We start from the raw sequence: 57,430 nt of genomic DNA, 5'->3' as shown, positions 1-57,430 counted from the left end.
TGGTCGCGCTGCTCGTGGAGCGGTCAGGCGGGCCGAGCGGTGCGGCCATCGCTGCCGACAGTGACGACCACACGGTCACTTCGCTGCTCAGCGCGGCCGGCCGGCCGTTGGCGATCGCGGACGACGACGCGGTCGACGACTTCGCCGAGCGCTTCGCCGACGACGACTCGCTGGAGGAGATGCAGTCGCCGCCGGCCGTGCGCCGGGCGGTCGGGCTGGCCCGGGCGCTGCAGGCCGGCGCCCTCTCCGCGGTCACCCTGCCGGCACCCCGCGACCTCGCCGGCTTCAAGCAGGTCCTCGCCGCGCACGCCGCGCTGGCCAGCGGGCGGCACTCCGCCGCGGTGGCGCTGCGCGAGGTGCTCCGCGAGCTCTACCCGGCCGCCCTCCGGGCCTACCCGGACCCGGCCGAGCCGGTCTCCCTGGCCGTCCTCGACGCGCTGCCGGAGCCCGGCATGCTCAGCGGCACGGTGGCCCGGGGCCGTGACATGTCGGTTGCCGCGGACGCCGTCGCCGCGCACCTGGCGGCCGAGGGTGTCGCCGACGCCGGCACCATCAACGACGCGGTGACCGCGCTGCAGGTGGCGATCGCCGAGACGCCCAGGCGGGCCACCGTCAACCGGGCGCTCACCGCCGCCGTCGCCGAGACGGTGCGGCAGGCGGTCTCCTCAGTCCAGGCCTGCGACGCCGGCTGCGCGGCACTGGTGGGCGCACTCAGCGCCCGAATCGGCACGCCCAGCCCGGCACCCGGCCGCCGCGCCGCCGCCCGGAGCGGCGAGACGGTCGACAGGCGACCCGAGCCCACCGACGCCGGCGCCGCCCTGCGGACGGCCCGGCCGGCGGAGCCCGAGCCGGTGGGCCGGCGCGGCCAGCCCGAGCCGGCCTCCGGGCCGGCCGCGCCGGCGTCGCCGCGGCCACTCGGCCCGCCGCCGGTCGCCCCGCCACCGGTGGCGCCGCCGCCGGTCGCCCCGGCCGCCGCGACCGGCATGCCGACTTCGGCACCGCCGGCCCGTCCCGAGCCGGCCGGCGCACCGATGCCGCAGCGCGTGGACGGGCCCACCAACCGGCCGGTCTCCGCGCCGCCTCCGCCGCCCCCCGGGATCACCCCGATCGCCCCGGCGCAGCGGAGCAAGGTACCGCCGGCCGAGGCCGGCGAGCCGTTCCGCCCGACGCTGACCACGGCGGCGCTCAACAAGGCCCGCGCCGAGCGCCAGCGCACGGTCATCCCGCCACGCCCCAAGACCACCCAGGAGCCGCCGACCGGTGGCTTCAGCGCCACCGATCTGAGCGTCCCGGTGCCGACGCCGCGCCCCGGGCAGGAGGCCGCTCCCCCGGGCTCCCGGGCCAACTGGCCGCTGGTCAACAACGGCGACCAGGACGACCGCGCGGCCGAGCCGCCGGCCGGCTACCCGTACGGCGACCGGGGCGGGGACGCGCCGACCGATCCCGGCACCAGCCGGGTCACCCCGCCGTGGCTCGCCGACGACCTGCCCCAGGAGCCGCCGATGCTGCGGCTGGTGGAGCCGCCGCCGCTGGCCGACCGGGCGCTGCGCGACGAATTGGACCCGCCGACCGACCCGGGCCTGGACTCCCCGTCGCTGCGACTGGTCGACCGGCAGCAGGCCGACGGGTCCGGCCGGCCGGCACCTCACGCCGACCTACCCGCCTCGCCGGAGCGCCTCGACCACTCCAGCTCGGCGCGTCTGACGCCGCGCCGCGACCTGGAGCAGCCGCCCGCGCCGAAGGAGCACCGGCCGCCGCCGGTCTCCGACGAGGGCGACGGCGACTTGCTGATCTTCGCCCAGGCGAAGTCCGCATGGTTCGTCGGGCAGCACGACGATGCCGATCTGGACTGGTCGAGCACCGCCGACACCGGCTGGCAGGCCGCCGAGCAGGCGGCCCGCCCCGCAGTGGGCTCGGAGACCAAGGCCGGCCTGCCGAAGCGCGTCCCGCAGGCCAACCTGGTGCCGGGCTCGCCGCTGCGCGACGAGCGCCCACTGCGGATCGTGCGGAACGCGGCCAGTCTCGCCGAGAACACCACCGGCTACTTCCGTGGTTGGCGGCGCGGCCAGGAGATCGGCGGATTCGCCGTCGGCGGCCGCCCGGGGCGGGAAGCGGCCGGCGGCTGGGACTTCACCCGCGACACCGGCGACCGCGACGACGAGCGGGAGTACGAGTACCGTTCCGCCGGATACCGGTCCTGATCGGAGCCGTCCGCCTTCCCACCTGCGTGTTTCTGCCCACACCCGGATAATTTGACGCCGGGTCGGGCCGGCCGGGAGCATACCCGGCGGAACAGCCGGCGGCGCGCGTCGCCGGGGTGGGAAGGCGATTCCAATGGCGACATCGGCGTTCGACTCCTCCGTGCTGACCCGTCGGGGCGTCCTCGCCGCCGCGGCCGGCAGCCTGCTGCTCGCTGGCTGCGGGCAACAGGGCCGGCAGCCGGACGACGGCCGGACCGACAGCAGCCCGCCCGGCGACCACGAGTTGGTGATCGGCGCCAGCCTGGAGCTGACCGGCGAGGGATCCGCGCTCGGCGTGCTCCAGCAGCGGGCCATGGAGATCACCCTGGAGATGCTGAACCGCACCGGCATCCCGGTCGGCAATCTGCGGCGCACCGTCCGGCTGGAGATCCGGGACAACCGCAGCGACCCCGACGAGGCCGCACGTCAGGCCACCGAGCTGACCGAGCGGACCCAGGTGCACGCGCTGGTCGGCGGCACCTCCACCGAGACCTCCATGGCGATCGTCGAGGTCGCCGAGAGGCTCCAGGTGCCGTTCGTGTCGCTGGCCGCCGGGGACGACATCGTGCTGCCGCTGGCTCAGCGCACCTACATCTACAAGCTCACCCCGGACGCGGTCGACGTGGCCCGCCGGATGGCCCGCCTGATCGAGTCGTTGGGGATCCGGCGGGTGGCCCTGCTCGCCGCCGCCGGGTCGCACGGCGATTCGGGCGTACGGGCGGTGCGCAGCGCGCTACGGGACGTCGGCGTGGACCTGGTGCGGACCGTACGCTTGCCCGCCACGGGCCAGAGCTTCACCTCCGCCGCCCGGCGAGCCGCGGCCGGTGCGCCCGACGGAGTGATCGTCTGGGGCACCGCCCCGGACTCGGGTGCCGCGGCCCGGGAACTGCGGCGGGCCGGTCACCGCGGACCGGTCTTCTTCGACCCTGGGGCGGTCGCCGAGGACACCCTCTCCGGGCCGAACGCCGCCGCTGTCGAGGGGGCGTACGCCGTTCATCCGACCTGCCTCGACGCTGGCGCGCTGACCGCGGCCACCACCGCGGAACTGGCCCGGCGGGACTTCATCGACAGCTACATCCAGCGGCACGGCACCTTCAGCGGCTTCGCCCCGTACGGCTCGGACGCGCTCCAGTTGCTCGCCACCGCGGCCCAGTCGGCGAGCAGCGCCGACCGCGGCCGGCTGCGCGCGTACCTCCAGACCCAGGTGACCGAGGGCATCGCCGGCTGGTACGCCTTCGCCCCGATCCGCCACGGCGGCATGGAACAGGATTCGCTCGGCGTCTACCTGGTCAGCCACGCCGCCTGGAACCGATACTCCTGACCATCCGCTCCGGCCGAGCCCGACCCCCCAGGGCCGGGCCGGCCGGCGTTGCGCGGACAGCGTCGAGCGCCCGGTGACCGCTGGCCACCGGGCGCTTCGTCACGCCGCTCAGGCGGGCGCGACCGCGCGCGAACGCCGCATGGTGAGCACGTACTCGACGAGCGAGATCAGCACGTGCTTGGTCGACTCCCGGTTCCGGGCGTCGCACGCCACCACCGGCACGTGGCTGGAGATCGCCAGCGCGTCCCGGACGTCCTGCGGGTCGTGGTACTGCATGCCGTCGAAGCAGTTGATGGCCACCAGGTACGGCAGCCGCCGGTGCTCGAAGAAGTCGATGGCGGCGAAGCAGTCGGCCAGCCGACGGGTGTCGACCAGCACCACGGCGCCGATGGCACCGCGGACCAACTCGTCCCACATGAACCAGAACCGCGTCTGACCCGGCGTACCGAACAGGTACAGGATCAGGTCACGGTCTATCGAGATACGACCGAAGTCCATCGCCACCGTGGTCGTCGTCTTGCCCGGCACCTGCCGGGTGTCGTCGACGCCCACGCCGGCGGAGGTCATGATCGCCTCGGTGGTCAGCGGCGTGATCTCCGAGACCGAGCCGACCAGCGTCGTCTTGCCGACGCCGAATCCACCGGCGATAACGATCTTCGCCGACGTCACGCGCCCGCTCTGGGCCGGCGGCCGGTGCGACATGTCAGAGCCTGCGAAGTCCACTCAGCACCCTCTCCAGCAGTTCAGTGCCCACCGCGTCGTCGGAGTCGTCCAAAATGGTCGGCTCGTGCACCGCGACCAGGCCGTCCGTCGCCATGTCGGCGATGAGCACCCGGGCCACGCCGAGCGGAAGCTGTAGCCGCGCCGCGATCTCGGCGAGCGACTGCACGCGTCCGTCACACAGCGCGGCGATGTACTGGTGCTCACGGCTCTGGCCGCCGTTGCCAGTGGCAACGGCCCGGCCGCGCACCGTCGTCTCGACGAGCGCCTCCAGGGCGATCTCGAGCCGGGGACGGGTACGACCTCGGGTCACGGCGTATGGACGGACCAACGCGCCGGTCGGCTCGTCACGATCGACCATTTCGCCGCTCACCTCCCTCGTACCTGGTACCGGCTCGCTCCGGTGACACCCGTCGCTGTCGTATTTGTTGCCGCTTCTGACCCACTGGTCAGCGCGTCGATCAGCCCATCATCCCGACAGCCGTACGCGGCTGTGGGGTCAGGGCGTCGCCCACCCGGTCGACGAGCAGGGCCATTTCGTAGCCGACCTGGCCGACGTCGCTGCTCCGAGAGGCGAGTACCGCGAACGAGGAACCGTCCGAAATGGACATGAGGAACAGGAAGCCGTTGTCCATCTCGACGACGGTCTGCAGCACCGCCCCGCCCTCGAAGCAACGCGCCGCGCCCTGCGTCAGGCTGACCAGGCCGGACGCGATGGCGGCGAGCTGGTCCGCACGGTCCCGCGGAAGGTCACGGGACGAAGCGAGGAGCAGGCCGTCGGCCGAGACCGCGACCGCGTGCGCCACACCGGGCACCCGGTCGGCGAAGTTGGCGAGCAGCCATCCGAGATCCTGCGTACTAGTCATCGTTGTTGCTCCTTCTGCCCGCTCCCGGCCACCGGGCCTGAGCCAGACTGCGAAGACTGCTGCCTGCCCGGAGTCGCCTCCGGGCCGGCCGAATTGCTGTCGGACGGGTGGTTACGCCCCCGCTGTACGCCTCGATGGTAGGCCGAGAGCAGACCCCGGACGCTTTCCGGCGTCCGGCGCTCTACCGAGGTGCTCGGCTTCTCGACACCACCGGGGACGAGCTGTGCCATCGGTACCCGCTTGGGCAGGCCCTTCCGGGTGGTCTCGGCGACCGGCACCTCGGTGGCCGCCGTGGCGGCCCGCCAACCGTCGTCCGCCGCGGTCTGCCAGCCGGCGGACTGCTGCGGCCCCCGCCGGTTCGGCAGCGCCTCGGTGAAGCCGGGACGCCCGCCCCCGCTCGACGATCCGTTGTCGTGCGGGGCTCCGCCGGCCGCCGGAGTGTGTGCCATCGGTGTGTTACCTGTCGTCCCGGGTGTTGACTGTTGGACGGAACGGCCGGCGGCGTCGACCCTGGCGAACTGCTGGGTCGGCGCACCACTGGCCGCCGGGGCCGGCGCTGCGACGGACTCCTCCGGCCCGGGCCGCCGGGTACGGAACCAGGCCGACTCGAGCTCACGGAAGATCGGCAGCTCCATCGTCTCGTCCGCGTACCGCTGCCGGTTGGCCCCCTGCTGCGGTGCCGCCGGTGCCGGTGCCGGCGCCGGACGACTGGCGGCCGGCGGCTCCGGACGGGCGACCCGGGGCAGCTCGGTGGTCATGTCGAGGCTGGCGGCGAGGCGCTCCGGCACCGGCGGGGCGGCGGCCGGATCGGGCGTGGCGACCGGCGGCCACGCCGGCGGGGCGCCGACGCTCGGCGCGGGGGCTGGCGGGACCGGACGCGTCGGCATCTGACCCACCGGCGGCACGGAGACCGGCGCGGCGGAAACGGGCTGACCCGAGACCGGCGATGCGGAGACGGGCGCGCCGGAGATCGGCGGCAGCGGCGGCGCGGAGACCGGCGGCACTGGCGGCGCGGAGACCGGCGGTGCGCTGTACGGGCGCGCCTCGGGGCTGGTCGGCAGCTGCCGCGGGATGGCCGGCTGCTGCCCGGCGCCGGCCAGGTCACCCTCGGCCGAGCCGCGCCGCTGCGGCAGCGGGTCGATCTGCTGGCCGTTGGGCGTCCGCGGGGCGAAGGGCTCGGCACCGACGAACCCGGTCCCGCTGGTAGCCCCGGTGAGGTCGGACCAGACCGGCATCGACCGTCCGCCGCCAGCGGCAGGCGGGGCGCCGGAGCCGTTGAACGGCGCCGGGTCGACGGGGCGGCCGCCCAGCGTCACCTGGTTGCCGGACGGGGCGGGGCGCGGGGCCGGCGGGGTGGTCGGGCCGCTGCCGAAGGCGGCGAGGGCACCGAACGCCGGGGCCGGGCCGTTGTTGCCCTGCTGCTGGCCGGTTGCCGCAGCCGGGAGGGCAGGCGCCTGCCGGCCGGAGAGGGCCCGCGGCACCAGGACCGAGGTGGGCAGGGAGACGTCCGCCACCGTGCCCCGGTCGGTGCCCGGCCTCAGCTCGACCTTGACGCTGTGCCGGGACGCCAGTCGGGCGACCACGACCAGGCCCATCATCCGGGAGACCGTGACGTCCACCTGCGGCGGAGTGGCGAGCCGTTCGTTCAGCTCGTGCAGCTGCTCGAGGCTGATGCCGATGCCCCGGTCCTCGACATACAGCGAGGCGCGGTCACCCACCCGCCGGGCCTCCACCATGACGTGCGAGTCCGGCGGGGAGAAGGCGGTGGCGTTGTCGAACAGCTCGGCGACCAGGTGCACCATGTCGTTGACCGCGTGGGCGGCGACCTCGAGGTCCCGGTCGATCACGCCGAACTCGATCCGGGTGTAGTGCTCGACCTCGGACTGGGCGGCACGGAGCACGTCGATGAGGGCGGCCGGTTCGCGCTGCACGCGGGTGGAGTCCGCACCGGCGAGGACCAGCAGGTTCTCGTCGTTACGGCGCATCCGGGTGGCCAGGTGGTCGAGCTGGAACAGCTCGGCCAGCCGGTCCGGGTCCTCCTCGCCGCGCTCCAGCCGGTCGAGGTGGCCGATCAACCGGTCGACCAGGATCTGCGACCGGCGGGCCAGGTTGACGAACATGGTCGCGACCGACGCCCGGAGGGCGGCCTGCTCGGCGGCGGTCCGGACGGCTTCCAGGTGGACGGCGTTGAACGCCTCGGTCACCTGGCCGAACTCGTCCTTGCTGCGGACCGGCAGCGGCTCGGCGATCTGGTTGGCCAGCTGCGCCGGGGAGAGCTGGCCGGTGACCTGCGGATCACGCAGTCGGGCCACCGCCTGCGGCAGGCCGTACTGGGCGACCGCGAGGGCGCCCTGCCGCAGCTCGCGCAGCGATCGGGCCATCGACCGGGCAACCAGGTACGCGAAGAGGATGGCCAGCAGCAGCATGGTGAGCAGCAGGCCGGTCTCCATCGAGACCTGGACCTTCGTGTCCGAGCGGAGCTGCTCGGCCTGCCGCACCACGTTGTCGTCGAGCCTCATCTCGACCGTCCGGACCAAGGCGGAGTTGGCCACCATGGCGGCATCCCACTGGTCCGTCTTGAACGGCAGGTCGGACAGGTTGCCGTCCCGGCTGTCGTTGACCTCGGAGGTGTACTTGTCCGCCTGGCGCGTGTCCGAGCCGGCCACGGTCTGGGCGTAGAACTCGCGGTCGGCCGGGGTGGCGACCGCCGTGAAGGTCTGCAACGCCTGTTCCTGGCCGGTCTTGCTCGCGATGAACTGGTCGCGCAGGAGCGGGGTGAGGCGCTTGCCGGCCAGCGCCTGGTGGACGACCACACGGCGCTGGGACAGGTACTCCCGCTGCCGGGCGACCGCGCCGGCGGCGCGCATCTGGTCGCTCAGGTCGTTGTCACCGGCCAACTGGGTGGCCGAGTCGCGGACCGCGAGCAGGTTGGTGATCAGGCCGTCGTACGACTTCTTGGCCTCGTCGATCTTCAGGCTGCCGTTGAAGACCTGGCTGCGGGTGGCCGGCAGGTCGGAAAGCGACTGCTCGATGTCGTCGAGCAGGTTCTCGAAGCTTCTCGGCAGCGTGTCGATCGAGGCCCGCTGCTGGAAGTAGGGGCCCTTCCGCTGGTCGACCCGCGAGTTGGCCCGGCTGTAGGCCTCCCGGTACTGGGCCCGGGTCTGGGTCTGGTTCGCGTTGAGGAAGAGCACGGCGTTGACCCGCTCGTCCTGCAGGGTGTCGACCAGATCACCCGAGTAGCCGATCAGGTTGGCCAGGTCACCGGCCCGGTTGGCATTGTTGAGAGTGCCCAGGTGGTCGACCAGACCGCTGGTGCCCACCACGACCGTGGCGATGGTCGGCACGATCATGATCAGACCGAGCTTGGACCAGATCGGCAGGTCGCGGAGCCGGCTGGCCGGCCGGCGCAGACGCGACAGGAAGGAGCCCGCCGTCTTTGGCCGTTTGCTCACGTCACCGCCCTCGCATTTCGCGTCCGGACGTCACCCGTGGGCAACGCCGAGCGACCGACCCGGCGGGTCGGACCTCCGAGATTCCATCACGCCGCCCCGCAAAGAGAAAGCCCAGGTTGTCCCTCGCCGGAGGTGTGATGAGATGTTGATGCAATTTGATAGCAATCCGTCTGGCCGGAGTAACTCAAGGTAATGAAATTCCCTCACCGCGTCGTCCTCCTCGCCGGCCCCTCCGGTTCCGGAAAGTCGTACATCGCCCAACGAACCGGACTTCCGGTGCTGTGTTTGGACGACTTCTACAAGGACGGCGATGACCCTACGTTGCCGCGCCAAAGCGGACAGGTGGACTGGGAGTCACCACTGTCCTGGGATGCGGACGCAGCGGTGGAAACCATTGCCCGACTGGCCCGGGACGGCAAGGCCGAAGTGCCGGTTTATGCGATCGGCGCGGACCGCAGGGTGTCCACCCGGCCATTCGACGTCGCCGGATCTCCACTGTTCATCGCCGAAGGGATCTTCGCCGCCGAGATCGTCGAGGAGTGCCGCCGCCGCGGACTGGTCGCCGGGGCGTACGCGCTGCGCCGCCCGCGCGGGGCCACCTTCGTCCGCCGGCTCGCCCGCGACCTGTCCGAACAGCGCAAGGCGCCCCGGTTGCTGATCCAGCGCGGGATCACGCTGCTGCGTACCGAGCCGGCCGTGCTACGCCGGCAGACCGGGCTGGGCGCCGAGGCGGCCCGGGCCCGGCAGGTGCTGCGCCGGGTGGCCGGCCTGCTCGCCGGCCACCCGCACGCGCACCCGTGATCAGCCGAGCAACCTGGCGTACGCCGGCTTGATCACCTCGTCAATGATCTTCAGCCGCTCGTCGAACGGGATGAACGCGCTCTTCATCGCGTTGATCGTGAACCACTGGAGTTCCTTCCAGCCGTAGCCGAAGGCCTCCACCAGCAGCGCCATCTCCCGGGACATCGAGGTGCCGCTCATCAACCGGTTGTCGGTATTGACCGTCACCCGGAAGCGCAGGTCGCGCAGCAGCCCGATCGGGTGCTCGGCGATCGACGGCGCCGCCCCGGTCTGCACGTTCGACGAGGGGCACAGCTCCAGTGGGATCCGCTTGTCCCGGACGTACGAGGCCAGCCGGCCCAGCACCGGCGGCGGCCCCGGGGTGATGTCGTCGACGATCCGGACGCCGTGACCGAGCCGGTCCGCGCCGCACCACTGGATCGCCTGCCAGATCGACGGCAGCCCGAACGCCTCCCCGGCATGGATGGTGAAGTGGAAGTTCTCCCGCTGGAGGTACTCGAAGGCGTCAAGGTGCCGGGTGGGCGGGAAGCCTGCCTCGGCGCCGGCAATGTCGAATCCGACCACACCGGTGTCCCGGTGCCGGACGGCCAGCTCGGCGATCTCCTGTGAGCGGGCGGCGTGCCGCATCGCGGTGAGCAGGGTGCCGACCCGGATCGGGGTGCCGGCCTCGGCGGCCAGGGCGCTGCCCTCCACGAAGCCGGCCACCACGGCGTCGACCACCTCGTCCAGGGTCAGGTTCCGCTCCAGGTGCTGCTCGGGAGCGAACCGGACCTCCGCGTAGACCACGCCGTCGGCGGCCAGGTCGAGCGCGCACTCACGGGCGACCCGGCGCAGCGCGGGCGCGGTCTGCATGACAGCCACGGTGTGCGCGAACGTCTCCAGGTAGCGCTCCAGCGAGCCCGAGTTCGCCGCCTCGACGAACCAGCGGCCGAGCGCCTCCGGATCGGTGGTGGGCAGTTCGTGGCCGACCTCGGCGGCCAGCTCCACGATCGTCGCGGGCCGCAGACCGCCGTCGAGGTGATCGTGCAGCAGCGCCTTCGGGACCTTGACGATGTCCTCGTACCGGATTGCGACCATGCTCAGACACTATCCACCGGCGGTCCTGGTCCGACACGGGACCGGACCCGAGCAGGAGCCGGACCGACCGAACCGGCAAACTGGTCGGCATGCCATCGATTGTGGGATCGCCGGAGGTCTGAGGTGGACCCCCGGATCCTCGACCGGCTGCGCTGCCCGGTCTGCGCCGAGCCGGTGACCGAAACCACCGCCGGCACCGCCCGCGCCCTGCGCTGCCCGCGCCGGCACAGCTTCGACATCGCCCGCCAGGGATACGTCAACCTGCTCGCCGGCCGCGCCCCGCACACCGGGGACAGCGCCGAGATGGTCGCCGCCCGCGCCGAATTTCTCGCCGCCGGCCACTACGACACCGTCGCCGCCGCGCTCGCCGACAGCGCCGTCGAGGTGGTCGACGGAATACGGGCGGCCGGCGCGCCCACCACCGGCGCAGCGCCTCACCAGGATGACCGCACGTACCCCCTGGTGGTGGACGCCGGGGCCGGGACCGGCTGGTATCTCGCGGCGGTGCTGGCGGCGCTGCCGGACGCCGTCGGCCTGGCCCTGGACGTCGCCAAGCCGGCGCTGCGCCGGGCGGCCCGGGCCCACCCGCGTGCGGCGGCGGCGCTCGCCGACACCTGGCGCCGGCTGCCGCTGGCCGACCACTCCGCCGCCCTGCTGCTGAACGTCTTCGCGCCGCGCAACGGCCCGGAGTTCCACCGGGTCCTCGACCCGGCCGGCGCGCTGCTGGTGGTCACCCCGGCCACCGACCACCTCGCCGAGCTGGTCGACGCGCTCGACCTGCTCCGCGTGGACCCGGCCAAGGCGGACCGGGTGGCCGACAGCCTGGGCGCGCACTTCGCCGAGGAGTCGGCCACCGAGCACCGGGCCCGGCTGTCGCTGGGCCGCACCGAGGTGGCCACCCTGGTGGGGATGGGCCCGAGCGCCTGGCACACCGACCCGGCCCGGCTCGCCGAGCGCATCGCCGCGCTGCCCGAGCCGGTGCCGGTGACCCTCGCCGTAAGGCTCGGCGTGCACCGGCCACGCTGACCGCGGTCCGCCGCCCGCCCGGCGGGCGGCGGACCGCCTCAGGTGGAGAGGTCGACCTCTTCCCAGCCCGGCGGCTCCTCGTGGTACGGCCCGCGCAGCACCACCGCCCACTCCAGCGCCCACCGGCGCTGCCCGATCGCGTTCGCGTCCACCAGCCCGGGCAGCGCCCGCCCGGTGTCCTCCGACTCCAGGTACGCCCAGTCCAGGCAGTAGTGCAGATCGAGCAGGGCGGCGGCGTCGGCCGGATGCTGCGGCGCCGCCAGGATCCGGGCCCGCCACTGCGGGAAGGTCTCCCCGACGACCAGGTTCGGCATCCGCTCGACCAACCGCTCGTCCACCGGCACCGTCGGGTCCAGTTCCTTGGCCAACCCCAGCACCCAGGCCAGCGAGAAGAGCGCGTCATGGTGCAGCACGAACGAGCGGTGGTCGCCCTTGCCGCCCACGACGAACTGCCACTCGGGCGGAGTCACCGTGTCGACCAGGTGCGACTCCAGCAGCCAGCTCATCGCCGCCTGCGCGGGCATCCCGAAGCACCGGGCCAGGATCAGGTGCAGCACCGCGATCCGCGCCTCGATCTCGGCGGTGGGGCGCAGCTCGATCTCGTCCCCGGGCTCCCACACCAGCGGGAACTGCGGCGGCGGCAGCGGCAGACCCAGCCGGGACAGCTCGTCGAGGCTCGCCTCACGGACGGCCCGGGGATCCGGGGCGGGTACGCGCACGGCTCAGGTCCCTGTCTGCTCACGTCGGCTCATCGCCGATCGGTAACCCCCTGGCCAGGGAGAATAACCGTTCGGCGGGGCCAGCACCACGGCCCCGCCGCCGGTGGACGATCAGCCGATCCGCTCGATCACGAGCGGTGTCGGGGCCGGAGCGTCCGGGGCGATACGGATCGCCCGCCGCGCCTCGGCCAGCGCGGCCGGAATACGCTCCGCGTGCTCGGCGCGCAGCTCGTACAGGGGCTCGCCGGCGCGTACCGGGTCGCCGGGGCGCTTGTGCAGCACCACGCCGGCCGGGATGCTCACCGGGTCCTCCTTGCGGGCCCGGCCGGCCCCGAGGCGCCAGGCGGCCACTCCCATGGCGTACGCGTCGATCCCGGCGACGTAGCCGTCGGCGTCGGCGTGGACCACCTCGACCTCGTTGGCCGTGTGCATCGGGGCGTCCGGGTCGCCGCCCTGTGCCCGGATCATCGTCCGCCAGGAGTCCATCGCCCGGCCGTCACGCAGCGCCGCCGCCGGGTCGGCGTCCGGCAGCCCCGCGGCGTCGAGCATCTCCCGGGCCAGCGCCAGGGTCAGCTCCACCACGTCGGCCGGGCCACCGCCGGCGAGCACCTCGACCGACTCGGTCACCTCGACCGAGTTGCCGATGGCCAGGCCGAGCGGGGTGGACATGTCGGTGAGCAGGGCCGCCGTCCGCACCCCGTGCGCCTTACCCAGCTCCACCATGGTCCGGGCCAGTTCGCGGGCGTCGTCGACGGTCTTCATGAACGCGCCGGAGCCCACCTTCACGTCGAGCACCAGCGCGCCGGTACCCTCGGCGATCTTCTTGCTCATGATCGAGCTGGCGATCAGCGGGATCGCCTCCACCGTGCCGGTGACGTCGCGCAGCGCGTACAGCTTGCGGTCGGCCGGGGCCAGCCCGTCGCCGGCTGCGCAGATCACCGCGCCGGCGTCACGAAGCTGGGCGATGAACTCCGCGTTGCTCAGCGCGGCCCGCCAGCCGGGGATCGACTCCAGTTTGTCCAGCGTGCCACCGGTGTGGCCGAGACCCCGGCCGCTCAGCTGCGGCACCGCCGCGCCGCAGGCGGCGACGAGCGGGGTGAGCGGCAGGGTGATCTTGTCGCCGACGCCGCCGGTGGAGTGCTTGTCCACGGTCGGCCGGGTCACCGGCGAGAGGTCCAGCCGCTCCCCGCTGGCGATCATCGCAGCGGTCCACCGGGCGATCTCCGGCCCGGTCATGCCACGCAGCAGGATCGCCATGGCCAGCGCCGACATCTGCTCGTCGGCCACCAGCCCCCTGGTGTACGCGTCGACGACCCAGTCGATCTGCCCGTCGCTCAGCACGCCCCCGTCCCGCTTGGCCCGAATGACGTCAACCGCCGTAAAAGCACTCACTGCAAGTTCCAATCAGTAATCGCGGGCGGTCAGACCCACCCGCGAACAGTGACCACCGAAGACCTCAAGCACCGGACCAGCGGACCGGAATCTCCAGAGGCGGCTCGCCTTCTCCGGCCCAGAAGATCGTGCCCGACGCGTCCACCACGACGACCCGCGGCGTCCGGGCCAGCCCCCAGGTGATCGCCTCGGCCGGGTCGTCCCAGGTCGGCCCCTCCTCCAGCACGCCGGTCTCGGCGCCCTCGGTGTCCCCGGCCGACCGCTCCCAGTACGCCGTCCAGACCTGCTGCCCGGCGGAGAGGTCCGGGTGCACGAAGACCGTGCCCCGCCCCCGCCAGGCGGCCAGCCGGTCCGGCACCACGGGCACCGGGTGCTCGCCGGTCACCGCCTCGAGGTCGGCCACGTCGAACGCGTGCGGCAGCAGCTCGGCCATCCGCAGCGGACCGCCCGCGGCCTCGATCAGGCACTCCGGGCCGCCCTGCTCCCAGAGCAGCTGGCGGCACCGGCCGCAGGGCATGAGCGGCTCCCCGGTGGCGTCGACGCAGGAGAGGGCGACGATCCGGCCACCGCCGGTCGCGTGCAGCGAGGAGACCACCCCGCACTCGGCGCAGAGGACCACGCCGTACGCGGCGTTCTCCACGTTGCAGCCGACCACCACCCGGCCGTCGTCGACCAGGGCGGCCGCCCCGACCGGGAACTTCGAGTACGGCACGTACGCGTGCCGCATGACCTCGGTGGCGGCGGCCCGCAGCCGCTCCCAGTCGATCTCCATCACATCTCCCATTCTGCCCAATTCCCGCTGATCAGGCCCGCGCGGGGCGCGAAGGGTGGTCACGGCCACCGGACGCGCCCCGGAGACGGTCGTGCCCGGCGGGCCTCCCCCGCCGGGCACGCTGCGTCGTGGGCGGTCAGCCCTTGACGTACGGCTTGCCGTCGGCCGCCGGGGCCCGCACCTTGCCGACCAGCCCGGCCACGGCCAGGATCGTCGCCAGGTACGGCAGCATGGCCAGGAACTGGCTGGGAATGCTGCTGCCGACCGCGCCGAGGTACGTGGCGAGCTGGTCGGCGAAGCCGAAGAAGAGCGCCGCGAGCAGCGCCCCGGTCGGGCTCCACCGGCCGAAGATCAGCGCGGCGAGGGCGATGAAGCCCTTACCGCCGATCATGTTCTTGGTGAACGAGTACAGCGCCAGGGTGTACGAGGCGCCACCCACGCCGGCCACCAGCCCCGCCATGATCACGTTGCGGTAGCGCAGTCGCAGCACCTTCACGCCCAGCGTGTCGGCGGCCGTCGGGTGCTCGCCCACCGACCGGGTCCGCAGCCCCCACCGGGTACGGAACAGCGCGACGTGGATCACCAGCACCAGCAGCAGGCCGACGTAGAGGAAGATGTTGCTCCGGAACAGCGCCGGACCGAGCAGCGGGATGTCCTTGAGCAGCGGGATCTCCCAGTTGCTGAACCGGGGGGCGCTGTTGTATTTCGTCGCGTTCGCCTGCATCAGCCGCTCGTAGAGGAAGCCGGTGATGCCGACCGCGAGCAGGTTGAGCACGATGCCCATGACCACCTGGTCGACCAGGTAGCGAATGGCGAACACGGCGAGCAGGAGCGAGATGAACGCGCCGCCGATCGCGGCGGCGACCAGCCCGACCCAGACGTTGCCGGAGAGGCTGCCGAAGAGCGCGCCGGAGAAGGCGCCCATCAGCAGCTGGCCCTCGATCGCCACGTTGACCACGCCGGACCGCTCGCAGAGCACGCCGGCCAGCGAGCCGAAGATCAGCGGCAGGGCCAGCAGGAAGGTGCCGCGGACGATGTTGACCAACGGCATGAAGTTGCGGCCCTCGGGGGCGGCGGAGACCTGCCAGCAGAGGAAGCTCACCACGAAGGCGACCAGCCCGACGCCGAGCACCAGGGTGAACCACCGCTTCGGCACCCCGGCGAGCAGGGCGGCGCCGGCTGCGGCGGCGATGATCCCGAACAGGATCGCGCCGGTCGTGCCGTGGATCGTCAGGGCGGCACCGCCCTCGGTCTCGCTGAGCGTGAACCGGGCCTCCTGATCAGTGGCGAGCGCCCCGAAGAGCCCCGCCGCGAGCACGCCCAGCGCCAGCAGAACCATCCCGATCTTGCGGGTGCGGGTCCAGAAGCCCTCGTCGACCGCGGTGACGGCGACCTCGGGGACAGTCATGGTGGACATGCCTCACCAGCCCTTCGCGAGGCTCGTCTGCAGCCGGGCCGCGCGGGCCGCCCGGAGCTGGAAGATCGCCTTCACCAGGGCCGGCGCGGCGATGAAGATGACGATGAGCGCCTGGAGCACGGTGACCAGCTCCAGGGAGATCCCGGAGTACGACTGCATCCGGTTGCCGCCCGCCTGGAGCGCCCCGAAGAGCAGCGCGGCCATCAGCACGCCCCACGGCTTCACCCGGCCGAGCAGCGCGACCAGGATGCCGTCGAAGCCGATCTGCGCGACCACCTGCGGGGTGAGCGAGTTCGCCGTCGAGCCGAGCACCATGTTCGAGCCGCCGAGGCCGGCCAGCACGCCGGCGATCACCATGACCAGCACGTACGTCTTCGTGACGCTGATGCCCGCGGTCCGGGCGGCATCCGGGTTGGCGCCGACCGCGCGGAACTCGAAGCCGAGCGTCGAGCGGTTCAGCAGCCAGGCGACGAACCCGGTGGCCAGCACCGCGAGCAGGATGCCGGCGTGCACCCGCAGGTCGTTGCCGAGCAGCCGGGGCAGTTGGGCGGAGCCGTCGACCGGCTTGCTGATTGCGTCGGAGCGGGTGGGGCTGTGCACCCCGTCCTGAAGGATGATCCAGGCCAGGAAGTAGACCCCGACGTAGTTCAGCATGATCGTGTTGATCACCTCGTGGGCGCCGGTTCGCGCCTTGAGGATGCCGGGGATGAAGCCCCAGATGGCACCGCCGACCGCGCCGGCGAGCAGCGCGACGAGCAGGTGCAACCCCGGCGGCAGCGGCAGCGCGAAGCCGGCGGCGGCGGCGAGAACGACGCCGACCGTCGCTTGGCCCTGGGCGCCGATGTTGAACAGGCCGCCGCGGAAGGCGAGCGCCACCGACAGGCCGGTGAAGACCAGCGGCGCGGCGTAGGTGAGCGTCTCCGAGATCGGGCTCAGCGCGGCGGTGAAGCCGGACGCCTCCGGGTCGAAGATCGCGCCCTTGAACAGATTCGCGTACGCATCGCTGACCACGGACCAGCTCGAGTTGAGCGCGTCCGACGGCCGGGCGGTGATGTAGCTGTAGGTGGCCAGCACGTCCGGGGCGGAGATGATGATCAGCACCGCGCCGACCAGCATCGCCAGCAGCACAGCGAGCACGGTCACGGTGACCGTGTTCGCCGCCCAGAGGTTCTCCAGGAACAGCCGGCCCAGCGAGGGGCGGGGCTCCGCGGCGGACTCCTTGGTCGCGGTGGCGGTCACCGCACGCTCGCCGTCGCCGGCGCGCGCGGTCGGGATCGCCCGCGCCTCGCTCCGCGCCTCCTGCGTCTCGGTCGCCAGTTCCTTGTCCGGCGAGCCCGACACGGCATTGGGGTTGCTCATGCCTCTTCCTCGTTGCCAGGGCCATCGGGGGTCGCGGTGGCGGTGTCCGGGGTGATGCCGGCCATCAGCAGGCCGATCTCCTCGCGCGGGGTGTCCGGGCCGACCACGCCGATGATCCGCCCGCGGTACATCACCGCGATCCGGTCGGCCAGGCCGATCACCTCGTCCAGCTCGCTGGAGACCACCATGACGGCGGTACCGATGTCCCGCTCGCGGATCACCCGGCTGTGGATGAACTCGATCGAGCCGACGTCGACGCCCCGGGTCGGCTGCGCGGCGATGAAGAGCTTCAGCGGCCGGGACAGCTCCCGGGCCACGATCACCTTCTGCTGGTTACCACCGGACAGGGTGCCCACCGGCGTGTCCGCCGAGGAGGTGCGGACGTCGAACTGCTCGATCCGCTCCTTCGCCGACTTCGCGATGGCGTCCGGCTTGAGCGACAGGCCCTTGCCGAACGGCGGCTGGTCGTAGATGTCCAGCACCAGGTTCTCCGCGACGGAGAACTCCTTGACCAGGCCGTCGACGCTGCGGTCCTCCGGCACGTAGCCGACGCCGGCGCGGAGCACCTTCTTGGTCGGCCAGCCGTGCACGGCCTCGCCGTCCAGAGCGACGGTGCCGGCGAGCGCGGGTCGCAGGCCCATGATCGCCTCGATCAGCTCGGTCTGGCCGTTGCCCTGCACGCCCGCGATGCCGAGCACCTCACCGGCGTGCACGGTCAGGTCGACGCCGTCGACCGCGCGTACCTGCCGGTCGTCGTCGACGACCAGGCCGGCCACCTCGAGGATCGGCTTGCCCGGCTTGGCCGGCTGCTTGTCGACCGTCAGCCGGACGCTGCGGCCCACCATCAGCGCGGCCAGCTCGTCCCGGCTGGCGCTCGGGTCGGCGGTGCCGACCGTCTTGCCGCGCCGGATCACCGTGATCCGGTCCGCGATGGCCTTCACCTCGCCCAGCTTGTGGGTGATGAAGACGATCGACTTGCCGGCGGCCTTGAGCGACCGCATGACCGTGAGCAGTTCCTCGGTCTCCTGCGGGGTGAGCACCGCGGTGGGCTCGTCGAGGATCAGCAGGTCGACGTCGCGGGTGAGCGCCTTGACGATCTCCACCCGCTGCTGGATGCCGACCGGCAGGTCCTCGATCACCGCGTCCGGGTCGACCCGGAGGTTGTACCGCTCGGAGACCTCGGCCACCTCGCGGCGGGCACGCCGGCGGTCGAGGAAGCCGCTGAAGCCGCCCCTGACGTGCTCGGCGCCGAGCATGACGTTCTCCGCCACGGTGAACACCGGCACCAGCATGAAGTGCTGGTGCACCATGCCGATCCCGGCCGCGATGGCGTCCGACGGGCCCTTCAGCTTCAGCGGCTCGCCGTCGACCAGGATCTCGCCCTCGTCGGGCTGGTAGAGCCCGTAGAGCACGTTCATCAGGGTCGACTTGCCGGCGCCGTTCTCGCCGAGCAGGGCGTGGATCTCTCCAGGCTCCACCGTCAGGTCGATGTGGTCATTCGCGACCAGGTCACCGAACCGCTTGGTGATGCCGCGCAGTTCGAGTCTCAGCGCAACCTCCGGGAGTGCGAGCGATGGTGCAGCGTAGCTGCTGCCGCGCCGGCCATCGAGCCGGATCGGTTCCTTGCGGGTAAGGGGGACCGGCCGCCCCGGCGCCGCGGAGCTTGTCCCACGTACGTCGAAGCGGCCGGATTCGTGCCTGGTGCCCGCCGGCCGCCGCGGCCGGTGATCTCAGCGCGGCGGCCGGCGGATCGTCACTCCGTGACCGGCTGGGCCTTAGAGGTGATCTTGATGGTGCCGGCGGCGATGTCCGCCTTGATCTTCTCGAGCTCGGCCTTCACGTCCGCCGGGACCTTGCTGTCGAACTCGTGGAACGGGGCGAGCGACACGCCGTTGTCGGCCAGGGTGCCGATGTAGCCCGGCTTGGCCTGGAGCTTCTCGCCCTTGGCGGCCGTGAGCACGGCGTCCTTGACGGCGCCCTGGATGTTCTTGACGACCGTGGTCATCAGCGCCGAGCAGTTCGGGGTGCTCTCGCAGCCGTCGGTGTCGACCCAGATCACCGAGTACTTGCCACCGGAGGCCTGGGCGGCGGCGGTGGTGCCGAGACCGGCGCCACCGGCAACCGGCATGACGATGTCCGCGCCCTGGGCGACCAGGGTGTCGGAGACCTTCTTGCCCTCGTCCTGCTTGGTGAAGTCGTTGGTGAAGGAGCCCTTCTGGGTCGCCTTGTCCCAACCGAGGACCTGGACGTTCTTGCCCTTGGCCTGGTTGTAGTAGGCCACGCCGTCGGCGAAGCCGTCCATGAAGATGGTCACCGGCGGGATCGGCAGGCCGCCGTAGGTGCCGACCTTGCCGGTCTTGCTCATGCTGGCCGCCAGGTAACCGGCCTGGAAGGCGGCCTGGGTGGTGTCGAACTGCATCGGGTAGATGTTGTCCACGCCCGGGTTGGCGTCCACGATGCCGAACTGCTGGTCCGGGTGCGCCGCGGCGGCCTTCTTGGTGGCGTCCTGCATCAGGCCACCGACGGCCAGGATGAAGTCGCACTTCTGGTTGACGAAGCCGTTGAGGTTGACCTCGTAGTCCGCCTCTTGGTGCGAGGCGACGTACTTGGGGTCGATGTTGTCGTTGGCCGCCTTGGCCGCCTCGAGGCCCTTCCAGGCGGAGGTGTTGAACGACTTGTCGTCAATGCCGCCGGTGTCCGTCACCATGCAGGCGACGAACTTCTTGGCGCCGGTGCCACCGGCGTTGTCCTTGGGGGCCTCACCACACGCGGCGGCGCCCAGCACAAGGCCACCTGCCACGAAGGCGGAGGCGACGATCCGCATCCCACGCACAGAGCGCAAGACGACTCCTTCCCATTGCACACCGCGTTATGCGCGGTGGCAGCCCTTTCGCCGGCCTGCGGTGTGCCTGCCGGCGTCCCACGTTACGGACGGGAGCGTACGCTCGCGCCCACCCACCGGCCGACAATCGTGCACGACTGTTGAGCGTCCGTTACCCCTACGTAACCGTCGGGTGGGGGAAATCACTTTGCCCGCCGTCAGGCTTCCGCTTCAGTGTCCTGAACGTCCGTTTCCCGTGGCGTTTCCGCTGCTGGCGAGGCTACCTCCAGAAGACCGCCACGGCCGCGTTGGCCAAGGTCAGCCCAATGATCGCGAGGAAGTGACCGCGGTTGACCGACTCCCGTTTCCGGGAGAAGAAGACCATGACGAAGATCAGCAGCGCGAGCACCAACTTGGTAACAAGTTTTGCCGGTGCCGGCTCGTGCCCGTCGCGCAGCGGCGCGGCCAGACCGGCCCCGGTCACCAGCCCGATCACCGAGCCCCAGAGCATCGCCGCGTTGATCCGCAGCCGGCCGCTGACGTACTGGGCGATCGAGCCACCGAGCAGCAGCGCGAACCCGATCAGATGGACGTAGAGAAGTACCAGGCGAAGAGCTTCCACGGCGCCCATCCTCCCCCATCAACTCCCCCCGATCAACGACGGCCTGTAGTAGCCCGCGTGCCGAGCTGCCGTCATACCGTGATCTCGGCGGGTCGCCCCGGATCGGCCGCCGGGGCGGCGCCCCCGCCCGTCCGGAACCGACCGGACGCCACCAGGAGCAGGCCGAGCAGCGCGTAGCCGGCCAACACGGCGAGGGACCGGGACGCGCCGGCACCGTCGAAGTACGCCGCCGAGCGCAGCAGCGTGCCACCCGCCCCGACCGGCAGGAACTGCCCGATCAGCCCCCACGGCTGTGGTAGCAGCTCGGGGGCGGCGCTCACCGCGGAGAGCGGGTTGCCGACCAGGAACACCAGCAGCGCGCCGAGGCCGATGCCGGGGCCGCCGAGCAGTGCCCCGAGCCCGGCCACGAGGCCGGCAGCGGCCAGCGCGAACAGGGCGATCGCGCCCGCCTCGCGCATCGGGTCGCCGGTCAGGACGCCGAGCCAGCCGTGCAGCACCGCCGCTCCGGCCAGGCCGGCCAGGACGGCGTAGCCGAGCAGCCCCAGCAGCCGGGCGCCGCGACCGGCGACCAGGAAGGTGAGCAGCGCCCCGGCCAGCATGCTGGTCAGCGCCAACGGGAGGAAACCGGCGGCAAACCCGGCACCGCGCGGGTCGTCCGGCGCGGCCGGCACGACCTGCACCACGGAGACCGGACGGCCGGCGGAGAGCTGGGCGGCGGCCTCGGTGAGCAGCGCGGCGACGGTGGGGCTGGCCGCCGGAGCGGTGTGCAGGGCGATCCCGTCCGGGCCGGCGACGAAGGCGGCGTACACCTCCCGGTCGCGCAGCGCCCGGTCGGCGGCCGCCGCGTCGGGCAGCGTGGTCACCTCGAACGCGCCCGGCCGGGCAGCGGTGAGCCGGCCGGCCAGTTCGGCCGCCGCGGGCGGCGGCCCGGCCACGGCGATCGGCAGGTCGCGCGGTGCCAGGTTCGCCGCCGGCGCGGCGAAGAGCGGTACGAGCAGCGCCTGCACCGCCACCGCAAGGGCGGCGAGCAGGACAGCGAGCAGCCAGGGCGAGCGGACCCGGAACGGGTGAGTGGCCATCTCCGCCTCCTAAAAAACGAACGTTCATTCTCTTAGGGCAAGAGTGCGCCGCCGACCGGCTCCCGGTCAAGAACGAACGTTCGTTTTATGCTCTACGGCATGCCACGCGTATCGGACGAACACCTCGCGGCCCGCCGTCAGCAGATCCTGGACGCGGCCCGGCGGTGCTTCCTGCGCGACGGCTTCCACAACACCTCGATGCAGGACGTGATCGCCGAGGCGGGACTGTCGGTCGGCGCGGTCTACCGCTACTTCCCGAGCAAGAACGACCTGATCACCTCGATCGCCCAGACGGTGATCGGCGGGGCGGACGAGATCTTTGCCGAGCTGGCCCGGCACGAGCCGCCGCTGCCCCTCACCGAGGCGTTGGAGCGGGCGCTGATCTACGTGGACAGCCAGACCGGCGAGGACGGCGTACTCCGGCTGGCGATCCAGGTGTGGAGCGAGGCGCTGCGCGATCCCGCGCTCGCCGAGTTCGTCCGGGCGACGTACACCGGTTTCCGGGAGCACTTCGTGGCGATGGCCCGACGCGCCCGCGAGGCCGGCGAACTGCCCCCGGAGGCCGACCCGGCGGCGGTCGGGACGGCCCTGTTCGGCCTGGTCCCCGGTTATTTCATGCAGCGCATCCTGACCGGCTCCCCCGACCGTGCCAGCTACCTCGCGGGCGTCCGCACCCTGCTCGCCAGGTGACCGGTTGGTAGGTGGCCCCTGAAGGCCCTTCCTCGCCTCACATTCGCCAGACCTGGAAGGTGGGGCCGTCGGCGGGGAGGATCACCGCGCCGTCGGCGTCGGGGCGCAGGGCGGGCGCGCCGCCGTACACATTCTCCCCGGCGGGCAGGCCGGTGAGCCGGACCGGGACGCCGGCCGCGCGGCGGGCCAGCACCAGCACCGCGCCGGTCGGCGCCTCACGCAGGAAGACCAGCGTGTCCGCGTCCGCGTGCACCCAGCGCAGGCCGCCGTGCCGCAGCGCCGGCTCGGCGTGCCGCAGCGCCAACAGCGACCGGTACGCCTCAAACGTGCGCCGGTCCCAGCGCTCCGGCCGGTGCCACGGCATCGGGGTACGCGACCCCTCCCCGTTCGTGCCGGTCAGCCCCAGCTCGTCACCGGCGAACACCACGGGGGTGCCCGGCATGGTGGCGAGCAGGCCGGCGGCCACCTCCTGCCGGGCGGCATCGCCGGCCACCGTGCGGATCCGGGCCGAGTCGTGCGAGCCGAGCAGCTGCCACGAGTGCACGTACGACCGCCACGAGATCAGCGAGCGGTAGGTGTTCATGGTGGCGAGCACCGCGCCCGCGTCCCGCCGCCGCACCCCACCGGGGGTGCCGAGGAAGTTGGGCAGCGGGTCGTCGCCGTGGCGCAGCCAGGACCAGACCGGGTCGGTGAAACCGACGTAGTTCATCGTTCCGTGCCAGCCGTCCCGGTCCAGGTCACCGGTGTGGTCGTGGCCGTGCTCAGCGAGCAGCAGCCCGTCGGCGCGGGTGTCCACGACCACCTCGCGCAGCAGCCGGGCCACCTCGTGGGTGTACGCGTCCGCACCCCGCCGGCCGGTCATGTTCGCCACGTCCACCCGCCAGCCGTCCAACCCGTACGGGGGGCGCAGCCAGCGGCGCAGCAGCGAGTCCTCGGCGGTGGCGAAGCGGCGGCGCAGCTCGTCGCTGCCCCAGTTGAGCTTCGGCAGCGACTTCACCCCGTTCCAGGACTCGTACGACGGCTCCAGGTCGCAGCGGGTGGCCTCGTCGAAGTAGTACAGCTCCCGCTCCGGCGCGGTCACGTCGGAGACGGCGGCGGTGAACCACCGGTGGGCGTCGCCGGTGTGGTTGCTGGTGATGTCGCCGAGCAGCCGCCAGCCCCGGGCGTGCACCGCGTCGGCCAGCCGGGCGAGGGCGGCGTCCCCGCCCAGCAGCGGGTCGACGGTGTCGAAGCTGGCCGCGTCGTACCGGTGGTTGGAGCGGGCCGGAAAGACCGGGGTGAGATAGACGGTGTTCACCCCGAGCCGGTCCAGGTGGTCCAGGTGCTCGGTGACGCCGTCCAGGTCGCCGCCGTAGAACTGGTACGGCGTCTCCGGGCCGCGCCCGACAACCGGGGTGTCCCAGTCACAGGGGATGGCCCAGTCCGGCGCGGTCCGGCCGTCGGCGGCGACGGAGCGGGCGAACCGGTCCGGGAAGATCTGGTAGATCACCGCGTCCCGGGCCCAGGCCGGCGGTGGGGCATAGCTGACCAGCTTGAAGTCACCGTGGTCGGGGACGTCGTGGTCGACCAGGCCGGCGGCGTTGAGCCAACGGTGGCCCGCGCGCCCGTCGAGCATGAACCGGTAGTTGCTGACCGGGTTGCGGACCTCGACGTCGGCCCGCCACCACACGTCACCGCCCTCGGTACGGTCGACCACGGCCTCGGCGAAGCGCGGCTCGCCGTCGCCGGTGGTGCGCACGTGCACCTGGCGTACGTCGGCGCCGGCCGGCACCCGGACGAAGACCGGGACCCGCTGCCCGAGATCGGGCTCCTGCTCGGGCACGTAGGTGGCGGATCCGTCGTGGTGCGGCTGCAACTTGCTCATCCCTTGACCGCTCCCGAGGTGAGTCCGGAGACGATGTAGCGCTGGAGCAACTGGAACACCAGCACCGTGGGGATCGCGGTGAGCAGCGTGCCCGCCGCGAACATCCCGAAGTTGTTGTTGCGCTCACCGGCCACCAGGCCGAACATGCCGACCGCGAGGGTCTTCGACTCGGTGTTGGTGAGGAACACGTTGGCGATCATGAACTCGTTGATCGTGCCGATGAAGGACAGCAAGGCGGTCACCGCCAGGATCGGCGCCACCAGCGGCAGCATGATCCGGAAGAAGACCTGGGCGTGCGAGGCGCCGTCCATGGTGGCCGACTCGTCCAGCTCCTTCGGCAGCGTGTCGAAGAAACCCTTCATCAGCCAGGTGTTCACGCCCAGCGCACCACCCATGTAGAGCAGGAACAGGCCCCACGGGGTGTTGAAGCCGATCACCGGCCACAGGTCGGTGACCGTCGTGAAGATCAGGAAGATCGCCACGATGGCCAGGAACTGCGGGAACATCTGGATCAGCAGCAGGCTGAGCAGGCCGACCCGCCGCCCGGCGAACCGCATCCGGGAGAACGCGTACGCGGCCAGCGCGGACAGGAAGATCGACACGAAGCTGGCCGTACCGGCGATCAGCAGCGAGTTGAGGAACCAGTGCGCGAAGGCGGTCCGGTCGAACAGGTTGGCGAAGTTGTCGAACGACGCCCCGGTCGGCAGCAGCTCGGTCGAGGAGAGCGTGCCGAGCGGGTTGAGCGCCGCGGAGAGCACGAACAGGATCGGGAAGAGGCTGAACGCTACCGCCAGCAGCGCGACGACGTGCCGCCAGCCCACCTGGGCGAACCAGCGGCGGTTCGGCCTCCTCTCCACGTTGCGGTTGGCAACGGAGACGTCCGCGTGGGTGGTCATGAGTAGACCTCCTCCTGCTTACGGGTACGCCGGAAGCTGATCGCCGACACCGTGGCCACGATCGCGAAGATGAAGATCGACACTGCGGCCGCCATGCCGTACTCGGCGCCCTGCGGGCCGAAGGCGAGCCGGTAGGTGTAGGTGATGAGCAGGTCGGTGGCGCCGTTGGTCGGGTTGTCCGCCGGGAACGGCCCGCCCTCGGTGGTCAGCCAGATCGCGTTGATGTTGTTGAAGTTGTACGCGAACGAGGCGATCAGCAGCGGCGAGAGCGCGACCAGCAGCAGCGGCAGGGTGACCGCGCGGAACGACTGCCACGGCGAGGCCCCGTCGACCGAGGTGGCCTCGGTCAGCTCCCGCGGGATCGCCTGGAGCGCGCCGGTGGCCACCAGGAACATGTACGGGTAGCCCAGCCAGAGCTGCACCAGCAGCACCGCGGCCCGGGCGGTCCAGGCCCCGCCGAACCAGTCGACGCCCAGCCCGAAGAGGTTGTTGACCAGGCCGAAGTCGGTGTTGAACATGTCCCGCCAGACCAGCAGCATCGCGAACGACGGCATGGCGTACGGCAGGATCAACAGCACCCGGTAGAGGTTGGTGCCCCGCATCCGGGGCGAGTGCAGGGCGAGCGCGATGGCCATGCCGAGCAGGAAGGTGAACCCGGTCGAGCCGATCGCGAAGGCGAAGTTCCAGAGCAGCGTGCCGAAGAACGGGCCGGAGATGTTCGGCTCGGTCAGCACCCGGCTGAAGTTCTTCAGCCCGACGTTGACCTTCCACCCCTGGGCGAGCCGTTCGCCGTCGTCAGCGACGAAGGAGCCGCTCGCGGCGTCGGCGGTCCAGGTCTTGCCGGTCTCGCTGTCCGTGATGCAGTCGCAGCCCGCGTCGTACGCCCGCAGCGCCGTGCCCTCGTAGGCGCGGGACAGGCCGTTGGACCGGATGGCGCCGTCGGAGGTCGGCACGATCAGGTCGGTGATCTCCTTGCTCCGTACGCTGGCCTGACCGAAGTTGAGCACGGTGTAGCCGTCGGCGGCGGTGACCTTGCCGGTCAGGCTGACGGTGACCTGACCGGCGTCGAGCCGGTGCAGGCCGTCCGCGTCACCGGCGGAGACCTCCCGGGTCTTCGGGTCGCTGAGCAGGAAGACCAGCGGGCCGGTGGCCGGGTCGCCCTTGGTGGCGATGGAGAGGGAGTACTCGGTCGAGCCGGGGACCTGCTTGACCGACGAGGTCTGGATGGCGACGATCGCGTCGTCCTTGCTGCCGCGGTGGCCGTCGCCGAAGTTCGTGAAGGCGGTGGTCGCGGTGTAGAGCACCGGGAAGACCTGGAAGGCGATCAGGAAGAGCGTGCCGGGGACCAGGTACTTGGCCGGGATGTGCCGGCGGGTGAGATAGAGGTAGAACAGGCCGGCGGTGGTGGCGGCCAGGATGGCCAGCCCGATCCAGTGCCCGGCCTCGATGAGCGGGAACGCCGCCCAGATCGCGAGCCCGGCGGCCAGGCCGAGCAGGACCACCTTGACGACGAGACCGGTCGCGGTGATCGGCGCGTGGTGCCGCGCGGTACGGGACTTGCGCGGGAGCCCGTTCCGAACGGGCTCCCGGCCCGGGGCCTGCGTGGCAGACCCCGAGCCGGACAGCGGCGTACTCATTACTTGATCTGACCGGCGATGGTCTTGCCGGCGGCGGTGACCGTGGTGGCCGGGTCGGCGCCGCCGATGATGGCGGCCTCCGCCTTGCCGAACGGGTCCCAGATCGCGGCCATGGCCGGGATCGCCGGGAGCACCTGGCCGTTCTTGCCGGCCTCCTGGAACTTGGCCAGATCCGGGTCCTGGCCCTTGACCTGCTCGAAGGCGGCGGTCAGCGCCGGCGGGCGCGGCTCGGCCTGGTAGAGCGCGACGGCCAACTCGGGCTTGGTCACGTAGTTGGTGACGAACTCCTGGGCCAGCGCCTTGTTCTGCCCCTTGGCGGCGACGTAGAACGACTGGACGCCCACGAACGGCTGGGCCTCCTTGCCACCGGCGAAGCCGGGGACCGGGGAGATGTCGTAGGAGATGTTGGCCTTCTTGACGTCGGCGATGGCCCACGGGCCGGAGACCAGGAAGGCGCACTTCTTGCCGGTGAAGGTGGAGATGGCGTTCTCCGGGGTGATGGAGCGCTTCAGCGCGCCGTCGCCCTTCTCACCGAGCTTCGCGATCTTCTGGAAGGCCGCGATCGACTCCGGCTTGCCGACGCCCAGATCCTTCGGGTCGTAGTCGCCGTTGGCCGCGGTGCCGAACAGGTTGCCGCCGCCCGAGGTGTACAGCGGGTAGATGTGGTAGGCGTCGCCGTTCTGGCCGGACTGCAGGCAGAGGATCTCGCTGGCCTTCTTCTCGGCCTGGAGCTTCTTGCCGGTGGCGACCAGGTCCTCGATGGTCTTCGGCGCCTCGGGGGCCAGTTCGGTGTTGCGGATCAGCGCGACGTTCTCGGTGGCGTAGGGGACGCCGTAGAGCTGGCCGTTGAAGGTCACCGCCTTGATCGCGACCTCGTTGAACGCGCTCTTCTGGTCGGCGGTGAGCTGCACGGGGTCGATGGCGCCGTTCTGGACCAGGTTGCCGATCCAGTCGTGCGCGCCGACCACCACGTCCGGGCCGCTGCCCTGCTGGGAGGCGGTGACGAAGTTCGTCTGCAGGTCCTTGGAGACGGCCTGGACCTCGACGGTGACGCCGTTCTCCTTGCCGAACTCCTCGCCGAACGGCTTGAGGGCCGCGGCCCGCTTGTCGTCGGCCCAGATGACCAGCTTGCCGCCGGTCGCCTTGCTGGACTCCTTGGCGGCCGGCTTGTCGCTGCCGCTGCCACCGCAGCCGGAGGCGGCGAGCGCCAGGCCGAGGACAGCGACCACACCCGCGGTACGGATGCGCATCGGTACTCCTGTCGTCATGGCGGCCCGCCGGGGGAAGGACGGCCCGCCAGTGGAAACCTCTGTAATTTCTTGCTGACCGGCGCTGGGTGTTGCGCCGCTGCTCTCGCGTGTTGCCGGGACGCTAGCAAGACGTTGCAGAGAATGGAAGGTATTGCAGAAGTGTACGCAAGAACTTTCCGGTGAGCTAAAGTGCCGCCATGCGAGCTCGTCTGTCCGACATCGCCCAACAGGCCGAAGTCAGCGAGGCCACGGTGTCGCGGGTGCTCAACGACCGCCCCGGAGTGGCTCCCGAGACCCGGCAGGCCGTCCTGACCGCCCTCGACGTGCTCGGGTACGAGCGTCCCGCCCGGCTGCGCAAGCGCAGCGCCGGGCTGGTCGGCCTGGTGGTGCCGGAGCTGGACAACCCCATCTTCCCGGCCTTCGCCCAGGTCATCGAGTCGACGCTGGCGCAGAGCGGCTTCACCCCCGTGCTCTGCACCCAGACCCCCGGCGGGGTCACCGAGGACGAGTACGTCGAGATGCTGCTGGACCGGCAGGTCTCCGGGATCGTCTTCGTCTCCGGCCTGCACGCCGACACCGCCGCCAACCACGACCGGTACCGGGCGCTGATCGGTCGACCGCTGCCGATCGTCATGATCAACGGGTTCGCGCCCGGCATCGCCGCGCCCTTCGTCTCCTGCGACGACGGCGAGGCCACCGAACTGGCCGTCGCGCACCTGGTCGCCCTGGGCCACCGGCGGATCGGCCTGCTCACCGGCCCGGACCGCTTCGTGCCGGTGCGGCGCCGGGTGGCCGGCTTCCGGACCGCGATGTCCCGGCTGGTCGGCACGACCGAGGCGGAGGTCGGTGAGCTGGCCGAGCTGTCGCTGTTCGGCGTCGAGGGCGGCGAGGCGGCCGCCGGCCGGCTGATCGAGCGCGGGGTCACCGGCGTCGTCTGCGGCTCCGACCTGATGGCGCTCGGTGCGATCCGGGCCGCCCGCCAGCGCGGCCTCTCCGTCCCCGGCGACGTCTCGGTGGTCGGCTACGACGACTCCCCGCTGATGGCCTTCACCGACCCGCCGCTGACCACCATGCGCCAGCCGGTGGCGGCCATGGCGGTGGCCGCGGTCCGGGCCCTGGTCGACGAGATCAACGGCCACCCTGCCCCGCACTCCGAGTATCTGTTCCGGCCGGAGCTGGTGGTACGCGGCTCCACCGCGGTGGTCCGGCAGGCCGGCGACGGTGCCAAGCCCCAGCGCCCGGCCCCCTCGCCGCTCGTCGTCCCGGCCTGAGTTGACAGCAGTTCTTGCGCAAGAAATGCTTGACTCTTGCAGCGCTCCGACGGCATCCTGCTCAGACGCCCCAACCCGTCAGCTACGCCGGCGCGGGGCCACCGCCGTCGCGCCACAGAACGGGGATCGTCACCGATGACCGCCGCCACCCATCCCACGCCACCGACCTCTGACGACTGGTGGCGATCCGCCGCCGTCTACCAGGTCTACGTCCGCAGCTTCGCGGACGCGAACGGCGACGGGGTCGGTGACCTCCAAGGCATCCGCGAACGCCTGCCCTACCTGCACGACCTCGGGGTGGACGCCCTCTGGCTGACCCCCTTCTACACCTCGCCCCAGGTCGACGCCGGCTACGACGTGGCCGACTACCGGGACGTGGACCGCCTCTTCGGCGACCTCGCCGACTTCGACGCCATGATCACCGACGCGCACGCCCTGGGCCTGCGCATCATCGTGGATCTGGTCCCCAACCACACGTCCAGCCAGCACCCCTGGTTCCAGGCGGCGCTCGCCGCCGAACCCGGCTCGCCCGAGCGCGAGCGTTACCTCTTCGCCGACGGCAAGGGCGAGGCCGGTGAGCTGCCGCCGAACGACTGGGAGAGCATCTTCGGCGGCCCCGCCTGGACCCGGGTCGCCGACGGCCAGTGGTACCTGCACCTGTTCGACCCGGCCCAGCCCGACCTGAACTGGCGCCACCCCGAGGTACGCGCGGAGTTCGAGGACGTCCTGCGGTTCTGGCTGGACCGGGGTGTGGACGGCTTCCGGATCGACGTGGCGCACGGGATGATCAAGGCCGAAGGGCTGCCCGACGTCGGCTTCAACTCGATGACCACCGGGCAGCGCCAGTCCGAACTGCTGGGCAAGGGCCGGCTGCCGTACTTCGACCAGGACGAGGTGCACGACATCTACCGCGCCTGGCGGCCGATCCTGGACAGCTACCCGGGCGGCCGGATGGCGGTGGCTGAGGCGTGGGCGGAGACCCCGCAGCGGCTGGCCCGCTACATCGGCCCGGACGAGCTGCACCAGGCGTTCAGCTTCGACTTCCTCGACGCCACCTGGTCGGCCGACTCGTTCCGCAAGGTGATCGACACCGCGCTCGCCGAGTCGACCATCGTCGGCGCCCCGACCACCTGGGTGCTCTCCAACCACGACCGGCAGCGGCACGTCACCCGGTACGGCGACGGCACGGTCGGCCTGCGCCGCGCCCGGGCCGCCGCCCTGCTGATGCTCTCGCTGCCCGGCTGCGCCTACGTTTACCAGGGCGAGGAACTGGGCCTGCCGGAGGTGCTGGACCTGCCCGACGAGCTGCGCCAGGACCCGGCGTTCCTGCGCACCGGCGAGAGCCGGGACGGTTGCCGGGTGCCGATCCCGTGGGGCGGCGAACTGCCCCCGTACGGGTTCGGCCCGGCGGGCAGCGAGCTGAGCTGGCTGCCGGCCCCGGCGACCTGGCGTACCCTCTCGGTGGCCGCCCAGACCGGCGTGCCCGGCTCGACGCTGGAGCTCTACCGGGCCGCGCTGCGGATCCGGCACGAGCACCCGGCGCTGGCCTGCCTCGACGGCATCACCTGGCTGGAGACCGAGCCCGGGCTGCTGGCCTTCCGCCGCACCGCCGGAGGCGCCGAGCTGACCTGCCTGGTCAACCTCAGCGGCGCCGAGGTCACGGTCACCGGCCACGGCCGGCCGATCGTCGCCAGCGCCGACCTCACCGAACGGGGCGACGGGCACGTCCTGCCGGTGGACTCAGCTGCGTGGTTCGAACGGCGGTGAGCCGGGTAACCACCCATTGACCTGGTCGTCCGTTGTGCCCCGCGCCGACGGGCGGCTGGGCTACCGACCCCTTGTGGTGGGGGGTGAGGTGGCGCCGGCGCCTCGGGGAGTCCGCTTCCCGAGGCGCCGGCGTCCATCCGGAACGCGCACCCCGCGGCCTCCGGCGCCCCGGCGCGAGCCCCGCGGGCTCAGGCGCCCCGGCGGGTGAGCAGGTCGGCGATCCTGGCCAACCCGGCCCGCACCTCGTCCCGGCTCGGCACGGCCGTCGGCTCCGGCTCCGGTTCCCGCTCGGCGGCCAGTTCCAGCTCCTCGTCGATGGTGTCCTCGAAGTCGCCGTAGAGGTCCGCCTGGTCGACCTGGGCCGCCTCGTCCTCCGCGGCGAGCTGCGCCGCGGCAATCTCGCCGCGGATCTCCTCGGGCGTCAGCGCCGGCAGCAGCGGCTCGACCACCGCCATCAGCTGCTCCTCGGCGACCACCGCCTCGGCCAGGGCGAGCGCGTGCGGCCGCTCGTACGGGCCACAGACCACCGGCTCCCACTCGTCGTCGTCGCCCAGCGGGCCGAAGGTGATGATCCACGGCAGGCCGAGCATCGGCGAGTCGTCCGGCAAGTCCAGTGTCAGAAGTGCGCCCACCTGCTCATCATGGGCGCGATCGGGGCGCTCATGCCGCAAGATCCGCACAAACGCAGGGCGCATGTGGCCTCCCGGCGAGCCAAGGCGGCGGTTTCGGGGAAGTTGTGCCGATCCCGCGATCCATCGGTCCGGTCAGGAGGAGGAAGGTGCGGCCGTCAGGGCGGCACGGACCAGAGCGAGAGCGCGGTCCGGGGGGACACCCAGCCGCTGCGCCTCGGCGGCGTACTCGGTCGCGGCGCGGTGCAGCCGGTCGGTGGCGTCGTCACGGCCGGGAGCGACCACGGTGCCATGCCGGCCCCGGGTCTCGACCAGCCCGGCCCCCTCCAGCTCCCGGTAGGCCCGGGCCACCGTGTTCACGGCCAGGCCGAGGTCGGCGGCGAGTTGCCGGACCGCGGGCAGCCGAGTGCCGACCGACAGCCGGCCGTCGCCGATCATCCGGGCGAGTTGCCCGCGTACCTGCTCGAACGGGGGCACCGCCGAGTCCGGGTCGATGCGGATCCGCGTGGTCATCCCGCGCCTCCCGGCGTACCCGGTTCGATCACCTCGTCGGCCTCCACATCCACCTCCCGGGCCGCGCGGCCCTCGGCCAGGTCGACCACCCGGCCGTACCGGCTGGTCGCGGCCAGCGCCGCCCCGAACAGCACCAGTTGGTTGAGCAGGTACAGGTAGAGCAGCAGCCCCACCGCGGTGGCGACCACCGTGTACGCCGGATTCCGCTCGGTGCGGACCACGTAGTAGCGCCCCACCGTGTTGAGCAGGGTGATGCCGATCGCGACCACGAGCACCACCGGGCGCAGCCGGCGCCGGCTCATCCGCAACCGGGGCACCGCCACCAGCAGCGCCGCGGCCAGCACCACGTTGACCAGGACGCTGAGCACCGCGCTGACCGTCGTCAGGCCGATCGACCCGGTGCTGCGCAGCAGGAACCGCAGCACCGACCCCAGCGCGTCGACGGCGGCCACCGAGACACCGAGCAGCACGAAAACCGCGACCAGCACCCCCAGGTCGACCAGGCGGCGGACCACCAGGTTGCCGGGCTGCTGGTTGAAGCCGTACATCAGCCGCTGCGAGGAGCGGATCGCCTCCACCCAGCCGATCCCGGTGAAGACCAGGATGACCAGGCCGACCACCCCGACGGTGTTGCTGCTCTGCGCGATCTGGTCCGGATCGAGGAACGGCAGGTTCTTCTCGAGGAAGTCGCCCGCCGCCCGGCTGACCTCGCCGTTGTCCTCCAGGATCGCGCCGAAGACCGAGTACCCGACCAGGGCGAGCGCGAAGACGGCGAAGAAGCCGTAGTAGGCGATCGCCGCCGCGAGCCGGCCGCCGAGCACGCCGGCGTAGAGCGTCCCGGCCCGACACAGGTGGTCGAAGACCGGCAGCCGGTCCCGCGCCGCGTCGATCCGGCGGCCCAGCACGGCCTCGACCCGGCCGAGCACGCTCACCACGTCGTCCTCACCGCTCCCCCGCCCGGGCCTGGGCGAGCCGGCCGCCCGCTCAGCTCAACCGCCCAACCGGAAGTCGCGGCGCGGCTGCCACCGGGTCGCGCCGCTGTGCGAGAAAAGGGTGAACGCCTCGACCTCGAAAAGCGCCGAGAACTCGGCCAGGTCCTCGTACGCCTTGTCGAGCGCCTCGGGCGGGACGTCCTGGGCCACCGTGACGTGGGGGTGGTACGGGAAGCGGGCCTCCCGGTGCAGCTCGGGAGCCGAGTTGATCGCGGCGGCGAGCACCTCACACTCGCTGATCCCGGCCGCCACCGCCACGAAGACCACCTGGGTCACCGGGCGGAACGTGCCGGTGCCCCGCAGGTGCAGGGTGAACGGCAGGTGCGCGGCGGCCACCAGGGCCAGATGCTCCTCGACGGCGGGCAGCGCCCGCACCGGGATCTCGGTGGGCCCGAGCAGGGTGACGTGGGCCGGGACGACCTGCGGGTCGCCGGCCTCGACCCGGCGCCGGGTGAGCGTCTCGCCCCACGGCTCGGGGATGTCCACCGCGATCCCGATCTCGATGGTGTCGCCGGTGTCCGGCACCCCGTCCCTGCGATCCACGCTCCCCGCCACCCCTCCCGCCACCGGCTGTGAACACCCTCTCCCGACGTGCCCGGGGCCGTTACTCGGACCGCAGCGGGGGGAAGAAGCCGATCCGGTCGTACGTGGTCCGAAGCGTCGCCGCGGCGACCACCCGGGCCTTCTCCGCGCCCTGTGCGAGCAGCTTGTCGAGCTGGGCCGGGTCGTCCAGGTAGGCGCGGGTGCGCTCCTGGATCGGGGTGAGAGCCTCCCGGACCACCTCGGCGAGATCCTTCTTCAGATCGCCGTAGCCCTTGCCGTCGTACGCGGCGACCAGGTCGTCGATGCCGCGGCCGGAGAGCGCCGAATAGATGCTCAGCAGGTTGGCGATGCCCGGTTTGCCCACCGCATCGAAGACGATCTCGCGGCCGGTGTCGGTGACCGCGGAGCGGATCTTCTTGGCCGACCGGGCCGGGTCGTCCAGCAGGTCGATGATGCCGGCCGGCGAGGAGGACGACTTCGACATCTTGCTCGTCGGGTCCTGCAGGTCGGTGATCTTCGCGGTGTCCTTGACGATGTGCGGCGCGGGCACCGTGAAGGTCGGCCCGAACGTCGTGTTGAACCGCTGGGCCAGGTCGCGGGAGAGTTCCAGGTGCTGGCGCTGGTCCTCGCCGACCGGCACCGCGTTGGCCTGGTAGAGCAGGATGTCGGCGGCCATCAGGACCGGGTAGGTGAAGAGGCCGACGCTGGCCCGCTCGCTGCCCTGCTTCTGCGCCTTGTCCTTGAACTGGGTCATCCGGCTGGCCTCGCCGAAGCCGGTGATGCAGCCGAGCACCCAGGCCAGCTGCGAGTGCTCGGCCACCTGGGACTGGACGAACAGGGTGCTGCGCTCCGGGTCGATGCCGACCGCGAGGAGCTGCGCGGCGGCGACCCGGGAACGCTGCTTGAGCACCTTCGGGTCGTGGCCGGCGGTGATCGCGTGCAGATCGACCACGCAGTAGAAGGCGTCGTGGCTCTCCTGGAGGGCCACCCAGTGCCGCACCGCGCCCAGATAGTTGCCGAGGTGGAACGAGTCGGCGGTCGGCTGGATGCCGGAGAAGACACGGGGGCGCGCGGCTGCGTCGGACATGCCGGCAATTCTGTCAGCACGGACCCCGATACGTCATGACGGGCCGGCGGATCCGTTCTCGGCGGCCGGGACCCGGGCCGTGGCCTCGCGCCGCTGCTCCGGCAGGCGCGCGGCGGACACCGCCAGCCGGGACACCCGCCGCCCCTCCAGGGCGAGCACCCGCAACAGCCAGCCGCCCGGCGGATCGTCCGGGTCGGGTCCGCCCAGGCCGTCCGGCGTGAGCATCACCGGCACCTCGTCCCCGGCGACCGGAAGCCGGCCCAGGGCGGCCATCACGAAGCCGCCGACCGTCTCGTACGGCCCGGTGGGCAGCGGCACCCCGGTGCGGTCGGCAAAGTCGGCCAGGTTGAGCCGGCCGTCGACCACGGCGGGCAGGCCGGCGTACGCGGGGTCGGGCGGGGCGTGATGCTCGTCGTGGATCTCCCCGACCAGCTCCTCGACCAGGTCCTCGCAGGTGACGATGCCGGCGGTGCCGCCGTACTCGTCGACCACCACCGCCAGGTGGTGCCCCTCCCGGCGCATCTCGGTGAGCGCGGCCAGCACCCGCTTGCTGCCGGGCAGCCGCTTCACCTCGCGGGTCAGCTCCCAGACGCCGGCGTGGCTCTCGTGCTCGGGGCGGAGCAGCACGTCGCGCAGGTGGACGAAGCCGACCACGTCGTCGTGGGTGCCGTCGACGACCGGATAGCGGGTGTGCGCCTCGGCCCGGACCAGCCGTTCCGCCTCGGCGACGGTGAGCCCCGCGGAGAGGAACACCACCTCGGTACGCGGCACCATCACCTCGCGGATCAGGCGCGCCCCGGCGACCAGCACCTCGTCGATGATCCGCCGCTCGTCCGGGTCGAGCACCGTGTTGGCCGCGACCAGGTCTCGCAGTTCGGCTTCGCTGATCCGCTCCCGGCCGGCCGCCGGGCTCGCGCCGAGCAGATCGGTGACCAGCCGGGTGGCACCGTCCGCGGCGCGGACCACGAGTCGGGCCACGGTCCGGGCGAGCGGCCCCGGTTCGCGTCGCGGCCGCCCCGACGGTCGTCGCCGGAGCCGGGGACCGGCTGCCTCCATGACATGGATCGTAGACAGCGGACGCCGAGCAACCCGGGACATGTCCGGATCTGTTCAACCGTGCGGAATCGTGGTGGACCTGCCGAGGTCAGGGGCCAGCGGCGGCACCGCCGGCGGCCGTAGGGTGATCACGCACGGCCGCCGCGGTACGCGGCCAGACAGGAGGACTCCGACGTGAAACTGCTCGTCACCGGCGGCGCCGGCTACATCGGCAGCGTGGTGACCCGGATGCTGCTGGACCACGGCCATGAGGTGACCGTCCTGGACGACCTGCGCACCGGCCACCGGGAGGCGCTCGCGCCGGACGCGACCCACGTCGAACTGCCGGTGCACGAGGCAGCCCGGGTGCTCACCCCCGACGCCGGCTTCGACGGCGTACTGCACTTCGCCGCGCTGATCGCCGCCGGCGAGTCGATGGTCAAGCCGGAGCTCTACTGGCAGAACAACACCGTCGGCTCGCTCGCCCTGCTCGACGCGGTACGCGCCGCCCGGGTGCCCCGGCTGGTCTTCTCCTCCACCGCCGCCGTCTACGGCAACCCCACCGAGCTGCCCATCCCGGAGACCGCCGTCAAGGCCCCCACCAACACGTACGGGGCGACCAAGCTGGCCGTCGACATGGCGCTCACCTCCGAGGCGATCGCGCACGACCTCGCCGCCGTCTCGCTGCGCTACTTCAACGTCGCCGGGGCGTACCTGCACGACGGGCGGGCCATCGGCGAACGGCACGACCCGGAGACCCACCTCATCCCGCTCGCCCTCGACGTGGCCGCCGGCCGGCGCGACAAGCTCCAACTCTTCGGCGACGACTACCCCACCGTCGACGGCACCTGCGTCCGCGACTACATCCACGTCGCGGATCTGGCCCGCGCGCACCTGCTGGCGCTCGCCACCGCGACGCCCGGCCGACACCGGATCTACAACCTCGGCAACGGCAACGGCTTCACCAACCGGCAGGTGATCGAGGTGGTCCGCGAGGTCACCGGCCACCCCGTACCGGTCGAGGTGGCCCCCCGCCGCGAGGGCGACCCGGCCGAACTGGTCGCCTCCGCCGCGCTGGCCCGCGAGGAGCTGGGCTGGGAGCCGGAGAAGCCCACCCTGCACGACATGGTCGGCGACGCCTGGACCTTCTACCGCGAGCACGTGCTGGGGCAGCGGTGACCGGTCGGACCGCGGCCACCGCGACGCCGGCCGCGACGCCGGGCGACGTCGCGGCCCGCGCCACCGCCGGCTTCCGGCAGCGGTACGGCGGGCAGCCCGCGGGCCGCTGGGCGGCTCCCGGCCGGGTCAACCTGATCGGCGAGCACACCGACTACAACGACGGCTTCGTGCTGCCCTTCGCGCTGCCGCTGCGTACCGTGGTCGCCGCGGCGGCCCGCGACGACGAACGCTGGACGGTCTGGTCGGAGCTCTCCGCCGACCCGGTCGAGTTCGGCCCGGCCGAGGCCGACGAGCCCGGCCAGGTCACCGGCTGGGCCGGCTACGTGGCCGGGGTGGTCTGGACGCTGCGCGCCGCCGGGTACGCGGTCCCCGGTGCCCGACTGGCCGTCGCCTCCGACGTTCCGGTCGGCTCCGGACTCTCCTCCTCGGCGGCCGTCGAGGCGGCGGTGCTCGCCGCCCTGGTCGAACTGGGCGGGCTGGACCTGCCCGCCGACCGCTGGCCCCGGCTCGCCCAACGCGCCGAGAACGACTACGTCGGCGCGCCCACCGGGATCATGGACCAGTCCGCGGTGATCCGCGGGCGGGCCGGGCATGCCCTCTTCCTCGACTGCCGCACCGAGGTGGTCGAGCAGATCCCGTTCGACCTGGACACCGCCGGCCTGGCCGTGCTGGTGGTCGACAGCCGCGCCCCGCACCGGCACGCCGACGGCGAGTACGCCGCCCGCCGCGCGTCCTGCGAGGAGGCGGCTCGGGTCCTCGGGGTGCCCGCCCTGCGCGACGTGGCCGTCGCCGACCTCGACGCGGCGCTGCGGAAGCTGTCCGACGGCGAGACCCGCCGCCGGGTCCGGCACGTGGTCACCGAGAACCAGCGGGTCCTCGACGTCGTCGAGTTGCTGCGCACCGGCCGGGTACGCGACACCGGCCCCCTGCTGACCGCCTCGCACGCCTCGATGCGGGACGACTTCGAGATCACCGTGCCCGAGGTGGACACCGCGGTCGACGCGGCCCTGGCCGCCGGGGCGTACGGCGCACGGATGACCGGCGGCGGCTTCGGCGGCTGCGTGCTCGCCCTGGTCGACGCCGACCGCGCCCCGGCCGTCGCCGACGCCGTCACCGCCGCGTACGCCGAGCGCGGCTTCGCCGCCCCCGGCATCCTGACCGTCCGCCCCGCCGCCGGAGCCGCCCGCCTCGACTGACCCACGTCTCCGCGACCGTCCGAGCCCGACTCGTCGCCCGTCGCCCCGCCCCACCGTTCGCGCCGAAAGGCCCGCGCCGGGGAACCGGCACGGGCCTTTCGCGGAGCGTGGAGGGTCAGCCGGCTTCGACGATCATGCCGGCGCCGACGGTGCGGTTGGTGGTCTCGTCGATGATGACGAAGCCGCCGGTGGTGCGGTTGCGCCGGTACTCGTCGGCGAGCAGCGGGACCGTGGTCCGCAGCCGCACCCGGCCGATCTCGTTGAGCTTCAGCTCACCGGCCGCCTCGTCCCGGTGCAGCGAGTTGATGTCCAGCCGGTAGTGCAGCCCGCGCACTATCGCCCGCGCCGAACGGGTGGTGTGCTTGATGGCGTACCTGCCGCCGACCTGCAGCGGGCGGGTCTCGTCCATCCAGCAGACCATTGCCTCGATGTCCTGCGCGACCGCCGGGGCATTGTTCGGCCGGCAGATCAGGTCGCCGCGGGAGATGTCGATCTCGTCGGTCAGCCGGACCGTCACCGACATCGGCGGGAACGCCTCGGCCACCGGACCGTCGGCCGTCTCCACCGAGACGATCCGGCTGGTGAAGCCGGACGGCAGCACCATCACCTCGTCGCCGGGCTTGAGCACGCCCGAGGCCACCTGGCCCGCGTAGCCGCGGTAGTCGGTGACCGTGGTGGACTGCGGCCGGATCACGTACTGCACCGGGAACCGCACGTCGACCAGGTTGCGGTCGGAGGCGATGTGCACCCGCTCCAGGTGGTGCAGCAGCGACGGGCCCTCGTACCAGGGCATGTTCTCCGAACGGGCGACGATGTTGTCGCCCTTGAGCGCGGAGACCGGCACCACGGTCAGGTCCGGCACGTCGAGCTTCGCGGCGAACGCGGTGAACTCGTCGGCGATCCGCTCGAACACGTCCTGCGACCAGTCGACCAGGTCCATCTTGTTGACGCAGAGGACCAGGTGCGGCACCCGCAGCAACGAGCAGAGGAAGGCGTGCCGCCGGGACTGCTCCACCAGGCCCTTGCGCGCGTCCACCAGGATCAGCGCCAGGTCCGCGGTCGACGCTCCGGTGACCATGTTGCGGGTGTACTGGATGTGCCCGGGGGTGTCGGCGATGATGAACTTCCGCCGCGGCGTGGCGAAGTAGCGGTACGCCACGTCGATGGTGATGCCCTGCTCCCGCTCGGCGCGCAGGCCGTCGGTGAGCAGCGCCAAGTTGGTGTATTCGTCGCCCCGCGCCGCGCTGACCGCCTCGACGGCGGCGAGTTGGTCGCTGAAGAGCGACTTCGTGTCGTACAGCAGCCGGCCGATCAGGGTCGACTTGCCGTCGTCCACACTGCCGGCGGTCGCGAACCGCAGCAGGTCCATCGGCCGAGGCTCCGGACCGGCGGCCCGGGCGTCCGAGGCCAGCGTCTCCGCGCTCATCAGAAGTAGCCCTCCCGCTTGCGATCCTCCATGGCGGCCTCGCTGACCCGGTCGTCGCCGCGGGTCGCGCCGCGTTCGGTGATCCGGGTGGCGGCCACTTCCTCGATCACCTTCTCCACCGTGTCGGCGTCCGAACTGACCGCCGCGGTGCAGGAGGCGTCGCCCACCGTCCGGTACCGCACCTGGGCCTTGATCGGCTGCTCACCGGCACGCGCCCGGAAGAACTCGTTGACCGCGTACAGCATGCCGTCGCGCTCGATCACCTCGCGCTCGTGCGCATAGTAGATCGACGGCAGCGGGATCCGCTCGCGGGCGACGTAGTGCCAGACGTCCAGCTCGGTCCAGTTGGACAGCGGGAAGACCCGGATCGACTCGCCCGGATGGTGCCGGCCGTTGTAGAGCGCCCACAGCTCCGGGCGCTGGTTCTTCGGGTCCCACTGGCCGAACTCGTCCCGGAAGCTGAACATCCGCTCCTTGGCCCGGGCCTTCTCCTCGTCCCGGCGAGCACCGCCGAAGAGCGCGTCGAATCGATGCTTCTCCACCGCGTCGAGCAGCACCGGCGTCTGGATCCGGTTGCGCATCCCGTCCGCCGACTCGCGCACCAGGCCGTTGGCCAGAGCCTCCGGCACGCTGGCCACGATCAGCTGCAGGCCCAGCTCGGCGACCCGCTGATCCCGGTATTCCAGGACCTCGGGGAAGTTGTGGCCGGTGTCGACGTGCATCACCGGGAACGGGATGTTGGCCGGGGCGAACGCCTTCTGGGCCAGCCGGAGCATCACGATCGAATCCTTGCCGCCGGAGAAGAGGAGCACCGGACGCTCCATCTCGGCGACGACCTCACGCATCACGAAGATGCTCTCCGCCTCCAACGCGTCGAGGTGGGATACCTGGTACGCGGCGGGGGATGTCATGACACCAACTCGATTCGCTCGGATCCGCACATCGGGATTCCAGACCTTTCCGGTCGGAGTCGTCAAGATGAACGTTCAGGCTACCCGGAATGCCGCTGCAACGCTGCAAGCAACCGACCGGCGAGATCCTTCCGACAGACCAACAGGTCCGGCAGACGGGGATCGGCCTCGTTGTATTTCAGCGCAGAACCGTCGATCCGGGAAGCGTGCAGCCCGGTGGCCGTCGCCACAGCGACCGGCGCGGCCGAGTCCCACTCGTACTGGCCGCCGGCGTGGATGTAGGCGTCGACCTCACCGGTGACCACCGCGGCGATCTTCGCGCCCGCGGAACCCATCGGCACCAGATGAGCGCCGACGTCCGCCGCCAGATCGGTCAGGAACACCGGCGGACGGCTACGACTCGCCGCCAACCGGATGATCCGCCCGCCGCCCGAGGTCGCCGCCTCCAACGTCATCGGGGGATACGTCGGCGGGTGGTCCGTGCCCAGCACCCGGTGCTGCGCCGGCAGCCCCACCGCGCCCGCGACCAGGCCGTGCGGCGACGGCGCACTCCGCGTCCAGAGCGCCACGTGCACCGCCCAGTCCGACCGGCCCTCCTCGGCGAACTCCCGGGTACCGTCCAGCGGATCGATGATCCACACCCGATCCGCGGTCAGCCGGGACAGCGCGTCGGAGCTCACCTCGGCGGTCCACGCCAGCCGGGAGCCCTCGTCCTCCTCGGAGAGCACCGCGTCCCCCGGCCGCCACCTCGCCAGCTCGGTACGGATCAGGTCGTGCGACACCTTGTCCCCGGCCGACTTCAACGCCCCCGGGTCCGCGAAGCCCATCTCCGCACGCAGGTTCGTCAACGCCTGCCCGGCGCGCCCCGCCAGCCACCGGGCGAACCCGCCGTCGATGATCGGAGGACTGCCCATGGTTCCGCTCCCGTCGCCCGCCACCAGCCGGCATCCGCCGGCAGAAAGGCGCAGACTATCGGCCCGTACCCGCCGAATCCGGTACGGCCCGCCCGGAACTCACCCGCCGTGGTACAGATTCTGGGTCGGCTCCACCCCGCGGGTGACCACCGACTCCACCACGTCCGCCGCCCGGTCGACCAGGAACTCCAACTCCTTGCGCTCCACCGAGGAGAAGTCCGACAGCACGTAATCCGCCGGATCCTGCCGCCCCGGCGGCCGGCCGATGCCGAACCGCACCCGCACGTAGTCCTTCGTGCCCAGCGACTTCGACATCGAGCGCAGACCGTTGTGGCCACCCTCGCCGCCACCGCACTTCACCCGCACCTGCCCGTACGGGATGTCCAGCTCGTCGTGCACCGCGATCACCCGCGCCGGCGGGATCTTGTGAAACTGCGCCAGCCCGACCACCGGGCCGCCGGAAAGATTCATGTACGTCAGCGGCTTCACCAGCACCAGCTTCGGCCCACCGAACCCGAGCCGCCCCTCGGCGGCCTCCGCCACCACGCGCTTGTGCCGCCCGAACCTGGCCCCCACCCGGCCGGCCAGCAGATCGGTCACCATGAAGCCGACGTTGTGCCGGTTACCCGCGTACTCCCGGCCGGGGTTGCCCAGGCCGACCACCAGCCACGGCCCCGCCTCGTCCGTCACGCCACGCCCCTTCCGTCCTCTGCGACGACCCAGCTCGGCGCGTCCGCCGCCACGCTCCGACCTGCTCCCGCCGGCGCGTCCGCCGCCGCACCACGACCCGCTCCGGCCGCCACGCCACGACCTGAGGTCGTCGCGCCGGGCCGCCACCGGGCGACCGCCCCCCGATACGACGACAGACGCCCCCGGAAACCGGGGACGCCTGTCGCACAGCCAGTGGACCGATCAGGCCTCGGTCTTCGCCTCGGCCGCGGCCTCCTCGACCTCGGCGGCCGGCACGCCCTCGGGAGCCTCGGCGGTCTCCTCGCCGACCTCCGCCTCGGCCTCCTCGGTGGCCTCCTCGACCTCGGGGAGGGTCGCCTCGAGCTGCTCGGCGGTCGGGGCGGCGGTCACCGTGGCGACCGGCAGCTCCGGGTCGGCGGCCAGCTCGACACCGGTCGGCAGCTGGACGTCGCCGGCGGTGACCTGGACGCCCGCCTCGGCGCCCTCGATCGAGGCCTCCAGGTGGTCCGGCACCTTGGTGGCGTCGGCGGTCACCGAGAGGGTGTCGTGGTCGTGCACGATCAGGGTGTCCTTCGCCGCCTCGCCGGTCAGCTCGACCGGAACCTCGACGGTGACCTTCTCGCCACGGCGGACCAGCAGCAGGTCGACGTGCTCGAAGGTGTCCTTGATCGGGTCACGCTGGATCGCCTTCGGCAGCGCCAGCACCTGGGTGCCGTCGCTGACCTCGATCGCCAAGAGCTGGTTCGCTCCGCCGTTACGGATCGCGGCGGCGAACTCACGCGCCGGGAGCGCGATGTGCTTGGGCTTCTCGCCGTGGCCGTACAGCACGGCGGGCACCTTGCCGGCCCGGCGGGTACGACGGGCACCACCCTTGCCGAACTCGGTACGGGGCTCGGCGCTGATCTTTACCTCGGACACGGGGAAACTCCTGATGCTTCGCTGCTGGCGGCTTTGTCGTCTGGCGGTGCTGGGCGAGGGGCTCGCTGGGGGCTCATGCGTCAAGATCGACTGCCCGGAGCACCGCGTCGATGACGGTGCCTCCGTGCGGTGCTTCTTCAGCGGCCCGCAGGGCACCCTCGCCGTGGCAACCGCACCAGTCTACCCGAGCCGTTTCCGCGGTCTCCGGCAGTCCCCATATCACCGTTCGGCCCGCCCCACGGGGCAACCGCCACGCCGCCGGCGGCCGTCCGAGACGGCCGCCGGCGGCGGCGGTGAGTCAGCTCAGGCCACCGAAGAGGGTGGTCACCGACCCGTCGTCGAAGACCTCCCGGATCGCCCGGGCAAGCAGCGGCGCGATCGACAGCACGGTGAGCTTGTCGAGCTGCTTCTCCGGCGGCAGCGGCAGCGTGTTGGTCACCACCACCTCGCTGACCGGGCAGTTCTTCAACCGCTCGGTCGCCGGATCCGACAGCAGCGCATGGGTCGAGGCGACCACGATCTCCGCGGCGCCGGAGTCCTTCAGGATGTCGGCGGCCTTGGCGATCGTGCCACCCGTGTCGATCATGTCGTCGACGATCAGGCAGACCCGACCCTCGACCTCACCGACCACCCGGTTCGCCACCACCTGGTTCGGCTTCAGCGGATCCCGGGTCTTGTGGATGAAGGCCAGCGGGCACCCACCCAGCCGGTCCGTCCAGCGCTCCGCCACCCGCACCCGGCCCGAGTCCGGCGCCACCACGGTCATCGGTCGGCCCGCGTACTTGTGCTCCACGTACTCGGCCAGCACGTCCATTGCGAAGAGGTGGTCCACCGGCCCGTCGAAGAAGCCCTGGATCTGCGCGGTGTGCAGGTCGACCGTGAGGATCCGGTTGGCACCCGCGGTCTTCAGCAGGTCGGCCACCAGCCGCGCCGAGATCGGCTCCCGGCCCCGGTGCTTCTTGTCCTGCCGGGAGTACGGGTAGTACGGCAGCACCACGGTGATCCGCTTCGCCGAACCGCGCTTCAGCGCGTCGACCATGATCAGGGTCTCCATGACCCAGGTGTTGACCCCCTGCGTCACGGACTGCACCACGAAGGCGTCCGAACCGCGCACCGAGTCCTTGTACCGTACGAAGAGCTCGCCGTTGGCGAACTCGTACGAGTCGGTCGGCGTCGGCGCGACGCCGAGCACCTCACCGATCTCCTTGGCCAGCTCCGGAAAGCCCCGTCCGGAGAAGAGCATCAGGCTCTTGCGGTTTTCGGCGACGATGCTGCCCATGGGCCCGTCTGCTCCCGTTTTGTCGGTTGTTCCCGGCGGCGGTGGAGCCGGGGATTCGGTTGCAGTATCCCCCGGGTTCACCGGCCCGCCCACGGACTCCGCACCCTCGTGGATTCAGTCACCTTCGCTTGCGGCCCCGGCCCCATCCGACGCATCCTCACCGGCCCGCTGCGCCGCCTCGGCGGCCGGCGTACCAGCGCGCTTGCGCAGCACCCAGCCCTCCACGTTGCGCTGCTGACCCCGGGCCACCGCCATCGCCCCCGGCGGCACGTCCGCCACGATCACCGAGCCCGCCGCCGTGTACGCGCCGTCGCCCACCTGCACCGGCGCGACGAACATGTTGTCCGCCCCGGTACGCGCGTGGCTGCCGATCGTCGTGTGGTGCTTCCGCACCCCGTCGTAGTTGACGAAGACCGACGCAGCGCCGATGTTGGTGTGCTCACCGATCGTCGCGTCTCCCACGTACGACAGGTGCGGCACCTTGGAACCCTCGCCGATCGTGACCTTCTTGGTCTCCACGAACGTGCCGACCTTCGCCTTGCGGGCCAGCCGCGACTCCGGCCGCAGGTAGGCGTACGGCCCGACGCTGGCCTGCGGGCCGACCTCGGCACCCACCGCGTGGCTGCGCACCACAGCGGCGCCCGCGCCGACCGTGGTGTCGATCAGCGTCGTGTCCGGGCCGACCACCGCGCCCGCGCCGACCACCGTCGCGCCCTGCAGCTGGGTGTTCTGGTCGATCACCGCGTCCCGCTCGACGGTCACCGTCACGTCGATCCAGGTGGTGTGCGGGTCGAGGATGCTCACCCCGGTCCGCATCCAGCCCTCGTTCACCCGGTCCCGCAGCAGCCGGCGCAGCCCGGCCAGCTCGACCCGGTCGTTGCAGCCCAGCGTCTCCGCGTGGTCGGCGGCGCAGTGCACCGCCACCGGCTCACCGCCGTCCCGGAGCAGGCCGAAGACGTCGGTCAGATATTCCTCGCCCTGCTCGTTGTCGGTGGAAAGCTTGCCCAGCGCCTCCCGCAGCCGCGCCACGTCGAACGCGTAGATGCCCGCGTTGATCTCCCGCAGCGCGCGCTGGGCCGGGGTGGCGTCGCGCTCCTCGACGATCTGCTCCAGCCGGCCGTCGGCGTCCCGCACGATCCGGCCCAGGCCGGTCGGGTCGGGCACCTCGGCGGCGAGCACGGTCGCCGCGGCACCGGCATCCTCGTGCGCCTCGACCAGGGCCCGTACGGTCTCCGGCCGCAGCAACGGCACATCCCCGTTGATCACCACCACCGTGCCGGCGACCTCCGGCACCGCGTCGAGCGCGATCCGGACCGCGTGCCCGGTGCCGAGCTGCCGCTCCTGCAGCACCGGCGTGGCCTCGGGGGCGACCTCGGCCAGGTGCGCCCGCACCTGGTCCGCCTCGTGTCCGACCACCACCACCGTGCGGTCCGCCTCCAGCGGATCGGCCGCGGCCAGCACGTGACCGAGCAGGGTACGGCCGAGCAGCGGGTGCAGCACCTTGGGCAGGGCCGACTTCATCCGCTTGCCCTCACCGGCGGCGAGCACGATTACGGTGCGGAGGCGGGGCTGGGGCACGACGTGGCTCCCGTCGGGACGGCGACAGTCTCGCGGCCATGCTAACCACGCGAGCACGGCCGAACGGCAGAAGCTCCCGGGAGAGGATTCGAACCCCTATAATCAGGACCAAAACCTGACGTCCTGCCATTAGACGACCCGGGACGGTCGAAAACGGGCAAAAACGGGACCCGCCTTGGCGTTGCCTACACCTTACCGGTCGCGAGGTGGATCCTCATCGCTCATTCCCCTCATGATCCCTTCAACCTTCCAGTAGATTCGGCTGGATCGGAGAACGCAGATCGTCAGGCAGCCACGATAGTCCGCGCCGATGTTCCGACGCCGGGTCGCCGGCTGGTGCTTCTTGAGGGACGTGCGCTGAAAGTCGCCCGGGGACACACCCACCAACTCGGCCCACCACCGCACCGCCGCTGCGGCGTCGGCGGTCTCGTGGATGCTCACCCTGAACCGCCGGTCGGCCGCAGGCACTCCGAGCGCGTCAAGGAACCGCAGAAAGAGCATCACCAGCAGCGGATCGCTGTTGATGAACTTAATCCGACAGTCGTGCGGGCGCCAGGGCTTGGCCTTCGCTCCTTCACACCAGTAGACGGCCGCGCCTACCAGCACCAGTTCCCGATAGCGCAGCGTGCGCACCCACCTGCCGGCGGCCGCCACCATGTCGGCCCGGGCCGCGTCGCGCGCCGCGCGATGGGCGCTCCACTGCGCGTCCGTCCTGGCTTGCGAGGCCGCCCTGCGCCGCTCGCGCACCAGATCCGGGGCTAGCGGGAGATGACGGGTCCAGAGGTAGGCGGTCGACTTCGACACCTGGAGCCGCTCCGCGATGTCGCCCACCGGGCAGCCCTCCCGCCGGAGGGCGAGCGCCTTCTCATAGAGCTCCGGCTTTCGGCCGCGGTAAGGACGCCGCTCGGTGGTTGAGCCGTCATCGTCAGTCACCTCGGCAGGTTAGAACGGGCGTACGACAGGTCCCGGCCATTCACGATTCAAACTGTCCGGTACGGCGCGGTCGGCCGCTGGTTACGGTGACGTAGGCGTAACCAGTCTTCCTGGGAGGTGTCATGGCGACCGCCCTGACCGACCCGAACACCGGACCCAAGCCGCTGACCGAGGGCCACCAGTCCCGGGGCATCCTGATCGCCCTCTGGGGCTTCGTGGTCGTCCCGTTCCTCGCCCTGCTCGCCGCCGTCCCGGTGGCCTGGGGCGGCTGGCTGGGCTGGAGCGACGTCCTCGTGGCCGCCTTCTGGTACATGCTCTCCGGCCTCGGCGTCACCGTCGGCTACCACCGGTACTTCACCCACGGCTCGTTCCGGGCGAAGCCCTGGCTGCGGGTGGCGCTCGCGGTGGCCGGTTCGTTCGCGGTGCAGGGTGAGGTCATCCAGTGGGTGGCGGACCACCGCCGGCACCACGCCTTCTCCGACCTGGAGGGCGACCCGCACTCGCCGTGGCGGTTCGGGGCGAGCGTCCGCGGGCTGACCCGCGGGATGTTCCACGCGCACGTCGGCTGGCTGTTCAACCGGGAGCTGTCCAACCGGGATCGGTTCGCCCCGGATCTGCTCGCCGACCCGGCCACCCGCCGGGTCGACCGGCTCTTCTCGCAGCTGGTGCTGGTCTCCCTGCTCGGGCCGGCGGCGATGGGCGGGCTGCTCACCGGATCGTGGCAGGGCGCGCTGACCGCGTTCTTCTGGGGCGCGCTGGTCCGGATCGCGCTGCTGCACCACGTCACCTGGGCGATCAACTCGGTCTGCCACGTCTATGGGGAGCGGCCCTTCGCGGTCCGTCAGGGCGACCGCGCCGCGAACTTCTGGCCGCTGGCGCTGCTGTCGTTCGGGGAGAGCTGGCACAACCTGCACCACGCCGAGCCGACCAGCGCGCGGCACGGGGTGCTGCGGGGTCAGCTCGACCCGTCGGCTCGGGTGATCTGGCTGTTGGAGCGGACCGGCGCGGTGTGGGCGGTCCGGTGGCCGAAGTCGGAGCGGATCAACGCGAAGCTGGTGGGGCCGGAGCGGACCCAGGTCCGGCCGGTCGAGCCCGAAGCGGTGAACGACCGCCCGGCGCAGCCGTGACCGGCCGGCCGGTGGCGCGGCGGTAACCGGCGGAGCCGTGACCTGTCGGCCACGGTGGCGCGGCGGTAAACGGTCAGCCAACAATGCGGCGGCCTGGCAGGATGGCCGGGTGACCGAGCTTCAGCGCCACCTGGCTGGCGATCCGGCAGGGCCACGGATCGGCGAGGCGTCCCGATGAGCGGGCAGATCCCACGGCAGGGCGTCACCGAGCGCCGGCGAGGTGACGAGATGACCGAGGTTCCGGGCGACGACGCCGGCAAGGCCCGGCGGCGGGCGGTCCCGGCGGCGAAGTCCTCTTCCCGGGTACGGATGTCCGCGGCGCAGCGCCGTGAGCAGTTGATCTCGATCGCCCGACAGATCTTCGCCGAGCGCGGGTTCGACGCCACCTCGATCGAGGAGGTTGCCGCCCGGGCCAAGGTCTCCAAGCCGGTGGTGTACGAGCACTTCGGCGGCAAGGAGGGCCTGTACGCGGTGGTGGTGGACCGCGAGGTCCGGTCGCTGCTGGAGCGGATCACCAGCGCGTTGACCGCGGGGCATCCGCGAGAGTTGCTGGAGCAGGCGGCGTTGACGCTGCTGACGTACATCGAGGAGGAGACCAGCGGGTTCCGGGTGCTGGTCCGGGAGTCGCCGCTGCTGTCGGCGACGGGCAACTTCAGCAGTGTGATGAACGATGTGGCGCACCAGGTGGAGCACATCCTCGGCGCCGAGTTCTCCAGCCGGGGGTACGACCCGAAGCTGGCCGAGCTGTACTCGCAGGCGCTGGTGGGCATGGTGGCGTTGACCGGGCGCTGGTGGCTGGAGGTGCGCAAGCCGCGGAAGGAGACGGTCGCGGCGCACCTGGTGAACCTGGCCTGGAACGGCCTGTCGCATCTGGAGGCGAAGCCGGGCCTGATCACGTTCCGCAAGCCGGGCTGAGAGCGCGGCCGGGGGTCGGGTCAGCGGTGGCGTTCGGCGACCGGGTGGCGGCGGCGTTCGTGTTCGGCCGCGGCGTGCTCCGGGGGGCCAACCTTGTCGTAGAGGCCGGTGGCGAGCAGGACCAGCCCGAACAGCAGCGACACGATGACGGTGGACATCGAGAAGTTGAGGAAGTTCGCCGTCGTCTGGAGCACGGACATCATGAGCAGGCCGGTGAAGAGGAAGACCACCCCGGCGGTCAGGTTCATGTAGTGGCCGAGGTTGCCGCGCCGGGACGCCCCGATCAGCAGGAACGCGCCGAAGATCACGGAGACCAGGGAGAAGGCCAGGTTGGTGCGGAGCCCGAGGGCCCAGTCGCTGCCCCGGCCGAAGAGGCCCCTGTTCCAGGTGAGGACGACCCCGTACACCCCGAACGCCAGGATGTAGAGCCCGATGAGTCCGGCGAGGACGCGGTAGAGCGGCCGTGCGGGGTGGTTCACCGGGAAGTGCGCCATGGGTCCTCCAACCGAATGACCGTTTCGGGAAGATTGTCCCCCCTGGCGGCTGGAGCCGTCCCCGGAAACGCCGAAGGCCCGGCACGAGCCGGGCCTTCGGAGCGGGCTGCGGATCAGAGCACGAGCCGGGCCTTCTGCCAGGCCTCCTGCTCCTCGTCGGTGCCGACCTTGCCGTACATGCCGGCCATCAGGAGCACCATGCCGAGGGTCAGCACCACGATGACGGTCATGATCGAGAAGTTGAAGATGTTGGCGTCGGTGTGCAGGAACGCCAGCTCGGCCAGGCCGAGGAGCATCAGCACGTAGGCGAGCCACTGGTTGATCACGACGTCGAGGTTGCGGCCGATCGCGATGCCGAGCAGGATCACGGCCCCGAACACGACGGAGAGCAGCGAGAAGCCGAGGTTGGCGCCCTGGCCGAGGACCTTGAGGGTGTCGTCCTGGGCGAGCGCCTCGCTGTCGGCGGTCGTGATCATGCCGAACACGCCGAAGAGGACGAAGTACAGACCAACGAGCCCGCCGATCGCCCGGTAGATCGGCCGCGCGGGGTGGTTGACGGGGGTGTGGGACATGTCTGCGTCTCCAAGACCGTTCGGATACGGGGTCGCTGGTGATTGTCCCGTACGACGAGATGTGACGCCGCACACCCCCCACCCGGGTGTCGAGATCAGCCGGCCGGCATTTCCTCGGCGAGGACGAGCCAGGCCTCCTCGGTGCGTTCCCGGTCGGCCCGCAGCTCCTTCAGTTGGGCGTCCAGCTCGGCGACCCTCGCGTAGTCGGTGGCGTGCGTGGCGAGCTGGTCGAGCAGGTCGGCCTCCTTCTGCTCCAGCTTGGCGATCTGCCGTTCCAGCTTGCCCAGCTCCTTCTTCGCGGTGCGTACCTCGGCCGCGGACATGCCCTCGCGGGGCGGGGCGGTCCCGGCCGGGGTGAGGTCGGCCGGTGCCGGGCCGCCGCCCGCGGCGGCCCGGGCCAGGTATTCGTCGACCCCGCCGGGCAGGTGCACCAGCCGCCCGTCGCCGAACATCCCGTACGCCACGTCGGCGACCCGCTCGATCAGGTAGCGGTCGTGGCTGGCCACGATGATGGTGCCGGGCCAGGAGTCGAGCAGGTCCTCCAGCGCGGCGAGGGTGTCGGTGTCCAGGTCGTTGGTGGGCTCGTCGAAGAGGAGCACGTTGGGCTCGCCGGCGAGCAGCCGGAGCATCTGCAGCCGGCGGCGTTCGCCGCCGGACAGGTCGCTGATCGGGGTCCAGAGCCGCCGGTCGTCGAAGCCGAAGATCTCGGCGAGCTGGGCGGCGCTGATCTCCCGGTCGCCGAACTGGACGCGCCGGGCCACCTCCTCGACGGCCTCGAGGACGCGCAGCTCGCCGGGGAGTTCGGCGAGTTCCTGGGAGAGGAACGCGGGCCGCACGGTCTGCCCGGTGGTGAAGTGCCCGCCGTCGGGGCGGGTGATGCCGGCCAGCATGCGCAGCAGGGTGGTCTTGCCGGCGCCGTTGCGGCCCAGGATGGCGACCCGGTCGCCGGGGCCGACCTGCCAGGTGACGTCGTGCAGGATCTCCTTCGGGCCCGCGTGCAGGGTGATCTGATCCAGGTCGTACACCTGCTTGCCGAGCCGGGCGGTGGCGAGCCGCTGCAGCGACATGGTGTCGCGCGGCGGCGGGACGTCGGCGATGAGCGCGTTGGCCGCCTCGATGCGGAACTTCGGCTTCGAGGTACGGGCGGGCGCGCCGCGGCGCAGCCAGGCGATCTCCTTGCGGAGCAGGTTCTGCCGGCGGGCCTCGGTGGCGGCGGCGACCCGCTGCCGCTCGGCGCGGGCAAGGATCCAGGCGGCGAAGCCACCCTCGTACGCCCGGACGGCCTGGTCGGCGACCTCCCAGGTGGTGGTGCAGACGGCGTCGAGGAACCACCGGTCGTGGGTGACCACGACGAGGGCGCCCTTGCGGGTGACCAGGTGCCTGGCCAGCCAGTCGACGCCACCGACGTCGAGGTGGTTGGTGGGCTCGTCGAGGATGAGCAGGTCGGCGTCGCGGACCAGCAGCGCGGCGAGCGCGACGCGGCGGCGCTCACCACCGGACATCGGCCCGACCGGCGCGTCGAGGCCGAGGTGCGGCATGCCGAGGCCGTCGAGGATGGCCCGGACTCCGGCGTCGCCGGCCCACTCGTGCTCGGCGCCCATGCTCTCGCCGAGCCAGGCGGTGCCGAGGACGACGTCGCGGACGGTGGCGTCGGGGGCGAGGTGCAGGGTCTGCGGCAGCCAGGAGACCCGGAGGTCGCGGCGGTGGGTGACCCGGCCGTCGTCGGGTTCCTCGGTGCGGGTGAGCAGCCGCAGCAGGGTGGACTTCCCGGCGCCGTTGAGGCCGACGACGCCGACCCGGTCGGTGTCGTCCAGGCCGAGCGAGACGTCGGTGAGCAGCGGCCCCGCGGTGCCGTACCCCTTGGACACCCGGTCCAGGTTGACGATGTTGGCCACTCTCCCACCTTTCATGATCAAGGCGTCCCGGTGCCGCGGTCGGCACCTGGGGACGCCCGCCTCTCAGCGTACGCGGCCGACCGTCCGGCCCACGCCGCCCAGATCGACTCCGATTGCGGCAAAGCGTGGTCTCGTCGCCGGATTTGACCACACTTTGCCGCAAGGCGTGTCGATCATGGGGCCGGGCGAACAGCGGGCCGACCGGAGGCGGACTGGATCGGTCGGGACCTCGAGACGCGGGTCAGACGACGCGGGCGCCGGCGACCGGGCCGTGGGCGACCCAGGCCTCCCGGCACACCTCGGCGGCCTCCAGTTCGGCGGCGATCCGCCGGGCGTCCGCCTCGTCGGTGGCCAGGAAGACGCAGGTCGGGCCCGAGCCGGAGACGATGCCGGCGAACGCGCCCGCGGCCTCCCCCGCCTTGAGGGTGGCGGCCAGCGACGGGCGCATGGTCAACGCGGCGTCCTGGAGATCGTTGCCGAGCGCGGCGGCGAGGACCCGCGGATCGCGCTGGCGCAACGCGGCGAGCAGCCCGTCGGTGCTGCCCAGCGGCTCACCGGCGGTGCCGGCGTCGCGGAGCCGGTCCAGTTCCCGGTACGCGGCCGGGGTGGAGAGGCCGACGTCGGCGATCGCCACCACCCAGTGCCAGGAGGTGGGGCGGGCCAGCACCGGGCTGACCGCCTCGCCCCGGCCGGTGCCGAGCGCGGTGCCGCCGTAAATCAGGAACGGCACGTCGGAGCCGAGGTCGGCGGCGATGTCGGCCAACTGTTCCCGGGACAGCCCGGTGCCCCAGAGCGCGTCGCAGGCCACCAGCGCGGCAGCGGCGTCGGCGCTGCCACCGGCCAGCCCGCCGGCGAGCGGGATCTGCTTACGCAGGTGCAGCCGGGCGTGGGGCAGGACGCCGGCGTACCCGGCGAGGGCGTGGGCGGCCCGGATCACCAGGTTGGAGTCGTCGAGGGCCAGCTCCCCGGTGCCCTCGCCCTCCATGGTGAGGATGAGGGTGTCGCCGCGACGGGCGGTCAACTCGTCGTAGATGGAGATCGCGTGGTAGACCGTGTTCAGCTCGTGGTACCCGTCCCCGCGCAGCGGCCCCACCCCGAGGTGCAGGTTGACCTTGGCGGGCACCCGGACCTTGACCGGCCCGCCGGCCCCGCGCCGCTGCTCGTCCTCGTCGTCCGGTCGCCAGGCCTCGGTCACAGGACGATGTCCCGCGGGCACAGGCGGATGTCGAACGGCTTCTCCACGATCAACTCCTCGGCGGGGTCGGGCAACGGCGCCCAGCCTACTGGTCCGCGACGGGCCCGGTCGGGGCCGACGCGGCGACGGCGGCGAACTGCTCCACGGTCAGCGACTCGCCGCGGGCGCCCGGGTCGACGCCCGCGGCGGTGAGCGCGGCAGCCGCCCGGTCGGCGCCGCCGGCCCAGCCGGCCAGGGCGGCGCGCAGGGTCTTCCGGCGCTGCGCGAACGCCGCGTCCACCACCGCGAAGACCGCCTCCCGGCGTACGTCGGCGCGGGGCGGCTCCCGGCGGGAGAAGGCGACCAGTCCCGAGTCGACGTTCGGCACCGGCCAGAACACGTTCGGCGGGACCTTGCCGGCGGCCCGGGCCCGGGAGTACCAGGCGAGCTTGACCGAGGGGACGCCGTACACCTTCGAGCCGGGACCGGCGACGAGCCGGTCGGCGACCTCCTTCTGCACCATCACCAGGCCGTGCCGCAGGGTGGGCAGTTCGGCGAGCAGGTGCAGCACCACCGGCACGGCGACGTTGTACGGCAGGTTCGCCACCAGCGCGGTGGGCGCCGGGTCGGCCAGTTCCGCGGCGGTGACCCGCAGCGCGTCGGCGGGGTGCACGGTGAGTCGGGCGGCGTCCGGGCCGGCGAACCGGGCGGCGGTCTCCGGCAGCGCGGCGGCCAGCTTGGGGTCGAGTTCCACGGCGTGCACGTGCGCGGCGACCGGGAGCAGGGCCAGGGTGAGCGAGCCGAGCCCGGGGCCGACCTCCAGCGCCACGTCGTCGGGGGCGAGCCCCGCGCTGGCGACGATCCGGCGGACGGTGTTCGGGTCGTGCACGAAGTTCTGGCCGAGCTTCTTGGTCGGCATCACGCCGAGGCGCGCGGCGAGTTCCCGGATCTCCGCCGGGCCGAGGAGTCCGGTCACGCCCCGTAGCGTATTCGCCTCGCCGCTCAGGTTAGGAGGGGCCCCTTGTACAACGCGAGGCGTTAACAAGGGCCCCTCCTTTCACCACGGACCGAAGGCGCGGTCGCCGGTGGTGGAGATGGTGGCGCAGAGGGTGTCCAGGTCGGTGCCGGTGGTCTCGGCCAGGAACCGGATGGTCAGCGGGATCAGGTACGACGCGTTCGGCCGGCCCCGGTACGGCATCGGGGTCAGGTACGGAGCGTCGGTCTCCACCAGCATCTGCTCGATCGGGGTCACCGTGGCGGCCGCGCGGAGCGCCCCGGCACTGCCGAAGGTGACCGTGCCGGCGAAGCTGAGCAGGTAGCCCCGGCGTACACACTCCCGGGCGAAGTCGGCGTCGCCGGAGAAGCAGTGCATCACGACCGTGTCGGGGGCGCCCTCGTCGTCGAGGACGCGCAGCACGTCGGCGTGCGCGTCCCGGTCGTGGATGACCAGCGCCTTGCCGTACCGCTTGGCGACGGCGATGTGCGCCCGGAAGCTCTCCTCCTGCGCGGCCCGGCCCTCGTCCCCGGTACGGAAGAAGTCCATCCCGGTCTCGCCGACCCCGCGTACCCGGTCCCGGGCGGCGAGGGACTCGATCTCGCGCAGCGCCTCGTCCAGGTCGGCCAGCCGGGGCGCCTCGTTCGGGTGCAGCGCCACGGTGGCCAGCACCGCGCGGTGCTGATCGGCGACGTCGGCACCCCAGCGGGACGACTCGACGTCCACGCCGACCTGGACCAGCCGGTCGACGCCGACGGCGGCGGCCACCGCGACCGCCGCGGCGACCGGGTCGGCGGCGGGTCCACCGGTCGAGTCGCCGTTCGCCGGCGATCCCGGCTCGCCGACCGGGGGCACGCCGAATTCGCTGACGGTGATGTCGAGGTGGGTGTGGCTGTCCAGCACCGGGACGGCCAGCGCCTCGGGCGCGGGCGGGAACTCCCCGGCCCGGCGGGCGGCCCGCTGCTTGCGGGTTTCGGTCTGCTCGGTCATCGCGGCCAGCATCACACACCGCCGGTGGCCGGTGTTCCCGGACCGCCATCACCTGTTCACACCCGCAACATGTGTCGCGCTTACCGTGCGGATCGTGACCGTCACCCCTCAGGCCAGCGGGACCGGGCTGCATGTGACGTACGACGGCCGCGTCCACCCGGCGGAGGAGATCGCCCGGGGCGCGGCGTACGAGTTGTTCAGCGCCGAGGAGGTGCCCGGCTTCGAGTGGGCGCCCCGATCGGGCGTGGCGTATCCGTGGCGGAAGTTCGCGCACGTCACCGAGGTGACCGCGGTGCACGGCGGCAGCCCGCCGACCGAGGAGACGGACCCGCCGCTGCTGATGCCGGTGCATCGGGAGCGCGCCTGGTCGTACCTGCACCAGCTCAGCCAGCAGCCGGGCGCGGCCGGGGACGCGACGCTGGCCGCGGTGCGCGGCTCGGCGGTGATCCGGCCGGGCACCCGGATGGTGAAGGTGCTCTCCGCCCGCCAGTTCGCCGGCTACGTGCGGGGCCTGCTGCCGCACGGCTTCTGCTACCGGGAACACGACGTGGCCCACCTGCGTACGCCGACCGGGCTGGCGGTGCTGCGCGGCGACGGCGAGGCCGGCGACGTGGCGTACGCGCTGCGCTGGCGGGCCGCCGGCCCGGGCGACTACGACGTGCCAATCGGGCCGGCGCACCAGGGGCTCATCGCCCTGCCGCCCCGCGACCGGCTCGGGCCGCCGGTGCTGGGTACCGGGTTCGTGCCGAGCAACGCCCAGCTCATCCCGGAGTTCGTCACCCGGGACTTCGCCGACCTGCCGATGCCGGCCAACGCCGCCCTGGTCGCCTACCCGGCCGAGGGGGTGGAGGTGGTGCTCTACACCTACCAGGCGGAGCAGCGGGGCTGGCTGCGGATGGTAGGCCCGCAGTGGCGGCACCTGCTGTCCGCGGTGCCCGGGCTCTCCCCGGACCAGGAGTACATGCCGACCGGCGACACGCCCCGCTCGACGCGGCTCGTCGGTGTCTACCGCGAGAACGAGTACGAGGCGGTGGCCGACCAGCCCGGCGGGTTCCGGGTGCTGGCGATGACCCGGGCGGCCCGGTACCCGGTGGAGTCGGCGGCCCGGCGGCTGCGCCTCGCCGCCTGGCGCGGGGTGCCCTGCCTGGTGCTCTGGGAGGAGTCGGGCTGGCTGCGCCTGCGGCTGCGCCGGCCGGACCCGGACGCGATGGCGGCCACCGGGGCGCAGTGCCACGAGCGGGGCGTCTACGAGACCTGGGCGCCGGGCGCCGAGGTGACCGACGACCAGGTGGCGGACCTGCCGTACCCGCGGGCATAACCGGGGGCGGCGCGGGAATCCGCCGGGGTCCGCGATGGCATCCCAGCTCAGGAGACCCGACATGCCCTTCGTCACCGTCGGCACGGAGAACTCCGCGCCCATCGACCTGTACTACGAGGACCACGGATCCGGCCAGCCCGTGGTGCTCATCCACGGCTTCCCGTTCAACGGCGCGACCTGGGAGAAGGTGTCCAACCCGCTGTTGAACGCCGGTTACCGGACGATCACGTACGACCGGCGCGGTTTCGGCGCCTCCGCCCAGCCGACCATGGGATACGACTACGACACCTTCGCGTCCGACCTGGACGTGCTGATGACCGAGCTGGACCTGCGCAACGCGATCCTGATCGGGCACTCGATGGGCACCGGCGAGATAACCCGCTATCTGGGCACGTACGGGTCGAACCGGGTGGACCGGGCGGTGCTGTTGGCCCCGTTGGCGCCGTTCCTGTTGAAGACGGCGGACAACCCGGAGGGCGTCGACAAGCAGCTCTTCGACGGCTTCCAGCAGGCGATCCGTGCCGACCGGTTCGCCTACCTGACCCAGTTCTGCCAGAACTTCTTCAACTTCGACGAGAACAAGGGCAAGCGGGTCAGCGAGGACGCGTTCCGGGGGCACTGGGAGATCGGCGCACGGGCGTCGGCCCGGGCCACCCACGACAGCGTGGACGCCTGGCAGACGGACTTCCGCAACGACCTGCCCCGGATCGACGTACCCGTGCTGCTCATCCAGGGCGACAAGGACGCCGTGCTGCCCTATCCGGCGACCGGGCAGCGGTTGGCGCACATGCTGCCCAACGCGAAGCTGATCACCTTGAAGGGCGCCCCGCACGGCACCCCGTGGACCCACGCCGACGAGGTCAACCAGGCGATCATGGAGTTCATCGGCGTGTCGCGGATGGCGCGGGCCTGATCGTGCCGGCGGGGGGGGGCCGGGGGGGGGGGGGGCGCCCCCCCCCCCCCCCCCCCCCCCCACGCCGGACCCCTTAGAGCTTGGTGGGGTACTGCGGGCAGGCGGCGGCGGTCAGCCGGACCGGACCCGCCTTGCGGATCTTGATCTTCTTGAGCT

Annotated in this window: 50 protein-coding genes, 1 tRNA gene and 1 pseudogene (1 of these 52 cut by a window edge); 13 read left to right on the top strand and 39 right to left on the bottom strand. The window is 72.1% G+C overall.

The annotated features are described in order from the left end of the window. Both ACIRG9_RS00260 and ACIRG9_RS00255 read left to right on the top strand, forming a co-directional pair. On the top strand, positions 1-2,201 hold the 3' portion of the coding sequence (locus ACIRG9_RS00260; RefSeq protein WP_402847987.1) for a transposase. It extends 157 nt beyond the left edge of the window; the window shows 2,201 of its 2,358 coding nt (coding positions 158-2,358); the start codon falls outside the window, past its left edge; its stop codon occupies positions 2,199-2,201. A 133-nt stretch (positions 2,202-2,334) separates the two neighbouring features. Further along, positions 2,335-3,561, top strand: coding sequence for an ABC transporter substrate-binding protein (locus ACIRG9_RS00255; protein WP_402847985.1), 1,227 nt, complete (start codon positions 2,335-2,337; stop codon positions 3,559-3,561). 108 nt (positions 3,562-3,669) lie between these two features. On the opposite strand, the gene ACIRG9_RS00250 is transcribed toward ACIRG9_RS00255, so the two are convergent. From ACIRG9_RS00250 to ACIRG9_RS00235, 4 genes are all read right to left on the bottom strand, one after another. Continuing rightward, on the bottom strand, positions 3,670-4,263 hold the full coding sequence (locus ACIRG9_RS00250; RefSeq protein WP_091114034.1) for an ATP/GTP-binding protein: 594 nt from the start codon (positions 4,261-4,263) through the stop codon (positions 3,670-3,672). Position 4,264: 1 nt separating this feature from the next. Further along, entirely contained in the window at positions 4,265-4,642 is a 378-nt protein-coding gene (locus ACIRG9_RS00245; protein ID WP_402847983.1) for a DUF742 domain-containing protein, read from the bottom strand. Positions 4,643-4,742: 100 nt separating this feature from the next. After that, positions 4,743-5,147, bottom strand: a complete 405-nt coding sequence (locus ACIRG9_RS00240; RefSeq protein ID WP_402847982.1) for a roadblock/LC7 domain-containing protein — start codon at positions 5,145-5,147, stop codon at positions 4,743-4,745. After that, positions 5,144-8,599, bottom strand: coding sequence for a nitrate- and nitrite sensing domain-containing protein (locus ACIRG9_RS00235; protein WP_402847980.1), 3,456 nt, complete (start codon positions 8,597-8,599; stop codon positions 5,144-5,146). The genes ACIRG9_RS00240 and ACIRG9_RS00235 overlap by 4 nt, the downstream gene beginning before the upstream one ends. 384 nt (positions 8,600-8,983) lie before the next feature. Between ACIRG9_RS00235 and ACIRG9_RS00230 the strand changes: the two genes are divergently transcribed. After that, positions 8,984-9,400 (top strand): hypothetical protein, encoded by a 417-nt coding sequence (locus ACIRG9_RS00230; protein WP_402847978.1) that lies wholly within the window; start codon positions 8,984-8,986, stop codon positions 9,398-9,400. Here ACIRG9_RS00230 and ACIRG9_RS00225 read toward each other — a convergent pair whose 3' ends face one another. Continuing rightward, a complete protein-coding gene (locus ACIRG9_RS00225; protein ID WP_402847976.1) occupies positions 9,401-10,477 on the bottom strand; it encodes an adenosine deaminase in 1,077 nt (358 codons plus the stop codon). 123 nt (positions 10,478-10,600) lie between these two features. On the opposite strand from ACIRG9_RS00225, the gene ACIRG9_RS00220 reads away from it, so the two are divergent. Further along, positions 10,601-11,503, top strand: a complete 903-nt coding sequence (locus ACIRG9_RS00220; protein ID WP_402847974.1) for a putative RNA methyltransferase — start codon at positions 10,601-10,603, stop codon at positions 11,501-11,503. A gap of 38 nt (positions 11,504-11,541) precedes the next feature. On the opposite strand, the gene ACIRG9_RS00215 is transcribed toward ACIRG9_RS00220, so the two are convergent. The 9 genes from ACIRG9_RS00215 to ACIRG9_RS00175 all read right to left on the bottom strand — a co-directional run bounded on the left by ACIRG9_RS00215 (position 11,542) and on the right by ACIRG9_RS00175 (position 21,684). Continuing rightward, positions 11,542-12,222, bottom strand: coding sequence for a DUF4272 domain-containing protein (locus ACIRG9_RS00215; RefSeq protein WP_402847972.1), 681 nt, complete (start codon positions 12,220-12,222; stop codon positions 11,542-11,544). A gap of 111 nt (positions 12,223-12,333) precedes the next feature. Continuing rightward, complete coding sequence (locus ACIRG9_RS00210) at positions 12,334-13,614, bottom strand: thymidine phosphorylase (RefSeq protein WP_402847971.1); 1,281 nt, start codon at positions 13,612-13,614, stop codon at positions 12,334-12,336. A gap of 64 nt (positions 13,615-13,678) precedes the next feature. Then, the gene (locus tag ACIRG9_RS00205; RefSeq protein ID WP_402847969.1) at positions 13,679-14,386 is read right to left on the bottom strand and encodes a cytidine deaminase; all 708 of its coding nucleotides are present in this window, start codon (positions 14,384-14,386) and stop codon (positions 13,679-13,681) included. Between the two features lie 136 nt (positions 14,387-14,522). Continuing rightward, complete coding sequence (locus tag ACIRG9_RS00200) at positions 14,523-15,803, bottom strand: ABC transporter permease (RefSeq protein WP_402847967.1); 1,281 nt, start codon at positions 15,801-15,803, stop codon at positions 14,523-14,525. Positions 15,804-15,806: 3 nt separating this feature from the next. Next, positions 15,807-17,162, bottom strand: coding sequence for an ABC transporter permease (locus ACIRG9_RS00195; protein WP_402847965.1), 1,356 nt, complete (start codon positions 17,160-17,162; stop codon positions 15,807-15,809). Then, complete coding sequence (locus ACIRG9_RS00190) at positions 17,159-18,652, bottom strand: ABC transporter ATP-binding protein (RefSeq protein ID WP_402850163.1); 1,494 nt, start codon at positions 18,650-18,652, stop codon at positions 17,159-17,161. The genes ACIRG9_RS00195 and ACIRG9_RS00190 overlap by 4 nt, the downstream gene beginning before the upstream one ends. 263 nt (positions 18,653-18,915) lie before the next feature. Continuing rightward, a complete protein-coding gene (locus tag ACIRG9_RS00185) occupies positions 18,916-19,986 on the bottom strand; it encodes a BMP family protein (RefSeq protein WP_402850160.1) in 1,071 nt (356 codons plus the stop codon). A gap of 277 nt (positions 19,987-20,263) precedes the next feature. Further along, entirely contained in the window at positions 20,264-20,605 is a 342-nt protein-coding gene (locus tag ACIRG9_RS00180; protein ID WP_402847963.1) for a hypothetical protein, read from the bottom strand. Positions 20,606-20,676: 71 nt separating this feature from the next. After that, a complete protein-coding gene (locus ACIRG9_RS00175; RefSeq protein WP_402847961.1) occupies positions 20,677-21,684 on the bottom strand; it encodes a hypothetical protein in 1,008 nt (335 codons plus the stop codon). Between the two features lie 99 nt (positions 21,685-21,783). Here ACIRG9_RS00175 and ACIRG9_RS00170 point away from each other — a divergent pair, with 99 nt between their 5' ends. Beyond that, positions 21,784-22,374, top strand: a complete 591-nt coding sequence (locus ACIRG9_RS00170) for a TetR/AcrR family transcriptional regulator (protein WP_402847959.1) — start codon at positions 21,784-21,786, stop codon at positions 22,372-22,374. Between the two features lie 37 nt (positions 22,375-22,411). On the opposite strand, the gene ACIRG9_RS00165 is transcribed toward ACIRG9_RS00170, so the two are convergent. From ACIRG9_RS00165 to ACIRG9_RS00150, 4 genes are read right to left on the bottom strand one after another with little or no spacing between them, the layout of a single operon-like run. Then, a complete protein-coding gene (locus ACIRG9_RS00165; RefSeq protein ID WP_402847957.1) occupies positions 22,412-24,238 on the bottom strand; it encodes a glycoside hydrolase family 13 protein in 1,827 nt (608 codons plus the stop codon). Then, entirely contained in the window at positions 24,235-25,134 is a 900-nt protein-coding gene (locus ACIRG9_RS00160; RefSeq protein WP_402847955.1) for a sugar ABC transporter permease, read from the bottom strand. Before ACIRG9_RS00160 ends, ACIRG9_RS00165 begins: the two co-directional genes overlap by 4 nt. Further along, positions 25,131-26,771, bottom strand: a complete 1,641-nt coding sequence (locus ACIRG9_RS00155; RefSeq protein ID WP_402847953.1) for an ABC transporter permease subunit — start codon at positions 26,769-26,771, stop codon at positions 25,131-25,133. The genes ACIRG9_RS00160 and ACIRG9_RS00155 overlap by 4 nt, the downstream gene beginning before the upstream one ends. After that, complete coding sequence (locus tag ACIRG9_RS00150) at positions 26,771-28,021, bottom strand: extracellular solute-binding protein (RefSeq protein WP_402847951.1); 1,251 nt, start codon at positions 28,019-28,021, stop codon at positions 26,771-26,773. Before ACIRG9_RS00150 ends, ACIRG9_RS00155 begins: the two co-directional genes overlap by 1 nt. 197 nt (positions 28,022-28,218) lie before the next feature. On the opposite strand from ACIRG9_RS00150, the gene ACIRG9_RS00145 reads away from it, so the two are divergent. Together ACIRG9_RS00145 and ACIRG9_RS00140 are read left to right on the top strand one after the other, a co-directional pair. Next, complete coding sequence (locus ACIRG9_RS00145) at positions 28,219-29,292, top strand: LacI family DNA-binding transcriptional regulator (protein WP_402847949.1); 1,074 nt, start codon at positions 28,219-28,221, stop codon at positions 29,290-29,292. 135 nt (positions 29,293-29,427) lie between these two features. Beyond that, a complete protein-coding gene (locus ACIRG9_RS00140; RefSeq protein WP_402847948.1) occupies positions 29,428-31,059 on the top strand; it encodes a glycoside hydrolase family 13 protein in 1,632 nt (543 codons plus the stop codon). 188 nt (positions 31,060-31,247) lie between these two features. Here ACIRG9_RS00140 and ACIRG9_RS00135 read toward each other — a convergent pair whose 3' ends face one another. The 6 genes from ACIRG9_RS00135 to ACIRG9_RS00110 form a co-directional block, all read right to left on the bottom strand. Next, positions 31,248-31,691 (bottom strand): hypothetical protein, encoded by a 444-nt coding sequence (locus tag ACIRG9_RS00135; protein ID WP_402847946.1) that lies wholly within the window; start codon positions 31,689-31,691, stop codon positions 31,248-31,250. A gap of 132 nt (positions 31,692-31,823) precedes the next feature. After that, positions 31,824-32,201: a GntR family transcriptional regulator gene (locus ACIRG9_RS00130; protein WP_402847944.1), complete on the bottom strand. Its 378-nt coding sequence runs from the start codon at positions 32,199-32,201 to the stop codon at positions 31,824-31,826. Continuing rightward, positions 32,198-33,133 carry a YhjD/YihY/BrkB family envelope integrity protein gene (locus ACIRG9_RS00125; RefSeq protein ID WP_402847942.1) on the bottom strand — a complete coding sequence of 312 codons (936 nt, stop codon included), beginning with the start codon at positions 33,131-33,133 and terminating at the stop codon, positions 32,198-32,200. Before ACIRG9_RS00125 ends, ACIRG9_RS00130 begins: the two co-directional genes overlap by 4 nt. 57 nt (positions 33,134-33,190) lie before the next feature. Next, positions 33,191-33,736, bottom strand: a complete 546-nt coding sequence (locus ACIRG9_RS00120) for a 2'-5' RNA ligase family protein (protein WP_402847941.1) — start codon at positions 33,734-33,736, stop codon at positions 33,191-33,193. 61 nt (positions 33,737-33,797) lie between these two features. Continuing rightward, positions 33,798-34,823, bottom strand: coding sequence for a tryptophan--tRNA ligase (gene trpS, locus ACIRG9_RS00115; RefSeq protein WP_402847939.1), 1,026 nt, complete (start codon positions 34,821-34,823; stop codon positions 33,798-33,800). Between the two features lie 33 nt (positions 34,824-34,856). Next, complete coding sequence (locus tag ACIRG9_RS00110) at positions 34,857-35,879, bottom strand: hemolysin family protein (RefSeq protein ID WP_402847937.1); 1,023 nt, start codon at positions 35,877-35,879, stop codon at positions 34,857-34,859. A gap of 174 nt (positions 35,880-36,053) precedes the next feature. Here ACIRG9_RS00110 and galE point away from each other — a divergent pair, with 174 nt between their 5' ends. After that, positions 36,054-37,037, top strand: a complete 984-nt coding sequence (gene galE, locus ACIRG9_RS00105) for a UDP-glucose 4-epimerase GalE (RefSeq protein ID WP_402847935.1) — start codon at positions 36,054-36,056, stop codon at positions 37,035-37,037. Beyond that, positions 37,034-38,233, top strand: a complete 1,200-nt coding sequence (galK, locus tag ACIRG9_RS00100) for a galactokinase (protein ID WP_402847933.1) — start codon at positions 37,034-37,036, stop codon at positions 38,231-38,233. The genes galE and galK overlap by 4 nt, the downstream gene beginning before the upstream one ends. A 115-nt stretch (positions 38,234-38,348) precedes the next feature. Here the strand turns inward: galK and ACIRG9_RS00095 are convergent, their stop codons facing one another. From ACIRG9_RS00095 to ACIRG9_RS00055, 9 genes and pseudogenes are all read right to left on the bottom strand, one after another. Next, complete coding sequence (locus ACIRG9_RS00095; RefSeq protein WP_402847931.1) at positions 38,349-39,659, bottom strand: sulfate adenylyltransferase subunit 1; 1,311 nt, start codon at positions 39,657-39,659, stop codon at positions 38,349-38,351. Then, positions 39,659-40,570 (bottom strand): sulfate adenylyltransferase subunit CysD, encoded by a 912-nt coding sequence (gene cysD / locus ACIRG9_RS00090; RefSeq protein ID WP_402847929.1) that lies wholly within the window; start codon positions 40,568-40,570, stop codon positions 39,659-39,661. Before cysD ends, ACIRG9_RS00095 begins: the two co-directional genes overlap by 1 nt. A gap of 80 nt (positions 40,571-40,650) precedes the next feature. Beyond that, positions 40,651-41,484 carry an inositol monophosphatase family protein gene (locus ACIRG9_RS00085; RefSeq protein WP_402847927.1) on the bottom strand — a complete coding sequence of 278 codons (834 nt, stop codon included), beginning with the start codon at positions 41,482-41,484 and terminating at the stop codon, positions 40,651-40,653. Positions 41,485-41,583: 99 nt separating this feature from the next. Then, positions 41,584-42,174 carry an aminoacyl-tRNA hydrolase gene (gene pth, locus ACIRG9_RS00080; RefSeq protein ID WP_402847926.1) on the bottom strand — a complete coding sequence of 197 codons (591 nt, stop codon included), beginning with the start codon at positions 42,172-42,174 and terminating at the stop codon, positions 41,584-41,586. 222 nt (positions 42,175-42,396) lie between these two features. Further along, positions 42,397-43,092: a 50S ribosomal protein L25/general stress protein Ctc gene (locus ACIRG9_RS00075; RefSeq protein ID WP_402847924.1), complete on the bottom strand. Its 696-nt coding sequence runs from the start codon at positions 43,090-43,092 to the stop codon at positions 42,397-42,399. Positions 43,093-43,390: 298 nt separating this feature from the next. Further along, positions 43,391-44,371 (bottom strand): ribose-phosphate diphosphokinase, encoded by a 981-nt coding sequence (locus ACIRG9_RS00070; protein WP_402850157.1) that lies wholly within the window; start codon positions 44,369-44,371, stop codon positions 43,391-43,393. 54 nt (positions 44,372-44,425) lie between these two features. Continuing rightward, positions 44,426-45,949, bottom strand: a pseudogene (glmU, locus tag ACIRG9_RS00065) (bifunctional UDP-N-acetylglucosamine diphosphorylase/glucosamine-1-phosphate N-acetyltransferase GlmU); the annotation flags it as partial. A gap of 73 nt (positions 45,950-46,022) precedes the next feature. Continuing rightward, positions 46,023-46,093, bottom strand: a tRNA-Gln gene (locus tag ACIRG9_RS00060). A 48-nt stretch (positions 46,094-46,141) separates the two neighbouring features. Next, positions 46,142-46,882 (bottom strand): resolvase, encoded by a 741-nt coding sequence (locus ACIRG9_RS00055; protein WP_402847923.1) that lies wholly within the window; start codon positions 46,880-46,882, stop codon positions 46,142-46,144. 122 nt (positions 46,883-47,004) lie between these two features. On the opposite strand from ACIRG9_RS00055, the gene ACIRG9_RS00050 reads away from it, so the two are divergent. Continuing rightward, on the top strand, positions 47,005-48,009 hold the full coding sequence (locus tag ACIRG9_RS00050) for an acyl-CoA desaturase (protein ID WP_402847921.1): 1,005 nt from the start codon (positions 47,005-47,007) through the stop codon (positions 48,007-48,009). Between the two features lie 228 nt (positions 48,010-48,237). Further along, entirely contained in the window at positions 48,238-48,924 is a 687-nt protein-coding gene (locus ACIRG9_RS00045; protein ID WP_402850154.1) for a TetR/AcrR family transcriptional regulator, read from the top strand. 20 nt (positions 48,925-48,944) lie between these two features. Here ACIRG9_RS00045 and ACIRG9_RS00040 read toward each other — a convergent pair whose 3' ends face one another. From ACIRG9_RS00040 to ACIRG9_RS00015, 6 genes are all read right to left on the bottom strand, one after another. Beyond that, entirely contained in the window at positions 48,945-49,418 is a 474-nt protein-coding gene (locus ACIRG9_RS00040) for a DUF4383 domain-containing protein (RefSeq protein WP_402847919.1), read from the bottom strand. Between the two features lie 113 nt (positions 49,419-49,531). Then, the gene (locus ACIRG9_RS00035) at positions 49,532-49,990 is read right to left on the bottom strand and encodes a DUF4383 domain-containing protein (protein WP_402847918.1); all 459 of its coding nucleotides are present in this window, start codon (positions 49,988-49,990) and stop codon (positions 49,532-49,534) included. Positions 49,991-50,085: 95 nt separating this feature from the next. After that, on the bottom strand, positions 50,086-51,885 hold the full coding sequence (locus ACIRG9_RS00030) for an ABC-F family ATP-binding cassette domain-containing protein (RefSeq protein WP_402847916.1): 1,800 nt from the start codon (positions 51,883-51,885) through the stop codon (positions 50,086-50,088). 241 nt (positions 51,886-52,126) lie between these two features. Beyond that, entirely contained in the window at positions 52,127-53,080 is a 954-nt protein-coding gene (locus ACIRG9_RS00025; protein ID WP_402847914.1) for a 4-(cytidine 5'-diphospho)-2-C-methyl-D-erythritol kinase, read from the bottom strand. 85 nt (positions 53,081-53,165) lie between these two features. Then, positions 53,166-54,035 carry a 16S rRNA (adenine(1518)-N(6)/adenine(1519)-N(6))-dimethyltransferase RsmA gene (gene rsmA / locus ACIRG9_RS00020; protein WP_402847912.1) on the bottom strand — a complete coding sequence of 290 codons (870 nt, stop codon included), beginning with the start codon at positions 54,033-54,035 and terminating at the stop codon, positions 53,166-53,168. Between the two features lie 81 nt (positions 54,036-54,116). After that, on the bottom strand, positions 54,117-55,055 hold the full coding sequence (locus ACIRG9_RS00015) for a TatD family hydrolase (RefSeq protein WP_402847910.1): 939 nt from the start codon (positions 55,053-55,055) through the stop codon (positions 54,117-54,119). 82 nt (positions 55,056-55,137) lie between these two features. Here ACIRG9_RS00015 and ACIRG9_RS00010 point away from each other — a divergent pair, with 82 nt between their 5' ends. Together ACIRG9_RS00010 and ACIRG9_RS00005 are read left to right on the top strand one after the other, a co-directional pair. Then, complete coding sequence (locus ACIRG9_RS00010) at positions 55,138-56,361, top strand: hypothetical protein (RefSeq protein ID WP_402847909.1); 1,224 nt, start codon at positions 55,138-55,140, stop codon at positions 56,359-56,361. A gap of 61 nt (positions 56,362-56,422) precedes the next feature. Then, positions 56,423-57,274, top strand: coding sequence for an alpha/beta fold hydrolase (locus tag ACIRG9_RS00005; RefSeq protein ID WP_402847907.1), 852 nt, complete (start codon positions 56,423-56,425; stop codon positions 57,272-57,274). Positions 57,275-57,430: the final 156 nt, after the last annotated feature.

It is taken from the genome of Micromonospora sp. NPDC093277 (genome assembly GCF_044765245.1).
Lineage (GTDB): Bacteria > Actinomycetota > Actinomycetes > Mycobacteriales > Micromonosporaceae > Micromonospora.
The sequence above is the reverse complement of the archived record's forward strand: the minus strand, read 5'-3'. Positions and strand labels throughout refer to the sequence as shown.

Coding starts and splice junctions, on each gene's coding strand:
- ACIRG9_RS00040 (WP_402847919.1), bottom strand. CDS start 49,418: ATGGCGCACTTCCCGGTGAACCACCCCGCACGGCCGCTCTACCGCGTC.
- ACIRG9_RS00155 (WP_402847953.1), bottom strand. CDS start 26,771: ATGAGTACGCCGCTGTCCGGCTCGGGGTCTGCCACGCAGGCCCCGGGC.
- ACIRG9_RS00045 (WP_402850154.1), top strand. CDS start 48,238: ATGACCGAGGTTCCGGGCGACGACGCCGGCAAGGCCCGGCGGCGGGCG.
- ACIRG9_RS00185 (WP_402850160.1), bottom strand. CDS start 19,986: ATGCGGATCGTCGCCTCCGCCTTCGTGGCAGGTGGCCTTGTGCTGGGC.
- ACIRG9_RS00255 (WP_402847985.1), top strand. CDS start 2,335: ATGGCGACATCGGCGTTCGACTCCTCCGTGCTGACCCGTCGGGGCGTC.
- ACIRG9_RS00085 (WP_402847927.1), bottom strand. CDS start 41,484: ATGGGCAGTCCTCCGATCATCGACGGCGGGTTCGCCCGGTGGCTGGCG.
- ACIRG9_RS00195 (WP_402847965.1), bottom strand. CDS start 17,162: ATGAGCAACCCCAATGCCGTGTCGGGCTCGCCGGACAAGGAACTGGCG.
- ACIRG9_RS00165 (WP_402847957.1), bottom strand. CDS start 24,238: ATGAGCAAGTTGCAGCCGCACCACGACGGATCCGCCACCTACGTGCCC.
- ACIRG9_RS00130 (WP_402847944.1), bottom strand. CDS start 32,201: ATGACCACGCGGATCCGCATCGACCCGGACTCGGCGGTGCCCCCGTTC.
- ACIRG9_RS00050 (WP_402847921.1), top strand. CDS start 47,005: ATGGCGACCGCCCTGACCGACCCGAACACCGGACCCAAGCCGCTGACC.
- ACIRG9_RS00150 (WP_402847951.1), bottom strand. CDS start 28,021: ATGCGCATCCGTACCGCGGGTGTGGTCGCTGTCCTCGGCCTGGCGCTC.
- ACIRG9_RS00205 (WP_402847969.1), bottom strand. CDS start 14,386: ATGGAGATCGACTGGGAGCGGCTGCGGGCCGCCGCCACCGAGGTCATG.
- ACIRG9_RS00240 (WP_402847982.1), bottom strand. CDS start 5,147: ATGACTAGTACGCAGGATCTCGGATGGCTGCTCGCCAACTTCGCCGAC.
- ACIRG9_RS00070 (WP_402850157.1), bottom strand. CDS start 44,371: ATGGGCAGCATCGTCGCCGAAAACCGCAAGAGCCTGATGCTCTTCTCC.
- ACIRG9_RS00250 (WP_091114034.1), bottom strand. CDS start 4,263: ATGTCGCACCGGCCGCCGGCCCAGAGCGGGCGCGTGACGTCGGCGAAG.
- cysD (WP_402847929.1), bottom strand. CDS start 40,570: ATGACATCCCCCGCCGCGTACCAGGTATCCCACCTCGACGCGTTGGAG.
- ACIRG9_RS00245 (WP_402847983.1), bottom strand. CDS start 4,642: ATGGTCGATCGTGACGAGCCGACCGGCGCGTTGGTCCGTCCATACGCC.
- ACIRG9_RS00095 (WP_402847931.1), bottom strand. CDS start 39,659: ATGAGCGCGGAGACGCTGGCCTCGGACGCCCGGGCCGCCGGTCCGGAG.
- ACIRG9_RS00175 (WP_402847961.1), bottom strand. CDS start 21,684: ATGGCCACTCACCCGTTCCGGGTCCGCTCGCCCTGGCTGCTCGCTGTC.
- ACIRG9_RS00160 (WP_402847955.1), bottom strand. CDS start 25,134: ATGACCACCCACGCGGACGTCTCCGTTGCCAACCGCAACGTGGAGAGG.
- ACIRG9_RS00145 (WP_402847949.1), top strand. CDS start 28,219: ATGCGAGCTCGTCTGTCCGACATCGCCCAACAGGCCGAAGTCAGCGAG.
- ACIRG9_RS00225 (WP_402847976.1), bottom strand. CDS start 10,477: ATGGTCGCAATCCGGTACGAGGACATCGTCAAGGTCCCGAAGGCGCTG.
- ACIRG9_RS00170 (WP_402847959.1), top strand. CDS start 21,784: ATGCCACGCGTATCGGACGAACACCTCGCGGCCCGCCGTCAGCAGATC.
- ACIRG9_RS00035 (WP_402847918.1), bottom strand. CDS start 49,990: ATGTCCCACACCCCCGTCAACCACCCCGCGCGGCCGATCTACCGGGCG.
- ACIRG9_RS00015 (WP_402847910.1), bottom strand. CDS start 55,055: ATGCTGGCCGCGATGACCGAGCAGACCGAAACCCGCAAGCAGCGGGCC.
- ACIRG9_RS00110 (WP_402847937.1), bottom strand. CDS start 35,879: ATGGAGGCAGCCGGTCCCCGGCTCCGGCGACGACCGTCGGGGCGGCCG.
- ACIRG9_RS00005 (WP_402847907.1), top strand. CDS start 56,423: ATGCCCTTCGTCACCGTCGGCACGGAGAACTCCGCGCCCATCGACCTG.
- trpS (WP_402847939.1), bottom strand. CDS start 34,823: ATGTCCGACGCAGCCGCGCGCCCCCGTGTCTTCTCCGGCATCCAGCCG.
- ACIRG9_RS00200 (WP_402847967.1), bottom strand. CDS start 15,803: ATGTCCACCATGACTGTCCCCGAGGTCGCCGTCACCGCGGTCGACGAG.
- ACIRG9_RS00140 (WP_402847948.1), top strand. CDS start 29,428: ATGACCGCCGCCACCCATCCCACGCCACCGACCTCTGACGACTGGTGG.